52 protein-coding genes and 1 pseudogene (1 of these 53 running past the window's edge) are annotated in these 57,671 nt (G+C 39.1%); 8 read left to right on the top strand and 45 right to left on the bottom strand.

Going from position 1 to position 57,671, the window contains the following annotated elements:
• Together M2132_RS03650 and tsaD are read right to left on the bottom strand one after the other, a co-directional pair.
• A protein-coding gene (locus tag M2132_RS03650) for a M48 family metallopeptidase (RefSeq protein WP_280671446.1) crosses the window boundary here: on the bottom strand, positions 1-1,093 show its 5' portion. It extends 134 nt beyond the left edge of the window; the window shows 1,093 of its 1,227 coding nt (coding positions 1-1,093); the start codon lies at positions 1,091-1,093; its stop codon lies off the left edge, out of view.
• Between the two features lie 21 nt (positions 1,094-1,114).
• On the bottom strand, positions 1,115-2,131 hold the full coding sequence (gene tsaD / locus M2132_RS03645) for a tRNA (adenosine(37)-N6)-threonylcarbamoyltransferase complex transferase subunit TsaD (RefSeq protein WP_280671444.1): 1,017 nt from the start codon (positions 2,129-2,131) through the stop codon (positions 1,115-1,117).
• A 132-nt stretch (positions 2,132-2,263) separates the two neighbouring features.
• On the opposite strand from tsaD, the gene pheS reads away from it, so the two are divergent.
• The gene (pheS, locus tag M2132_RS03640; protein ID WP_280671442.1) at positions 2,264-3,280 is read left to right on the top strand and encodes a phenylalanine--tRNA ligase subunit alpha; all 1,017 of its coding nucleotides are present in this window, start codon (positions 2,264-2,266) and stop codon (positions 3,278-3,280) included.
• A 304-nt stretch (positions 3,281-3,584) separates the two neighbouring features.
• Here pheS and secG read toward each other — a convergent pair whose 3' ends face one another.
• The 6 genes from secG to M2132_RS03610 form a co-directional block, all read right to left on the bottom strand.
• The gene (secG, locus tag M2132_RS03635) at positions 3,585-3,962 is read right to left on the bottom strand and encodes a preprotein translocase subunit SecG (RefSeq protein WP_280671440.1); all 378 of its coding nucleotides are present in this window, start codon (positions 3,960-3,962) and stop codon (positions 3,585-3,587) included.
• 3 nt (positions 3,963-3,965) lie between these two features.
• Positions 3,966-4,781: a hypothetical protein gene (locus M2132_RS03630; protein WP_280671438.1), complete on the bottom strand. Its 816-nt coding sequence runs from the start codon at positions 4,779-4,781 to the stop codon at positions 3,966-3,968.
• Positions 4,782-4,802: 21 nt separating this feature from the next.
• The gene (gene lptE, locus M2132_RS03625; RefSeq protein WP_407932412.1) at positions 4,803-5,312 is read right to left on the bottom strand and encodes an LPS assembly lipoprotein LptE; all 510 of its coding nucleotides are present in this window, start codon (positions 5,310-5,312) and stop codon (positions 4,803-4,805) included.
• The gene (locus tag M2132_RS03620) at positions 5,313-6,584 is read right to left on the bottom strand and encodes a sigma-54-dependent Fis family transcriptional regulator (RefSeq protein WP_280671435.1); all 1,272 of its coding nucleotides are present in this window, start codon (positions 6,582-6,584) and stop codon (positions 5,313-5,315) included.
• Positions 6,585-6,737: 153 nt separating this feature from the next.
• Entirely contained in the window at positions 6,738-7,574 is an 837-nt protein-coding gene (locus M2132_RS03615) for a lysophospholipid acyltransferase family protein (protein ID WP_280671433.1), read from the bottom strand.
• Between the two features lie 165 nt (positions 7,575-7,739).
• Positions 7,740-8,321, bottom strand: a complete 582-nt coding sequence (locus tag M2132_RS03610) for a hypothetical protein (protein ID WP_280671431.1) — start codon at positions 8,319-8,321, stop codon at positions 7,740-7,742.
• Positions 8,322-8,494: 173 nt separating this feature from the next.
• On the opposite strand from M2132_RS03610, the gene trmD reads away from it, so the two are divergent.
• Complete coding sequence (gene trmD / locus M2132_RS03605) at positions 8,495-9,172, top strand: tRNA (guanosine(37)-N1)-methyltransferase TrmD (protein ID WP_280671429.1); 678 nt, start codon at positions 8,495-8,497, stop codon at positions 9,170-9,172.
• A 13-nt stretch (positions 9,173-9,185) separates the two neighbouring features.
• Here trmD and M2132_RS03600 read toward each other — a convergent pair whose 3' ends face one another.
• From M2132_RS03600 to M2132_RS03580, 5 genes are read right to left on the bottom strand one after another with little or no spacing between them, the layout of a single operon-like run.
• On the bottom strand, positions 9,186-10,442 hold the full coding sequence (locus tag M2132_RS03600) for a DUF5103 domain-containing protein (RefSeq protein ID WP_280671427.1): 1,257 nt from the start codon (positions 10,440-10,442) through the stop codon (positions 9,186-9,188).
• Positions 10,443-10,482: 40 nt separating this feature from the next.
• The gene (locus tag M2132_RS03595; RefSeq protein ID WP_280671425.1) at positions 10,483-11,166 is read right to left on the bottom strand and encodes a hypothetical protein; all 684 of its coding nucleotides are present in this window, start codon (positions 11,164-11,166) and stop codon (positions 10,483-10,485) included.
• A gap of 29 nt (positions 11,167-11,195) precedes the next feature.
• Complete coding sequence (gene murA, locus M2132_RS03590; RefSeq protein WP_280671423.1) at positions 11,196-12,500, bottom strand: UDP-N-acetylglucosamine 1-carboxyvinyltransferase; 1,305 nt, start codon at positions 12,498-12,500, stop codon at positions 11,196-11,198.
• Between the two features lie 20 nt (positions 12,501-12,520).
• Positions 12,521-13,528 carry a UDP-N-acetylmuramate dehydrogenase gene (gene murB, locus M2132_RS03585; protein WP_280671421.1) on the bottom strand — a complete coding sequence of 336 codons (1,008 nt, stop codon included), beginning with the start codon at positions 13,526-13,528 and terminating at the stop codon, positions 12,521-12,523.
• A gap of 46 nt (positions 13,529-13,574) precedes the next feature.
• Positions 13,575-14,237 (bottom strand): hypothetical protein, encoded by a 663-nt coding sequence (locus M2132_RS03580; RefSeq protein WP_280671419.1) that lies wholly within the window; start codon positions 14,235-14,237, stop codon positions 13,575-13,577.
• A 144-nt stretch (positions 14,238-14,381) separates the two neighbouring features.
• Between M2132_RS03580 and M2132_RS03575 the strand changes: the two genes are divergently transcribed.
• Positions 14,382-15,389, top strand: a complete 1,008-nt coding sequence (locus tag M2132_RS03575; protein WP_280671417.1) for a hypothetical protein — start codon at positions 14,382-14,384, stop codon at positions 15,387-15,389.
• Positions 15,390-15,463: 74 nt separating this feature from the next.
• Here M2132_RS03575 and M2132_RS03570 read toward each other — a convergent pair whose 3' ends face one another.
• The 9 genes from M2132_RS03570 to M2132_RS03530 form a co-directional block, all read right to left on the bottom strand.
• Complete coding sequence (locus M2132_RS03570; RefSeq protein ID WP_280671415.1) at positions 15,464-16,300, bottom strand: FAD/NAD(P)-binding protein; 837 nt, start codon at positions 16,298-16,300, stop codon at positions 15,464-15,466.
• Between the two features lie 5 nt (positions 16,301-16,305).
• Positions 16,306-17,346 carry a 4Fe-4S dicluster domain-containing protein gene (locus tag M2132_RS03565; RefSeq protein ID WP_280671413.1) on the bottom strand — a complete coding sequence of 347 codons (1,041 nt, stop codon included), beginning with the start codon at positions 17,344-17,346 and terminating at the stop codon, positions 16,306-16,308.
• A gap of 16 nt (positions 17,347-17,362) precedes the next feature.
• Positions 17,363-18,154 (bottom strand): 4Fe-4S dicluster domain-containing protein, encoded by a 792-nt coding sequence (locus M2132_RS03560; protein ID WP_280671411.1) that lies wholly within the window; start codon positions 18,152-18,154, stop codon positions 17,363-17,365.
• Positions 18,147-18,626, bottom strand: a complete 480-nt coding sequence (locus M2132_RS03555; protein ID WP_280671409.1) for a hydrogenase iron-sulfur subunit — start codon at positions 18,624-18,626, stop codon at positions 18,147-18,149. Before M2132_RS03555 ends, M2132_RS03560 begins: the two co-directional genes overlap by 8 nt.
• A 16-nt stretch (positions 18,627-18,642) precedes the next feature.
• Positions 18,643-19,104: a hypothetical protein gene (locus M2132_RS03550; protein ID WP_280671407.1), complete on the bottom strand. Its 462-nt coding sequence runs from the start codon at positions 19,102-19,104 to the stop codon at positions 18,643-18,645.
• A gap of 21 nt (positions 19,105-19,125) precedes the next feature.
• A complete protein-coding gene (locus M2132_RS03545) occupies positions 19,126-21,126 on the bottom strand; it encodes a CoB--CoM heterodisulfide reductase iron-sulfur subunit A family protein (protein WP_280671405.1) in 2,001 nt (666 codons plus the stop codon).
• A gap of 13 nt (positions 21,127-21,139) precedes the next feature.
• A complete protein-coding gene (locus M2132_RS03540) occupies positions 21,140-21,988 on the bottom strand; it encodes a CoB--CoM heterodisulfide reductase iron-sulfur subunit B family protein (RefSeq protein ID WP_280671403.1) in 849 nt (282 codons plus the stop codon).
• 63 nt (positions 21,989-22,051) lie between these two features.
• Positions 22,052-22,618 (bottom strand): 4Fe-4S dicluster domain-containing protein, encoded by a 567-nt coding sequence (locus M2132_RS03535; protein ID WP_280671401.1) that lies wholly within the window; start codon positions 22,616-22,618, stop codon positions 22,052-22,054.
• A 333-nt stretch (positions 22,619-22,951) separates the two neighbouring features.
• A complete protein-coding gene (locus tag M2132_RS03530) occupies positions 22,952-23,857 on the bottom strand; it encodes a sugar phosphate nucleotidyltransferase (protein ID WP_280671399.1) in 906 nt (301 codons plus the stop codon).
• 290 nt (positions 23,858-24,147) lie between these two features.
• Between M2132_RS03530 and M2132_RS03525 the strand changes: the two genes are divergently transcribed.
• Positions 24,148-24,741, top strand: coding sequence for a TetR/AcrR family transcriptional regulator (locus M2132_RS03525; RefSeq protein WP_280671397.1), 594 nt, complete (start codon positions 24,148-24,150; stop codon positions 24,739-24,741).
• 34 nt (positions 24,742-24,775) lie between these two features.
• Complete coding sequence (gene fabG, locus M2132_RS03520) at positions 24,776-25,522, top strand: 3-oxoacyl-[acyl-carrier-protein] reductase (protein WP_280671395.1); 747 nt, start codon at positions 24,776-24,778, stop codon at positions 25,520-25,522.
• Positions 25,523-25,598: 76 nt separating this feature from the next.
• Here the strand turns inward: fabG and M2132_RS03515 are convergent, their stop codons facing one another.
• Entirely contained in the window at positions 25,599-26,294 is a 696-nt protein-coding gene (locus M2132_RS03515; RefSeq protein WP_280671393.1) for a hypothetical protein, read from the bottom strand.
• 335 nt (positions 26,295-26,629) lie between these two features.
• Entirely contained in the window at positions 26,630-29,353 is a 2,724-nt protein-coding gene (locus M2132_RS03510; RefSeq protein ID WP_280671391.1) for a hypothetical protein, read from the bottom strand.
• 431 nt (positions 29,354-29,784) lie between these two features.
• On the opposite strand from M2132_RS03510, the gene M2132_RS03505 reads away from it, so the two are divergent.
• On the top strand, positions 29,785-31,227 hold the full coding sequence (locus M2132_RS03505) for an aromatic hydrocarbon degradation protein (protein ID WP_280671389.1): 1,443 nt from the start codon (positions 29,785-29,787) through the stop codon (positions 31,225-31,227).
• A 342-nt stretch (positions 31,228-31,569) separates the two neighbouring features.
• On the opposite strand, the gene M2132_RS03500 is transcribed toward M2132_RS03505, so the two are convergent.
• The 3 genes from M2132_RS03500 to coaBC form a co-directional block, all read right to left on the bottom strand.
• Positions 31,570-33,660 (bottom strand): M3 family metallopeptidase, encoded by a 2,091-nt coding sequence (locus M2132_RS03500; RefSeq protein ID WP_280671387.1) that lies wholly within the window; start codon positions 33,658-33,660, stop codon positions 31,570-31,572.
• Positions 33,661-33,780: 120 nt separating this feature from the next.
• The gene (locus M2132_RS03495; RefSeq protein WP_280671385.1) at positions 33,781-35,472 is read right to left on the bottom strand and encodes a M23 family metallopeptidase; all 1,692 of its coding nucleotides are present in this window, start codon (positions 35,470-35,472) and stop codon (positions 33,781-33,783) included.
• 21 nt (positions 35,473-35,493) lie between these two features.
• A complete protein-coding gene (gene coaBC, locus M2132_RS03490; protein WP_280671383.1) occupies positions 35,494-36,687 on the bottom strand; it encodes a bifunctional phosphopantothenoylcysteine decarboxylase/phosphopantothenate--cysteine ligase CoaBC in 1,194 nt (397 codons plus the stop codon).
• A gap of 148 nt (positions 36,688-36,835) precedes the next feature.
• On the opposite strand from coaBC, the gene fmt reads away from it, so the two are divergent.
• Both fmt and aroB read left to right on the top strand, forming a co-directional pair.
• Entirely contained in the window at positions 36,836-37,807 is a 972-nt protein-coding gene (fmt, locus tag M2132_RS03485) for a methionyl-tRNA formyltransferase (protein ID WP_280671382.1), read from the top strand.
• Positions 37,808-37,829: 22 nt separating this feature from the next.
• A complete protein-coding gene (gene aroB / locus M2132_RS03480) occupies positions 37,830-38,888 on the top strand; it encodes a 3-dehydroquinate synthase (protein WP_280671381.1) in 1,059 nt (352 codons plus the stop codon).
• 56 nt (positions 38,889-38,944) lie between these two features.
• Here aroB and M2132_RS03475 read toward each other — a convergent pair whose 3' ends face one another.
• The 18 genes and pseudogenes from M2132_RS03475 to M2132_RS03390 all read right to left on the bottom strand — a co-directional run.
• On the bottom strand, positions 38,945-39,979 hold the full coding sequence (locus tag M2132_RS03475; protein WP_280671380.1) for an endonuclease/exonuclease/phosphatase family protein: 1,035 nt from the start codon (positions 39,977-39,979) through the stop codon (positions 38,945-38,947).
• 4 nt (positions 39,980-39,983) lie between these two features.
• On the bottom strand, positions 39,984-41,195 hold the full coding sequence (locus tag M2132_RS03470; protein ID WP_280671379.1) for an L-serine ammonia-lyase: 1,212 nt from the start codon (positions 41,193-41,195) through the stop codon (positions 39,984-39,986).
• A gap of 21 nt (positions 41,196-41,216) precedes the next feature.
• Complete coding sequence (locus M2132_RS03465; RefSeq protein WP_280671378.1) at positions 41,217-42,158, bottom strand: hypothetical protein; 942 nt, start codon at positions 42,156-42,158, stop codon at positions 41,217-41,219.
• 147 nt (positions 42,159-42,305) lie between these two features.
• On the bottom strand, positions 42,306-43,445 hold the full coding sequence (locus M2132_RS03460; RefSeq protein ID WP_280671377.1) for a DegT/DnrJ/EryC1/StrS aminotransferase family protein: 1,140 nt from the start codon (positions 43,443-43,445) through the stop codon (positions 42,306-42,308).
• Positions 43,438-44,031, bottom strand: coding sequence for an acetyltransferase (locus M2132_RS03455; RefSeq protein ID WP_280671513.1), 594 nt, complete (start codon positions 44,029-44,031; stop codon positions 43,438-43,440). The genes M2132_RS03460 and M2132_RS03455 overlap by 8 nt, the downstream gene beginning before the upstream one ends.
• Positions 44,032-44,047: 16 nt before the next feature.
• Positions 44,048-44,653 carry a sugar transferase gene (locus M2132_RS03450; RefSeq protein ID WP_280671376.1) on the bottom strand — a complete coding sequence of 202 codons (606 nt, stop codon included), beginning with the start codon at positions 44,651-44,653 and terminating at the stop codon, positions 44,048-44,050.
• Complete coding sequence (locus M2132_RS03445) at positions 44,646-45,809, bottom strand: glycosyltransferase family 4 protein (protein WP_280671375.1); 1,164 nt, start codon at positions 45,807-45,809, stop codon at positions 44,646-44,648. The genes M2132_RS03450 and M2132_RS03445 overlap by 8 nt, the downstream gene beginning before the upstream one ends.
• A 6-nt stretch (positions 45,810-45,815) precedes the next feature.
• Complete coding sequence (locus M2132_RS03440; RefSeq protein WP_280671373.1) at positions 45,816-47,174, bottom strand: phenylacetate--CoA ligase family protein; 1,359 nt, start codon at positions 47,172-47,174, stop codon at positions 45,816-45,818.
• 13 nt (positions 47,175-47,187) lie between these two features.
• Positions 47,188-48,333 carry a glycosyltransferase gene (locus tag M2132_RS03435; RefSeq protein ID WP_280671371.1) on the bottom strand — a complete coding sequence of 382 codons (1,146 nt, stop codon included), beginning with the start codon at positions 48,331-48,333 and terminating at the stop codon, positions 47,188-47,190.
• 24 nt (positions 48,334-48,357) lie between these two features.
• On the bottom strand, positions 48,358-49,554 hold the full coding sequence (locus M2132_RS03430; RefSeq protein ID WP_280671369.1) for an O-antigen polymerase: 1,197 nt from the start codon (positions 49,552-49,554) through the stop codon (positions 48,358-48,360).
• On the bottom strand, positions 49,555-49,734 hold the full coding sequence (locus M2132_RS03425; protein WP_280698202.1) for a hypothetical protein: 180 nt from the start codon (positions 49,732-49,734) through the stop codon (positions 49,555-49,557). It abuts the gene before it with no gap.
• A gap of 17 nt (positions 49,735-49,751) precedes the next feature.
• Entirely contained in the window at positions 49,752-50,072 is a 321-nt protein-coding gene (locus tag M2132_RS03420; protein WP_280671367.1) for a hypothetical protein, read from the bottom strand.
• Positions 50,073-50,083: 11 nt separating this feature from the next.
• Entirely contained in the window at positions 50,084-51,517 is a 1,434-nt protein-coding gene (locus M2132_RS03415) for a lipopolysaccharide biosynthesis protein (RefSeq protein ID WP_280671365.1), read from the bottom strand.
• Between the two features lie 60 nt (positions 51,518-51,577).
• The gene (locus M2132_RS03410; protein WP_280671362.1) at positions 51,578-52,831 is read right to left on the bottom strand and encodes a nucleotide sugar dehydrogenase; all 1,254 of its coding nucleotides are present in this window, start codon (positions 52,829-52,831) and stop codon (positions 51,578-51,580) included.
• Position 52,832: 1 nt separating this feature from the next.
• Entirely contained in the window at positions 52,833-53,822 is a 990-nt protein-coding gene (locus M2132_RS03405) for an SDR family oxidoreductase (RefSeq protein ID WP_280671361.1), read from the bottom strand.
• Positions 53,823-53,859: 37 nt separating this feature from the next.
• A complete protein-coding gene (locus tag M2132_RS03400) occupies positions 53,860-55,173 on the bottom strand; it encodes a UDP-glucose/GDP-mannose dehydrogenase family protein (protein WP_280671360.1) in 1,314 nt (437 codons plus the stop codon).
• A gap of 17 nt (positions 55,174-55,190) precedes the next feature.
• Entirely contained in the window at positions 55,191-56,216 is a 1,026-nt protein-coding gene (locus M2132_RS03395; RefSeq protein ID WP_280671359.1) for an NAD-dependent epimerase, read from the bottom strand.
• 285 nt (positions 56,217-56,501) lie between these two features.
• A pseudogene (locus tag M2132_RS03390) lies at positions 56,502-57,509 on the bottom strand (AAA family ATPase); the annotation flags it as partial.
• Between the last annotated feature and the right edge of the window lie 162 nt (positions 57,510-57,671).

Here is a 57,671-nt window from a genome sequence, read left to right as displayed (position 1 = left end):
CGCTCAAACCATATTTTGCAGCAAAAGCATCTGCCTGATACTCGTTCTTTCGGCTTATAACATTCTGCACTAACCCTAAAACCAGTGATATAGGAGTAAACAATATAGAAAAAGCTATCGCCCCTAAATGAAAAGACGGAACATCGCTCCCCAAGGCATGGGCAATACTTTCGCTACCAATAAAATACGAAAGCAAGAATAGCATCACTCCCGTGTAAGGGATAGAGAATAGTAAATGCTGTAATGTGTGCTTCTTTTTGTAGTGACCTATTTCGTGTGCCAGAACGGCAACAATCTGGTTCGTCTCTAAATCGTTTATCAGCGTATCGTACAAAACAATACGCTTTTTGTTGCCCAACCCCGTGAAGTAAGCATTAGCTTTGGTAGTGCGTTTAGAAGCGTCAATTACATAAATATTGGTCAATTTAAAGCCAGCCTTATGGGCAAAACGTTCTATTGCGGTGCGTAGTTCACCTTCGGGCAAAGGCTGTTGTTTGTTGAAAAGAGGAACAATGATGTTTGAGTAAAACATCGACATGAACAGCGAAAACACCGTTACCACCACCCACGCATAAACCCATGCCATAGTGCCAAAACTTTGGTAAAACCAAATCAGTAGCGTTAGTATCAACCCTCCTATAATAACCGATAGGAACAGGCTCTTTAGTTGGTCTAACCAAAACGTTTTGCGGGTTGATTTATTAAAACCAAATTTTTCCTCAATCGCAAATGTTGCATAATAAGAGAATGGTAAACCTATTATATCGTTAGCGATGAAGAGTATCCCTACAAAAACAAGAGAAACGAGAATCGGGTTGCTTGTCCATGCCCTTACTTCACCATCCAGCCATCCAAAGCCTTGGATGAGAAGAAAAAACAGTATAACAACAAACGAAACAGACGACGACAGTAGCCCAAAGTGGCTATTTTCGCGCTGATATTCTTGTTGTTTCTTATATTTTTCGACATCATATATACCTTTCAATTGCTCAGGTATCCCCGTACTCATACGTCGGCGATTACGATAAGCCAGATATTGCTCCCAAACAAAATCGAGAGTCACTATCAGTATTATTACCCAATACAAAACCATGCGCTTTTATTTTTTTTATATTCAGACCGTTACTCTCGAAAATGGCGCGGCATCCATCGGGCAAAACTTTCCGTCCAAATATTGATAGTATCCCGTAATGGCTACCATCGCCGCATTATCGGTTGTATATCCGAATTTAGGTATATGTATAGTCCATCCGTAACGTCTCCGATAATCTTCAAAAGCATTTCTCAACCCCGAATTCGCCGAAACACCTCCCGCCACGGCAACCTCTTCTATCTTTAAATCTTTGGCGGCTTTTGCCAATTTATCCATCAGTATATCAACGATTGTTTTCTGCAAGGAAGCACACAAATCGGCTTTATTTTTTTCGATGAAGTCAGCATCTTTTTTCAGTTCGTCACGAAGCATATAAAGAAAAGAAGTTTTCAGTCCGCTAAAGCTATAGTCGTACCCTTTCAGGTGAGGTTTATTCAGTTTAAACCTATCGGGATTACCTTCCTTTGCCAATTTATCGACTATTGGCCCTCCGGGATAACCCAACCCCATTACTTTCGCACACTTATCGAAAGCTTCGCCGGCGGCATCGTCTATGGTTTGCCCAATGATTTCCATATCGTTATACGACTTCACAAGTATTATTTGCGAATTCCCCCCCGACACCAACAGGCACAGGAAAGGAAAAGCAGGTGGCATTTTTTCTGAATCGGCCTCCCTGATAAAGTGAGCCAGCACATGTGCTTGCAAGTGGTTAACATCGACCATCGGTATATTCAGTGCCGACGAAAAACCCTTTGCAAAAGACATACCCACAAGCAAAGAGCCCATAAGTCCCGGCCCACGGGTGAAGGCGATAGCCGTCAGTTCGTCCTTACTCACTCCGGCAGCCTTCAGTGCCTCGTTCACTACGGGTATTATATTTTGCTGATGGGCACGGGATGCCAGTTCGGGCACCACTCCGCCATAGCTTTCGTGTACTTTCTGGCTCGAAACAACGTTCGACAATAAAACCCCATCGCTAATCACCGCTGCCGCTGTATCGTCGCACGACGATTCTATTCCTAATATTGTAATCATCTTTATTCCTAAACTTAACAACAAAGATAATACTTAGCAGGAAAGATTATTGAACAGGGGCATGCTTATTTTAGAAAGAAAAATGTATTTTTGCATCTTATAATTTTCGTTGAAGAATATACCTGACACAAGATGATTAATAAAATAGAAGCTCTACTGAAAGAGGTTGAAGAACTGAAAGCCGCATCAGCGCAAGAGGTTGAAGAACTGAGGATTAAATATCTAAGCAAAAAAGGCGAAATATCCATGCTGATGGACGACTTCCGCAACGTTGCCCCTGAAGAGAAAAAAACTTTAGGAATGAAGCTCAACGTTCTAAAAACCAAAGCCCAAGAAAAGATAAACGAGCTGAAAGAATCGCTCGAAAACAGCAGCTCTACTACCGAAACAATAGACCTTACGCGTACGGCTTACCCTATACCACTCGGTTCGCGTCATCCGTTATCGTTGGTAAAAAAGGAGATTTGCGATATTTTTAAACGCCTTGGCTTTTCTATTGCCGAAGGCCCCGAAATTGAAGACGACTGGCATGTGTTCTCTTCATTGAACTTTGCCGACGATCATCCGGCACGCGATATGCAGGATACTTTTTTCATAGCCAATCATCCCGATGTTGTTTTACGTACCCACACATCGTCGGTACAAACCCGTGTCATGGAAAAACAAGAACCGCCTATCCGCATTATGTGTCCGGGGCGTGTTTATCGCAACGAAGCCATATCTTACAGGGCTCACTGTTTCTTCCACCAAGTGGAAGCTTTGTATATTGACAAGAACGTATCGTTTGCCGACCTGAAGCAAGTACTATTGTACTTTGCTAAAGAAATGTTCGGTGCGGAAACAAAAATCCGTCTCCGCCCATCCTACTTCCCATTCACCGAACCAAGTGCCGAAATGGATATCTCGTGCAACATTTGCGGAGGAAAAGGCTGTCCTTTCTGTAAACATACAGGCTGGGTAGAAATAATGGGTTGCGGAATGGTAGATCCAAACGTTTTGGAAAGTTGCGGTATAGACAGTAAAAAATATACCGGTTATGCCCTTGGTATGGGCGTTGAGCGCATCACCAACCTAAAATACAGGGTTAAAGATCTGCGCATGTTCTCCGAAAACGATGTACGCTTCCTCAAACAATTCCAGAACGGATAATTACTAACGGATAATTACTAAAATAATCCGTAGTGCACATTCAGTGAGTTTATATCAAGTCGCTTATTATAAACATTTATAGCGCATTTGTTATTGGTTTGCCTATAATCTATGCTCCTTGAACGTTGTTTCTGAACAAAGTGAAGAATCCCTTTGTGGCTTTATTCCAGATCCCTTCGTTTCATTTAGGATGACAAAACATAAAACGGATATATATTATTTTTCAGTAATATGCCAATAAATAAAGCCCTGCCGACAAAAAATCAGCAGGGCTTAAATATATTAGTGGAATTTTATTATTTTCTTAGTTTTTTGGAGCTTCTTCAGTAGCGGCAGGAGCTGCTGTTGCTGGCTGATCGGCTGTGGGCAAAGGTAGGTTAGAACCTACATTTGGTGCTTGCTGAGCAGGAGCCGCAGGAGCTACTGGCACAGGAGCAGTATTTGTTGCGGAAGATGGATTGTTCGATATAAATTTAGCACTGATCAAACTCAATACTATAACAGCACCGGCTAAATACCATGTGGCTTTTTCTATAAAGTCAGTCGTTTTTCTTACTCCCATAACATTGTTCGACGAAGAGAAAGAAGAAGACAAGCCTCCACCTTTTGAATTTTGTACTAAAACTACCAGAATCAATACAATTGCTGCAATAACAATTAAAACTGTAATAAGAACAAACATCTTTTATCTTTTTTTATTTTTTTCGTTTATAATCAATTTCTCAAGAAACGCTAATTGGTCTGCAAAGTAAATATTTTTTTCTGGAAAATTCAAACTTAATCGTTTAATAATTTCGTATGCTTTCTGATACCTACGCTGTTTTATATAGATAGTTGCCAAAGTTTCGGTAAAAAATATATCATCGGTCAGGTCTTCTTCCTTATCAACGAAAGGAAGAGGCGTTTCTCTGTCCGAATCGTCGGTTGGCCTTTCCAATACAATTTTCACATTGCCTCCCTCTTCGGCAGCCTTATTTATAAAGCTATCTATTATATTTTGGCGTTTCTGTTGTTTTTCGCTGCCTTCTTCGTCCGGTTTTTCTTTTATCATCTCCGGTTCAGTACTTTCAGCTTCCGCCGGAAGTTCTTCGAGCGATTGCAGATAAGAAAAATAATCGGTTGTGGCTAAACTCGAATTCAAGATAGCACGTTCCAGCTTGGGTTCTTCGTCATTTGGTTTAGCCGTATCGAAAAATGCGTCAAGGAGTACAGAAGTACGATCTTCGCTCATTTCTGATTTTCCGGTAACTTCATGGTAGCGTTCGTACTCTTCGCTCAAAACATAATAAAAGAGTGCACGCCTGTCCGAAACAAAAGCCGAAAGCCTTTGCAGTTCTGTCTGGAAATCTTCCGCATCCAGCAGATACAAATTTTTAAGATAAAGGAACAAACCTGCCTGAAAATATGGATATTTATCGGTAAGAATCCGCAATTGCGACAACGACGCTGCATCTAATGCCCTGTCGGTATCCATTAACTCATAAAATTCTATCTTATCCATATTCGCCCTTTATTGTGTTTATTACCAGTTCGACATTGTTGAATTGAATATCTGGTCTACAATATCTTCGGTAAGTTGTTTCACCAACTCGTCCTGAACATCGGTAAGCATATTTGACGAATCGAAATCCCTGTATGCCGTGAAAACCTCTTCTTTATCTTCCTGTGGATTTTTGTTGTTCTTATACCTCATACGTACCGACATCGTAAGGCGAGTTTGCGAGGCCAAAGCATCTTCCCTCACCGCCAGAGGTGTCAGATCGTAGCGAGTCACCTCGCCTTCTATTTCCAAATCGGGATTTACGCTGGTAAAGTTTAACTTTGTGTTGCGGGTATAAACATCTTTCATCCTCTCGTTAAAAACTTGTGTAAGAGGTGCATAAACCAATTGAGCCTGATTCTGAAAATCGTTGATATTTATGGTTTTAGTGACACTATAATCGATAGAGGCCCCATTAAACTGATACGAAACCTTGCACGATAAGGCAAAAAGGAGTGTAGCAAAAATTGTAAAAATATATTTTCTCATCATTTATTTGTCAAGGTTATATTCTTTTATTTTCCGGTATAATGTCCGTTCTGATATTTTCAGGTCTTCGGCCGCGTTTTTGCGTTTGCCTCCATGTTTTTCCAAGGCTTTCTTTATCATTTCCCGTTCAACGTCTTCGAGCGACAGGGTTTGCTCCTCATAATCCGTTTCATCAACATGAGACTCGTCAACAGGAATAACAACAGGCTGTTCGTCCTTTTTATACTTTATGGAGATTGGTGCGGAAGGTTGTATCCCACTGTCGGCCACCAATAAAGAAGGTAATAAAGTTTCTTCGGTATGTTGGCGCGCAAGTTCGGAGGGCTGTATTTTTCCCGATACAAGCTCCTGAACCACTTTTTTCAGGTCGTTCATATCCTTGCGCATATCCCAAAGTACCTGATAGAGGATTTCCCTTTCGGAACTGAACATATTTTGTTCGCCGGAAGTTGAAGTTCCCGCCTTTATGGGGACTATGCCAACCTCGTTAGCTGGGAGGTACGAACGCAATATATCGGGGGTTATTTCCCTTTCGCGTTCAATTATGGATATCTGTTCGGTTATATTTTTCAGTTGGCGCACATTGCCCGGCCAACGGTAGTTCATTAATATTTCTTTTGCCGAATCGAGCAGAACGATAGCCGGCATGCGGTATTTCTCGGCACAATCGCTCGCAAATTTACGGAACAGCAAATAGATATCTTCTTTACGTTCGCGCAACGACGGAACACGTATCGGCACAGTATTGAGACGGTAATACAAATCTTCTCTGAAAGTACCTCTATTCACGGCATCTACCATATCCAGATTTGTAGCAGCTACTACACGGACGTCTGTTTTTTCCACTTTCGAAGAACCTACTTTTATAAATTCACCCGTTTCGAGTACCCTTAGCAAACGTGCTTGCGTAGACAAGGGAAGCTCCCCTACTTCGTCAAGAAACAGCGTTCCGCCATTAGCTACTTCAAAGTAACCTTTGCGTTCGCCGGTAGCTCCTGTAAAAGAACCTTTTTCGTGTCCAAACAGTTCCGAATCTATCGTTCCCTCCGGTATCGATCCGCAATTCACGGCTATATAAGATCCATGCTTACGGTGGCTAAACTGATGTATTATCTGTGGAAAACTTTCCTTTCCCACCCCGCTTTCGCCCGTAACCAATACCGACATATCGGTGGGTGCTACTTGCAGGGCTATGTCTATAGCCCGGTTCAATAGTGAATTATTCCCTATTATTCCAAAACGTTGTTTCACCTGCTGAATATCCGGTTTTGCCATATCTTATAATTATCCTTATATATAAAAAGAATGCTTACTGACAAAATTACATATTTTATCAATAACCTGTCAGCCTTTTTTGTGAAGATTTATAAATAGATTGCTTGCAAATGTACCTAAAAAAGAAACCACCGTACTAATTACGGTTCAGTTTTAGTTTCTTGGTTTTGCCAATGAGTATGTTTTTTGTTTAAGAAATTCGCCCAGTTTTTTTGTGTTATTATACTCGGCCATATCTTCAGGCATTATGGGTTCTCCTAAACGTACAGTTATTGTTTTCCCTCTTTTATTATAGACTTCATGCCCCAACCGTAAACTACGCAGACGCCAGTCTACCAAATCCAGAAAATTAAAGAACCAAGAGTTACCACCCGTAAAATACATGGGTATAACCGGAACCTTAGACCGTTGTATCAATTTTATGACTGTCGATTGCCAATCTCTGTCTTCAACAATCATTTTCCCTTTTTTGAGCTTGGTTTTAGATACGGCTCCCGCCGGAAAGAAACCTAAAGGATGTCCGTTTTTCAGATGCTCTATACATTCTTTTACACCTTCCAAACTCGATTTTTCGGCAAGTTTACCATCGCTATACGGATTCACGGCAATGAAGTGCATTGCCATTGTATCTATCATGGCAAGAATGAAGTTTACCATCATCTTATAGTCGGGCCTCACAGAGCCTATCACATCAATAGCAATGATTCCGTCAATATGCCCATATGCGTGATTCGATACGGTAACGAAAGGCTTGCCTTCAAACCGCTTCAAAACCTCCAGATTCTCTACCTTCACATTCACCCCCACATCCTTAAGCAAACTGTCGCAAAAAGCCACTCCTTCGTACTGTTTCGAGGCATCGTAGATACGATTCACCTTGTTCATCCCCGTAAGGCGCATAGCTAATTTTATTAACAGGTTGCCAAAACGGCCTCTGAATATGGGGTTGATTTTCTGGATATCTTCTTTGCTCAACAATTTTTCTTTCATCAATAATCACTCTTTAAAAGGGACTGCAAAGGTCGGTAAAAATACTAAATACTGCAAAAGTGGATATACAAACGTAAAAAATACACCCCTAAAGTTTTATTTCGTTACTTTAGGGGTACACTTCACTATATGATGATCTGCTTCTTTATTTATTTTGCTTTGCTACTAATTTGAAGCCTTAACTCTATACCGGAATGTTGCCGAAACAGATATTTCAAGATATACCGGCACTGTTCCTTTTGTTAGTGTAGCCGTAGGCGTATATGTTAGCGCAATAGGTAATGCTTTGCTTTTGCTCTTCACAAGGCTTGACAATACTGCCTCTACGGTTTTCAGATAGATATTGTTTTGTAATTTCATGTCCGAAAGGATATCCGATCCATTCTCTTTGTTAGCGAATGTACCGATTTGCGTAGTAGCATTATTCCCTACCTTTATTGTAAAATCCTTTACCTGAACCAATGTATCAATCTGATTCAAACCCGATAATTTCACATAGCTATCAAGAAAAATAATATCTGCCGAAATTATATTCTTCGCACCTTCTTCTCCTATAATATCCCGCAGATATATATTTGTTTCCCGTGGTGTTTGAGGGTTATATTCAATCCCTTCAACAGGAATTTTATAGATATGGGTGTATGTTTCTTTTTTTTCAATCATTGTTGGGCCATCGTCGTCTCCACCACACGAAACAAACAGAACAGCCATTAAAGTAAGCATCAATATTTTACTAATAGTTTTCATAAAAATTAGATATTTAATAATTTCGTAAATTTGTACTTGTTTTAATTAAGATTGTAGCAAAGATAATTCTTAAATTGAGAAAAACACAAATCCATACAGAATAGATATCCTCAGAAAATGCACAGTCTGCTTATATTTTGTATTTTTGCAACTCATTAATAAGCTACCCGAAAATGAGATTCGATATTATCACCGTTCTACCCCAAATGCTGCTCGAACCGCTTAATTGCTCCATACTAAAAAAAGCTCAGGATAAGGGTTTAGCCGAAATTCATATTCATAACCTGAGGGATTATACAGCCGACAAACACAAACGCGTTGACGATTATCCTTTTGGTGGCGAAGCAGGCATGGTTATGCAGATTGAGCCGATCGACAACGTTATTTCATATTTAAAAAACGAACGGGATTACGATGAAGTAATTTTTACATCGCCCGACGGTGAACGCTTCGACCAGAAAATGGCAAACACGATGTCTTCCCTCAAAAACATTATTATTCTGTGCGGACATTATAAGGGTATCGACTACCGTATCCGTGAGCATCTGATAACAAAGGAAATATCCATCGGCGATTTTGTATTGACAGGAGGCGAACTTGTTGCCGCCATGATAACGGATGCCATAGTACGCGTCATTCCCGGAGCGATAGGTGACGAACAGTCAGCCCTGTCCGATTCTTTTCAGGACAATTTGCTGGCTCCGCCCGTTTATACCCGGCCTGCCGAATACAAAGGGTGGAAAGTACCCGAAATACTACTATCGGGGCATCAGGCAAAAATAGATGAATGGAAACTGCAACAAGCCATAGACCGAACCAAACGGTTGCGTCCCGATTTGCTGCAAGATTAAATCGAATAAATTCTTACTTTTTTATCAACAAGAAACCTATTAGCTTGTCGTACTGTTGTCCGGGAGGCTTATAATATACGCTTACGGTATATTCGTTTTCTGTTTCGAAATAATTGCCTTCCATCTTTGCCGGAGAAAACCGGTTTCCTTCTTTTGTCAGATACATGTAATTATACGCTCCTTGCTTCAGAAGAAGCGACAGTTGGTATTGCCGGGTGAGGTTGTCATACTTCATCAGATATTTATCCGAAAACGTATCGTAAGTAAAATCGCCGTTCACATAAATATTTTCCAAGATGGGTTGCTCCATCGGCAGATAGAAGTTAGTGATAAAATAATCGCAAGCGTAATCGAAGCTGTTTTCGTTCAAATCACGGCTATGGATAAGGAAACGGCCGTTCTGGTCTTGGTCGTAACTATATGCTTTTCGTGCCCTTATTTTGTCGGGAACAATATTGGTGAAATAGAAAGGGTCTTGAAAATCGACCGATTCAACATTCAGCCCATTATAGCGGTAGCTGGTCGATTCGAAGCGGCGGTATTCGTTTCCTGCTTCAAAAATAAGATCCCTGTTTTGCTCGTAACGCAGTTTACCGGGTTGCAGATAAGTTGGCTTTACCTGCTTCTGCGTATCGAACCGATTGTTTTGGCGGACAAAGGTTTTTATCTCGCTCAGCGGGTCGCGCAAAGTATTGCTCCCGTAATCAACCACAAACGATATTTGTTGATGCCCTTTGTTGGCGTCAATATCTGTGATAGACGACATCGTTCCCGACAGTTTTACCTGTGTTTCGATAACTGAAAAACAAGCCGTGAGAAGAACGTCATCAGGATTGTCTTCTTCTGTAACAATCACCGCATAATTGCCCGACACCTTTAGCCTGATATCATTATTTGGTATCTCTACCTGAAAGTTAGTGTACCCTACCGTGCTGCCCATAGAAGGCTCGTAGTCCAAAATCAGATTATCGTTAAACCCATCAACATATTCTATGTCGGACAATGAAGATGGTTTCCAGTCGGCATTGCAATGCACCAGTTTATAGCGGAGGCGTGCCGATGAGTTTTCCGACAAACGGTCGAAGTTCAGGCAAACATATTCATCACTACCAAGTTCTATAATAGGATATTTCCCCCACGAGCAATTCGCCTTTACTTGCACAGTATATATGTCCGAACTTACAGGCATAGTTCTATACGGCACTTGCTGAGCAAAGACGGAATGCGCAGAAAACCAAAAGAATAAAAACAGGGGAATGATATATTTCATGCCGGTTCATTGTATTAGTGATTGACTTGCAAGATACAAGTTATCGCTCCAATTTCAGAAGAGACTCTCTTATTAAATCGTGCGATGTATAGTTAAATCTTGAAGAAGAGGGATGATAAACATACATTATCGGTATATCTTTTTCCTTTGTCTTGTAATAATAGAAACCTTTGCCGTCGTTAATACGGGTTTGTTCGTTGTTTTCCAACTTCTTGTAATATCCACCAGACGGTAATTGTTCCCATAAGCGATTCCCCCAAGCTATAATTAAATCGGGTTGGTGTGCTTCCAATACTTCGAAGAAGGCATTTTTGCTGTCGCTAAACTCTTTCTGTTTTGGAGATACGCGGGCTCTATCTGTACTGTATTGCACATAGCTGTAAAACAATATAGAATTCCAGAAAGATATTGTTTCGCTTGCCGATAACTGTTTATTTAAAAATACGTTAGAGAACTTTGTGTAAGTATTCATCCAACCGGCAAAGCGAATCCCCGTCTCATTATTTTTATAACTTAGAAAAGTTTTTACGGCCTTGGATGTAAAATCCCGGCAAGTTTTATCGTCTATACTTAAATCACCACAAACGCCTTGGCAACCACCGCAAATATGACTTTCGCCCAATATTAACAGTTTTTTGCCATTAATTCCCTGAATATAGTTTTCGCCAATCCAAGGACGAAAAAAGACAGATTGCAGATTCGCTTTATCTTTCTCTTCTTTCATTGTAATCGTATAATGATGTTGTTTCAGGCTTATGAAATACGGACTATATTTGCCCCTAACTGATTGAGACGCACATCTATATTTTGATATCCACGGTCTATTTGTTCTATATTATGAATTGTGCTCTTGCCTTTGGCACACATAGCAGCTATAAGCAAAGCTATTCCGGCACGGATATCGGGCGATGTCATAACGGTTGCACGCATCGAGCGCCTGCCTGTACCGATAACCGTTGCCCGGTGCGGGTCGCAAAGAATAATCTGCGCTCCCATATCTATCAGTTTATCAACAAAGAACAAACGGCTCTCGAACATTTTTTGATGTATCAGCACACTGCCCCGCGCTTGGGTGGCAACCACCAGCAAAACGCTTATAAGGTCGGGCGTCAGTCCCGGCCACGGTGCATCGGCAATGGTGAGTATAGACCCATCAATAAAAGTATCAATCTCGAACTCAGGTTGAGCCGGAATGTATATATCGTCCCCTTTCCGTTCAAGAACGATTCCTAAACGGCGGAAAGTATCGGGAATGATTCCCAAATCGTCGTACGCTACATTTTTTATAGTGATTTCAGAGCCTGTCATTGCTGCCATACCAATAAAACTACCTATCTCTATCATATCGGGCAAAATGCGGTGCGATGCCCCTCCAAGCGATTTCACACCCTCAATACGGAGCAGGTTAGAAGCGATACCCGATATTTTTGCTCCCATGCTGTTCAGCAACTTACATAGCTGTTGCAAATAAGGTTCGCAAGCAGCATTATAGATAGTGGTTTGGCCTTCGGCCAGAACGGCAGTCATCACTATATTGGCAGTTCCTGTAACCGAAGCTTCGTCCAGAAGCATATATGTTCCTGTCAGTTTATCGGCCGTGATGGAATATAATTGCCTCTGCGAATCGTATTCGAAGTTCGCCCCTAATTTCTGAATGCCTACAAGGTGGGTATCTAAACGGCGGCGACCTATTTTGTCACCCCCCGGTTTAGGCAGCAAAGCTTTACCAAAACGGGCAACAAGTGGGCCTATTATCATGACCGAACCTCGTAGGGAAGCCGATTTTTTCAAAAAATTGTCGCTTTGTAGGTATTCCAAGTCTACCTTGTCGGCCTTGAACGACCACTTATTTTCGCCCAATCGTTTGGTTTTCACACCCATATCGCCCAATAGCGAAATCAGATTGTTTACATCCAAAATATCAGGGATATTATCTATTACAACCTCTTCGGGCGTGAGCAGAACTGAACAAATAACCTGCAAAGCTTCGTTCTTTGCTCCTTGCGGGTGTATCTCTCCACTGAGGCGACAGCCTCCTTCTATAATAAATGATGCCATAATAATTTCTCTCTGTGTGTTTAAAGTATTCTGACTTCCGGCTCAAGGCTGATATTAAATTCTTCTTGTACAGCCTCTTGTATCTCATGCATAAATTCTACAATCTCATTGCCATCGGTTGCGCCATAATTCACCACAATCAGAGCCTGATTAGGGTATGTACCAATATTGCCGATACGTTTGCCCCGATATCCGGCTTTATCGATCAGGAAAGCAGCCGATGTTTTCACCAAACCGTTAGGCTGTGGATAAACAGGAAGTCCGGGGTGTATCTTGCCCAACACCTCTGCCTGTTCTTTTTCTATGTAAGGATTCTTGAAAAAACTTCCGCAATTGGGTAGTTCCTTATGATCGGGCAATTTTCTTTTGCGAATACGGATAACAGCATCGCGCACATCCTGCAAAGAAGGTTCTTCAGTGCTTTCCAGCTCCTTGTTCAAGTCAACATATTTGGGTTCGTACTTAAATGTTTTCTTTAGTTGGAAAACAACCGAAACGATGATATACCCTTTTTTTCGTTTAAAAACACTGTCACGATAGGAGAATTCACACTCGGCATTCGAGAACGAAACCGCTTCGCCGGTATGAATATCGAGGGCTACAACTTCGCGGATACAGTCTTTGACCTCCGCCCCGTATGCCCCTATATTCTGAACGGGCGACGCCCCTACGGTTCCCGGAATCAACGACAGATTTTCCAGTCCCGAAAAGCCCTTCCCTACACAATATTCTACAAGCGAATCCCAGTCTTCGGAAGCCATAACTTCCATAAAAACATCTTCGTCGCCTTCATCGCCCGAAATTTCGCGGATTCCTTTTATTTGCGGATGGATAACCAATCCATCAAAATCTTTCGTAAAAAACAAATTGCAGCCATCGCCTATTATCAACTTCTGCTCGTGCGGATATTTCAACAGACACTCTCTTAACTCCGTTATGTTTTGAGGCTCACAAAACAGCTTAGCAAATGCTTCTGTTCTAAATGCATTGTAGTTTTTTAATTGAAAATGATGCTCCGGATCGTCCATATTGAATTTTAATGATATTACTAAAAATAAGATTATTCCTTAGATACTACTTTTTCCGTCTCGACAGAAACAGTATAAGGATAAACACAACTGCTGCCCCACCCAAAACATAGAGGATAGCCACCCAGTTATTTATTACAAATTTAACTATAAAAATTAGTGCTACAATAACCAAGATGATACCACCCAACTGAAGAGCTTTTTTAAGGTTTTCGTTTTTGAAAAAACTTGCTTTCACCTCTGGTTCTTCCTTGTCGGGCTCCGTTTGCGTATCGTCAGCCCGATAAGTAGGATATATTACAGATTCCGCAACCGCTACATCTGCCTCCTCATTCTCCACTTCTGGCAATGGGTTTTCGGTTTCCGTTTCAATATCACTTTCGGTAGGCTCTTCAAAGTCTGGTTCTTCATCCGTGTGTTCAGTTACAAGAGGCTGCGCGGGCGGAGTTGTAATAAACCCTTCCCGCTCTTCGTTCAGGCTTATAATACTGTCAACACGCGAAGATGCTACTTTTGTATCGTAATCGTCGTTGTAGACCATTTTCAACAATTCTGTCTCTATGGCCGGATATTTCACCATCAACGATTGGCACGCCGCACAAAAATCGCGAAAACGTTGAATCCTATCCAATCGTTTTTGCATATCATCCCCTCCACGAGAAGATATTTCCAAGACTTTGTCGGCCAAAGCCGATTTTAAATTTTCCATAGCAGTTAAAAATTTACCGTTTGCGGCAATAAAAAATTATCACAAAAATAGAAAATAAATTGTTGCTTTGGTACATCTTGTACGAATATAATATATACATTTGCATTCGTGTTGGTTAAAGGTTATTTAATAAATATAATTAATATGAAAAGCCTTTATGGACTGGCAGTTATCAGTCTGTTATTAATAGGTTGCCAAAACAAAAAAGAGCCCGAAGTAGTGTCGGCTCATGATGTTTTTGAAGAAGAAGTTGACACCCTGCCTGTCAATCTGTTTACCGAATCAACTATCGTTTTCCCGTACAATGGCAATATTGCTGTGTCGGCGAAGCTGAAACCCGATACTTTGTATTCCGGACTGAAAGGAATGGAAAAATATACCGGAGGGAAAGACTATCTGCTTTATTACCCTCTGCCCGATGTTGAAAACGTTGATGTTGTTATAGTTCCCACAAAAAGCGATGGATATAAATACCGATACACCCTGTTAACTGTGTTGAGAGACTCTGTTGTATCCGAATTGGAGATTGAGAGTGAGTTTACAAAATCGCAAAAACAGAAAGGTTCCGTATCGTTCGACATTAACAAAGATTATCAATTTAGCATCACCAGCATCAATCAACAAGGAAACTACCAATGGTTTGAGTATAAAAATTATACAATAGAACCCAATGGAAAAATAAAGGCTCTTGCAAATAAAAATTCCGGCACAAAAGCTTCTTGTTTTGCAAAAATTGCCGATTTGAAATATCCCATAAATTCGGACGATTTAAGCTCGCTTCACTACTCGTCATTCACCTGCAAGAATGTAGTGGGTATGAATAACTTTTCGTGCTTCAACAGTATAAATTACATAACCTTAGCGCATACCGAAAACGATGTGTATTATCTGCTCGTAAACTCGGAATGTGGCGATTATGCGTCTTCCGACTTGGTTGTCATAAAAAACAACAAAGTTGTTTCAAGCCTGACAATCGACTCGGCCGAATATGACGGTGACGACGATAACTATTGGGGCGACGAAACAACATTCGAAATTACTGACGACTTCACCATAAAGCTGGAACTGACAACAATAAAGAGAGGAAAAGTAGCTTCCGTCAAGAATGAGATATACAGAATAAACTCCGACGGATATTTCGTAAAACAATAACCAACTGGCAAAAGAAAAAGCCGGTTTTTGTATAAAACCAGCTTTGTATTTCTTTATATAAAACCTACGCGATATTAATATTCGGCAGGCAAAGCTTCTAATTCCAAACGAGAGAAAACAGGCCCGTCTTTGCAGACATATTTTTCGCCTACATTACACCGTCCGCATTTCCCTACCCCACACTTCATACGATTCTCGAGCGTGGTATAAATATTTTCGGGTTTGAATCCGAGTTTATCCAATACCGGAAACGTCATTTTTATCATTATCGGGGGGCCGCAAACGATGGCTATTGTGTTTTCGGGCGATGGATTCATTTTTTCGACCACGGCCGGAACGAAACCTACTTCACCTTTCCAATCGGGAGTTTCGCCTCCGGGATCGACCGTAACGGCAAGTTTCACGTCAGGGCGTTCGCCCCACTCTTTCAGTTCGTGCTTATACACCAAATCGGCAGGCGATTTTGCTCCGTAAACGATGCTTATGTCGCCAAAATTCTCCCGTGTATCAAGAGTATTCCATATCACGCAACGCATGGGCGGAAGGGCAATACCTCCGGCAATAAACAGCAGATTTTTACCTTTCCATTCATCTATCGGGAAAGTGTTTCCGTAAGGTCCACGGAAGCCCATTGTATCGCCTTCTTCGAGCTTTGCCAAAGCCGACGTTACCCGTCCTGCTTCCCTGAAGGTGCATTCTACGTACCCTTTGCGGGTTGGCGAAGATGCTATACAGAAAGTACATTCGCCCTCGCCAAAGGCTGAATATTCGGCAAATTGTCCGGCTTTAAACTCGAACTTCTGTCCAAATTCCTCGTCCTTAAACTTCAATCTGAGAGTTTTTACACCCGGTGCTTCCTGTGTAATTTTTTCAACTATCATCAGATTAGGTAAATATATATTGCTATCCATCGCCTTTATTTTTCTTTTTCGGTTGTTACTACACTTAAATCGGCTATCTCTGCCAAATGGTCTGATATGTTCATATCCACAGGACATGCCCTTGAGCAGCGCCCGCAACCCGTACAGCCTACCACCGACAGGCGTTCGGGCATATACGAAAACTTATGCAACAAACGTTGACGCCAACGTTGGCTTTGCACCTCGCGCGGATTATGTCCCGATGTATGGAATGTAAACAGGGAGAATCCGCACGAATCCCAGCAACGCAAACGGTTGCCTTTACTTCCTTTGGTATCCTCCTGAATATCGAAACAAGCACACGTAGGGCACACAAAAGCGCAAGCTCCACAGCCTAAACAGCGTTCCGATTGTTTTTTCCATACCTCACTCTCGAACATATGCGATATCTTGCCTCGTAAATCATCCAGACTGAATTTCCGCGAAAGTTTTGCCAGATATGCTTCTTTATCAACATCGGGAGCCTCACCAAATAAGCCGGCGTATTTGCTGACAAGCTCCTGCCCTTTTTCAGACACAACTTCCACCAGATACCCATTCTTGTCCTTAATAGGTGTGAGCAGAATATCACTACCTGCGGTATTGCCCGGCCCACCATTGACCGACGTGCAGAAACAGAACTCATCGCTCTGTGTACAACTCATCGCAATGAGCGTTGTTCGTCGGCGACGTTCATTGAACGGCACATCGGGAGTTCCCCAGTTAAATATATTAGAAAGAGGCTTAAAGCCTGCTGCATCGCAAGGGTGAAGTCCAAAGACAACCATCTCCGGAATCAAATCAGGATTATAATCCTCGAGCGTAACATCTCCTTTATTTTTGGTATACGAAAACAACTTCTCGGTACGGGGAAAAGCCACAGCTTTTATCGATTGGGTTGTTTGTATATGATCTAACGATATCTTGTCGAACGATTTTACACGTTCAAACTCCGTTTTTTCGCCTTTGGCAACAGGTGCATAGACATGCCGCCCTTCATCGTTCAGTTGATTGATGAAAGTCTTTAGCGACTCGTCTGATATATATTTTCTTTCCATAGGACTCTTTTCTTCGTTACAATATAAAGTTTTCCTTGTCTTCGGGCTTGAATGTAGAAAGCACATTGCCCTTATCGTCACCATTCTGGCCAAAGTTAGCAGCTACCGTTTCACTCATTTTATGCGTTAACAGATGGATAGGAATACCCAACGGGCAAGCCTCTCCACACGAGCCGCAGTCAGAACAACGCCCCGCCATGTGCATAACACGGTTTATCTGCCACTCCATATTGCTGAGTGTTGTTGCCCACGGCTGTATCCACTGCGGACGGTTTACCTCAACAATACATTTGGTACAATAACACATCGGGCAAGCCGCGCGGCAGGCGTAGCATTTAAAGCATTTCGACAGTTCGTCCGACCAAAATTGCCAACGCTCTTCCATCGTCATTGCTTCAATTTGTCGTACCAATTCATCTTCGTTTTGTTTGGGTGGTGCCGAAGCTGTTTTCAAATACTCGCTCACCTCAGCCAACGAACCGAATTCAAGCAATTTGCCATCTGCCGACAGACCGATAACACGTAACCATTCGTCACTCAACTGATTTTCGCTCACAAGTTGATTTATACTTTTCAGCGCATAATAAGAAGCCGCAATACCTACTTTCTTACCCCCTATCAAATCTTTGCGTGTGAGGTAAACTGCCAGATTGCCCGAACATCTGTCGTCAAAAACAAGCTTATTGGTCTCCTCGGCATTCTTCACAAAAAGCGGACGTGGACGGCGTGTACCTTCTTCGTATCCGATAAAAAGATTTATCGCTCCCGATTCAAACAAATCTTTAACTTTCGCTTTCAGATCATTCATGTGTCACCTCCATTTCTTTCGATAGGTCGGCTTCGTTAGCTTCCAGAAAACTTGAAGCACGACGATATTCGGTATAAGGCCCCAACTCACGGATATTTGTTACAGTGGTATTTACTATATCCGCCCATTTTGCACCCTCGGCTGCCGACACCCACGAAAACTGAATGCGGCGTATGTCTATTCCTAAAAAGTCTAACAAACTGCGGAACAATATCCAACGGCGGCGGGCGTGGAAGTTACCCGACGTATAGTGACAGTCGTTCGGGTGACAACCCGAAACAATCACTCCGTCCGATCCGTTTGCAAAAGCCTTCAGCAACAGCATGAAGTCTATACGCCCCGTACACGGAAAACGTACAATCTTTACGTTAGAGGCATATTTGATACGGCTTGTTCCCGTAAGGTCTGCTCCGGCATAAGTACACCAGTTACAAACAAATGCTACTATTTTAGGTTCAAATTCGTTACTCATTGTTTTTTTACAATAATTAATATTTCAGTTTAAAACCAACGGGAACCGCTAATTCTTCCGAATCGTACATATTGATATAAAGAGTAATATTTTCTTTCAATCCTTTATACGATATTATATATTTGTCTAAAAGGCCTCCGCCTAAAAAACCGTTTTCAGTTTCAAAGGGACAACAATTACCCCCTCTTATATAAGTGATAACTTCTCCATTAGGACCTGCCAAAGCATTTAAAAATCGACGTTCATTTTCTGGTCCTTTGCTCTTCAAAGCTCCTCCAACCTTTATAGGGTTTTCTTCTGTATACCCGTAAGACTTATCTTCACTATATTTTTCTATCTTAAAAGTTTCTTTATTATATAGTTTATGAACAACATTTTTCTTTTTTCCTGTATCTGTATTTGTTGATTCTGTTGTCTTGCATGAAGAAAAAGACACTAAAACAGCCACTAAGCAAGTATATAAGATATGTTTTTTCATTTTTATAAAATTTTCAGTTTTCTACTCTTCTAACACTGCCAAAACTTCGGAATACATTTGCTCGTTCGAAAATCCTTCCAAGTCGATCGATTTGGAACGGCAGAACGAGACACACGTTCCACAACCCTGACACAGCCCCGGATTTACCTTAGCCACTGTTTTTATAACCTCTCCGTTACGGTTTTTAATTTCTTCGCGCTCAATGGCCTGATACGGACATGCCGTCTGGCAAAGGAAGCAGCCCACACAAGTAGAAAATACCGGAGGAGCCGACCTGTTCACAACAGCTACCATAGGCTCACGGGTCAGCTCGTTGTTCGAGAACAGACCAATTACCTTAGCCGCTGCCCCCGATGCCGTAGCTACCGTATCGGGTATATCCTTCGGAGCTTGGCAAGCCCCACACAGATAGATACCTGCCGTATTTGTTTCCACTGGCTTTAGTTTAGGATGCGCTTCGGCAAAGAAATTGTAGGCATCGTACGAGACATGTGTTTTCTGCGCCAAATCTTCTGCTCCACAACTGGCTACACCCGCAGTGGCAAGAACAACCATATCGGCTTCTATCTCAACCTGTTTTGCTCCCATCAACGTATCAACGCCACAAACCACGAGTTTGCCGTTTTTCTCGTAAACACGAGCCACACGCCCACGCAAATAGTTTGCTCCATCTTCTTCAATGGCACGGCGCACAAATTCCTCGTAGTTTTTACCCCCTGCACGGATATCCATATAGAAGACATACGATTCGCCACCATGTACCTTGTGTTGGTAGAGCATGGCATGCTTAGCGGTGTACATACAGCATATCTTAGAGCAATACGGGATTCCCTTGGCTGGGTCGCGCGAGCCGGCACAGGCTATAAACACTATCTTTTGCGGAATTTTACCATCCGATGGACGGCGAATTTCGCCCAAAGTAGGCCCCGAAGCCGAAGCCAAACGCTCGAACTGTAAACCTGTAATCACGTCCGGATATTTTCCGTATCCGTATTCGGGGAAGAAGTCGGGTTTCAATACATTAAAACCTGTTGCAAGAACTATCGCCCCAACATCTTCGGTTATAAATTCATCTTCTTTGTCAAACTCAATAGCTCCTGTTGGGCATATCTTCTGACAAACTTTACATTTTCCTTTCTGATAATACGCGCAATGCTCCTTGTCTATAACCGGTTTATTGGGTACAGCCTGCGGAAAAGGCGTATATATAGCCGTGCGCATGCCCAAACCTTCGTTAAACTCGCTCGGAATTTTCTTGGTAGGACACTTTGTTGTACATGCGCCACATCCGGTACAGGTTTTATAATCTACACTTTTTGCCTTGAGGCGTATTGTTGCTTTAAAGTTACCGATAAACCCGTCCAAACTTTCAAGCTCGGCATATGTATAAAGTGTGATATTGGGATGCTGCGCCACCTCAACCATACGAGGGGTGAGGATACATTGCGAACAGTCGAGCGTGGGGAACGTTTCCGACAGCTGCGACATATGCCCGCCTATGGACGGCTCTTTTTCCACCATAATAACCTGATGCCCCGCATTGGCAATATCTAAAGCCGATTGTATACCGGCAATACCTCCCCCAATAACAAGCGCCTTTTTCGACACCGGTACTTTTATGGGTGTGAGCGATTTGTTACGTTTTGTTTTTTCGACCAACATGCGCACCAAGTCGATGGCTTTTCCGGTAGTGGCATCACCTTTTTCGTGTACCCACGAACAATGTTCGCGCAGGTTGGCCATCTCGCACAGATATGGATTTAATCCAGCTTCGGCACAAGCCTTGCGAAAAGTAGGTTCGTGCATACGTGGCGAACAAGCCCCCACAACAACACCCGTCAGTCCTTTTTCCTTAATGGCATTTTTGATGAGTGTTTGTCCGGGATCGGAACACATATATTTATAGTCGGTGGCAAATTCAACACCATCAATTTTTGCGGCTTCGGCTGCTACCTTTTCACAATCGACAGTAGCACCGATGTTTTCGCCGCAATGGCAAATAAATACACCTATCTTTGACATAGTTTTTTAGTTTTCAATTTATAAATGCCGGAGCAACAAACAGTTTTTCTAACCCCAACTCCTTACGGCTGACTCCCACTGCCAAGCCTATGGCTTGTGTAATGTACAAAACGGGAGTATCTACTTTCTGATGCAAATAACTGTTTATATGTTTACGGCGCATATCCAGATTGGATTGGCACATAGGGCAAGCCACAATGATAGCTTGGGCCCCACGGTCGGCAGCGTCTTTTACTATATTGCCCGATAGTTTGGCTACGATATCGGTACGCGATACCGAAAATCCAGCTCCGCAACATTCTGTTTTGTAGCCCCAATCCATCGACTCGGCTCCTATCTTACGCATCAGGGAGTCCATAGATTGTGGATCTTCCAGACGGTCGAACTTCAGAATATCGTGCGGACGAACCAACAGGCAGCCATAATAACACACCACCTTGTGGTTGAAAGGCGTCGTTACTTTTTCCTCTATCTTATCAGCTATATATTTCTCTACGAACTGCATCACGTTGAGGATTTCAATATTTCCGCTGAGTGGCATTTGCAGAATTTCCTCTACACGGGTTTTCAAGGCAGTATTTTTGTTTAATTCGTGCTGGGTCACACTCAAACGGTTGTAGCAGGCGGCACAAGGTATAACAAGCTCGGTCAAACCTTGCTTCTGAGCCAAAGCCAAAATACGAGCCGGCAAAGCTGTTGCCAACTCATGGCTGAGGTTGTGGGCGGCAGTTGCCCCACAGCAATTCCAGTCTTCAACTTCAACTAAATCAACACCAAAAGCCTTTGCCAATGCTAACGTTGATTGGGCGTATTCTGAGGACGTACCTTTCAGCGAACAACCCGGATAGAATCCTATTTTCATCTTCTCTGTATGATAGTTCACCTTGCGTGAGCCAAGCCCATGCCCGGTTAGTTTTGTTTTTACTTATTTCTGGGTATGAGACGACGAAGCGTCTTTTTCCGTCTCTTTAAATATAGTAGTCAGTTGCTTCTTGTCCTTCACCATTTCGGGCAAAATTGGTAGTTTGCCTTTCATAAACATTGACGGGGCAACATCCATATCCTGCAAAATATTCAGAGTACGTATTTTATAGCCTGCCACAAGCCCTATCTCGTATAGCCGTCCAGTATGTTTAACCGAATCGAGGAACGCTTTGTGAAACGATAGTATATTTGAAGACTTGCGGTTTACTTTCTTTTCCCTGTAAGCCTTTTCACGCATATAATCCATCAACCGGGGAATATCAATTTCCATAGGGCAGCGCGTCACACAATTCTGACACGACACGCACAACCATATACTTTGCGATTGCAACAAGCTTTGGTAATTTTCCTCATTATTTGTTTGCAACATACGCATCACCATACTTGGGGGATAGTCCATTTCGCCGGCAATGGCACAGCCTGCCGAACACTTTCCACACTGATAGCAACGGTTCACATTGATTTCCGTATATTCTTTTATTTCCGATATATAGCCCGATTTCTCCATTATGGATAGTTTAATCCTTGATTGATTTGGAATTTTATTTTAGTTGATAACCTTAAATCTATTGACACGTTTGCGTTTCAAAAAATAATCCATTTTGCAATTTACACATCGCAAAATTACGTATTTTTTCATACTCTCATTTTCACAACACACATGCTATTGAACATAAAACCGTTTAGCCTGCAAATTTCAGGTCAACAGATTTCCTTATAAACAAAGGTAATAAACAAAATTGAAAGATATTGCCAAATAATTATAAATATAGCCTCGTAAAGCTATAAAAAAGGGATATTAAGTACTTCCCTAATATCCCTAAAATTTCATTAATATTTTTTACTTCCAAAGCGGCGAAGGATACTCTCCTTTATCGACCAACTCTTGCAGTTTAGCCACAACCGAGGGGCGGTCTTCGGCATAAGTAACCCCAAACCATTTTGCTGTGGTATCAAGCACTTTCACATCAGCCGTTCCGTTCGAGATAAGATGGTCTACCATCATGGGGATAAAATATTCCGATTTCAGATTATCTTGATTCGATTCCAGAAACTTCACGAAATAATTGGCCGAATACTCGAAGTAGTCGGGTGTAAAGCCCCACATATTCATCGAAACAGGTGTGTTTTCGGGCAACTCATACCAATAATCTTCGGCATCCTTATATTGTATTTTTTCGTCTTTCCGTTCAATATGCGTCCGTTCAACCACACTCGTAAGGAATCCTTCGGTATTTGTGCTACAAACCCCACGAGACACATATCCGCTTTCTGACAAGGTGTTGCATAACCTGTAACCCACCATGCAGTAATGATTTTTGCTTCCTTCAAGATTTGTCAGGAACTTGGCGAGAGTAGCAAATCCGTCGCGTCCGTAAAAATCGTCGGCATTAATAACGGCAAACGGCTCACGGATAACATCTTTACCCATCAGAACGGCGTGATTCGTTCCCCAAGGCTTTACCCTATCGGGGTGAACGGTAAATCCTTCGGGCAAGCTATCCAATTCCTGAAAAACTACTTCCACAGGAATATGTTTGATATATTTAGAAGCGATTTTTTCTACAAAATCTTTTTCAAACGATTTACGGATCACAAACACCAGTTTCCCGAAGCCGCTTTGTATTGCATCGTAAATGGAATAATCCATAATAGTTTCTCCATTAGGGCCAAGTCCGTCAAGCTGTTTCAGGCCACCATAGCGACTGCCCATACCCGCAGCCAGTATAAATAAAGTTGGTTTCATAGTCTAAATTTGTTATTTCATTTTTAACTCAAACACAAAGGTAAGAAGTTTTAGAGTCTGTTTAAATTTTATTTAACAATAATTTCATGGATGTTATTTTGACCATCTATTCTGCGGAGTCATAAATGCATCACAGGCTAAATTATAACGAAAATGGAAAAAATGAAGTGATTTTATCATAAAAAGCAGTGTAAAATTATGCGGCGGAGGCTTTATTTATAAGTATTTTATATTATTTTTGCACAGAACAGCAACTCTTGTGCAATTTCTGTGTTTTAGTATAAAATATTATGGCAATAGCAAAAACAAGAAATATGCTGATCGACGTGGCTCGGCAGTTGTTCGCAAAACTGGGTGTTGAAAACACTACGATGAACGATATAGCTGCAGCTTCGAAAAAAGGTCGGCGCACGTTATACACTTATTTTAATAATAAAAATGAGGTGTATCAGGCTGTTGTGGAGTCTGAGCTCGAAAAAATGTATGTAGAGTTGCAAGCCGTTGCCGAGAAAGATCTTCCGGCCGACGAGAAACTACTGTCGTATATCCACACGCGCTTGGATGCTGTAAAAAATGTAGTTTTCAGAAACGGAACGCTTAAAGCCGATTTTTTCCGTGATATATGGAGGGTACAGAACGTAAGAAAGGCTTTTGACCGTAAAGAAATACAGACGCTGAAAGAAATTTTGCAAACAGGAGTTGACGAAGGTTCGCTCGAAATGCCTGACGTAGATATGACTGCCGAAATTTTGCATCATGCCCTGAAAGGTATTGAAGTGCCCTACATCAGGGGGCTTATCCGTGCCGACAATACAAGAAGCAATCGCCAGCATGTGAATATAGCATTCCTGATATTCCAAGGAATCAAAAAGAAAAAACGATAATTGAAATTTAGTTATAAAGAATAATTTACACATTATGAAGTTATTAGAAGGAAAAACGGCGCTCGTTACAGGTGCTGCCCGTGGTATTGGCAAGGCTATTGCCATTAAATTTGCACAAGAAGGTGCTAATATAGCTTTTACAGATTTGTCGATCGACGATAATGCAAAACAAACAGAGCAAGAAATCGCTGCTTTTGGAGTAAAAGTGAAAGGATACGCATCGAATGCGGCTGACTTTGAAGACACACACAATGTTGTAGCAGAAATAGTTAAAGACTTTGGTCGTATAGATATTCTGGTTAACAATGCCGGTATTACGCGCGATGGGTTGTTGATGCGCATGAGCGAACAGCAATGGGATATGGTTATTAACGTAAACCTTAAATCGGCATTCAACTTTATTCATGCTATGACTCCTGTTATGATGAAACAAAAATCGGGGAGCATCATAAATATGAGTTCAGTTGTAGGTATTTCGGGTAATGCCGGGCAAGCAAACTATTCGGCATCGAAAGCCGGTATGATTGGTTTGGCCAAATCTACGGCAAAAGAGCTGGGCTCAAGAGGCATCCGCGCAAACTGTATTTGTCCGGGATTTATTATCACCGAAATGACAGGAGTGCTGTCTGAGGAAGTAAAACAAAAATGGGCAGAACAAATTCCTCTTCGTCGTGGAGGTACGCCCGAAGATGTGGCTAATGTGGCTACATTCCTTGCATCCGATCTGTCATCGTATGTGTCGGGGCAAGTAATCCCTGTTTGTGGTGGAATGAATATGTAATACGACAAACTAAGATTCTATAATAACAAACGCGGCTGAATCATATTTCTTGGTTCAGCCGCGTGTTCTTTTACTATCAGCGTTTTATAGATATTTTAATGTATTGGCAATTTTGAGTCAGGTCTTTATCCGAGTCGTAGGCATTTATGTGTACGGCAGGAATGTAGAGATTGTTGTTTTTGCCCCAGAAAATAGCTTTTTTGTAGTAAGGAACCCAGTATTCGAAATTATCGCTCACCACTTCGCTTATCACTCTGTCTTTTATTGTATAGAAAGCAATGTTTGCCGAAACCTCGTAAGGATCTTGTTTTATGGTGACGATAACATTTTGATCTTTCGATATATAAGGGTATTCCTCAAAATTGAAAACTTCTTCGCCCGTTGTCATGTCTACCATCAGGTAGCCCGAAGCCTCCCACTGTACATATTCAACCAGATATACATTCAGAAACTCTATCATCCCTATGCAACGGTATTGGGCATACGATTCGCCCTCTACCAAATCGTCTACATACCTTACTACTTTGTCTTTACAAGGGAGCGACAGTACGATTCCGTTCTTATAGTTTTCGACCGGTACTTGCTTCAGATAGTTTACCGGGGTTTTTATTTGTTTGGAATATTCACTTTCGGTTACTAATTCCATCTTGGCAATATTTTTAATATAACTGCTATTGCCATAGGTTGTGTATATATTATCGTTGGTGAGCCGCTGTGCTTTGGCAGAAAACACAAAGAAAGCGACAAAAAAGAGTAGGTATAATTTTTTCATTTTGAAAAAGTTTTTAGTTTTCACAAATTTAGATAAGTTAATTTAAATAAAAGAATAAGAGTCTATTTAAATTTGCTTATTTAATTCTGTTTAGTACAATTTTAATCATAGTCAATTGTACCATAACCTCCTGTGTATATTACAATTTGCAATATCCCCTCAAAAGAGGATTTTTATATTATCTGCTAATTGCCCTCTATATAAAAATCAGAGCTTATAAAAACAAAGATAGTTGTCGGACTGGAGCCGACAACTATCTTATAATTTATTTATATGTTTGTCCTATAAGCCCATAGCGGTTATTTAGGACTTGTGAAAAAAGTTCTGTTTACCTTTTACCACATTAAAGGTTTGGTGGTCATTGTTCCTCCGCTTCCGGTAGGTACTAAGCCCAGATATTTAACTCCGTTTACTGTCACTACACCTAAATCACCTTTTTTATCTTGGTGTTGAAGACTGTTGAATTCGTAACGCATCTTTCCTCCCGGATATATATACATGTCATTTGTACACAAAGATGAAAATGCAACACGTCCGGACTCAGGTTTGTAAACATCACTGTATGAATCGACAGAGAAGAATTTCGCCATAATACGTGTTCCGTCGCGTTTATATACAGATACACATCGGTTGCCTGTGGTATATGCGCAATACTGAAGCGCCTCAGGATGCCTTAATGCTTCTTCTTCCGTTGCGTACGGTCCATATACTTTTCCATACTCAACTCCGCTGACTTTCCCTACATCTCCTACGGCATACCAACTTCCGTTTTGTTGGAATACAAAGGCATATGCATCTGCGTCACAGTCGGCTTTTGGTGGTGGTGTTACAAAACTTAATCGGATACCACAAGATTCCTCTCCTGCCCCTATCGGAATAAACCACGTTACAAGACCGTTTGTGTTTTTAGACGGCGTACCAGTGATGGTTACAGTAATAGTTCCGCTTGAGCTTAATGTTTGAGAAGCTATTGTTGCAGTTATATTATATTCCGTATTTGTAACCGTGGTTCCTGTCAACTTATAGGATGTTCCTCCACTAACCTGATAAGGAATAGATACAGTAGTGTTTGCAGGCAGAGCCTTATCAACTACCCCCCCGATTATAGGAGCTGTAGCAGGACAAATAATATTAAGGCTGACAGGTGTTGTAATATCCAGATAGATATAGCATGACTGTCCGTTTATGGTAATTGGTATTACAGAAGGTGTTGTTGCCGTAGGTTTACCATTCAGCGTAACTTTGATATAACCTGTTTTAGCAGTCAACTCTTGTCGTGTTGCAATACTTGGAGTTACTCCATTTACTGGTGTGACGCCTCCTATATTTGTACTTGCAGATATCACATAAGGACTTCCTGCTGCTGGAGCAGCACCCAATTCGTAAGGAACATTGACTACATAGTTAGTAAATTGGGTTGTGCCTAATGTCACAGGTACTCTCACGTTATTACCACACTTCAGAGCGAATGTATTAGCTACACTGATTGCTACATTACAAGTGCTGCCACCAATTGTTATCGGGATATATGTATTCCCTACTATCGTTGGGACGCCTTGTAAAGTTACGGTAACATATCCTTTCTTCGCTGTCAGTGTCTGATTTGAAGCTATACTTGGTATTATACCATTCACTACGCTGCCTATATATCCTGCCGCAACGGTGTAAGGTACGCTTCCCACGGTATACGGCACTTGTACCGTTTTACTCATATACGCGTTCACTGTAGCCGTAGTAGATACACCTGTACAGTTAAGTGCAAATGTATTAGATACATTAACTGCTACATTACAAGTACTACCGTCTATTGTTATCGGGATATGCGTTGTTCCCGACGATGTTGGTGTTCCTTGTAAAGTTACGGTAATATACCCGTTCTTATCTGTCAATGTTTGAGCCGAAGCTATACTTGGAGTTATACCATTCACGGTACCTCCGATATTCCCTGCCGATACTGTATGAGGTACGTCTCCTACAGCATACGACACCTGTACTGTTTTATTCATATATGTATCTACGGTGGCCGTAGTAGATGCTCCGGTACAATTGATAGCGAATGTATTAGATACATCGACTGTTACATTACAAGTACTTTCACCTATTGTTATCGGAATAGATGTATTCCCTACCGATGTTGGCGTTCCTTTTAAAGTCACGGTAATATATCCGGTATTCGTATTCAGCTCCTGATCTACTGCTATACTTGGAGTTATACCATTCACGGTACCTCCGATATTTCCTGCTGAAACAGTATATGGTACTGAACTCACGTTGTATGGTACTTGTACTGTTCTGTCCATATATGTATTTACGGTAGCCGCAGTAGATATATCGGTACAATCGATAGAGAATGTAGCAGCAAGGATATTTACATTTATAACACAAGATCCCGTTATATCTACACCTAAAACACTGTTTAGATTAGATAATGGAAGTTCATAGTTACCAGAAGGAGTACTTCCATCAACATATACATAAAAAGAAAAGAAACCATACTCCGATTTTACTATTTTTTGTGGAGGAACTATTATATGTAACCCATCTCCGTAAGAAATTGTCTGCTCCGATTCAATATCTACATCTATAATTGATTTATAGAAAATATAGTTGTCTATGGCAAAAACATTGCCCTCATATTCTGTGTATTGGCCATCAGCCACAGTATGGCACAAAAACTCGAAAAACGAACAAGGTTCTGGTATCCTTATCCATTCCGCACTGCTCCATGAGTAAACTCCCGGACACAATTTTTTAGGAGGGCTATCGGTCAGATTGTATACGAGCAAACCCGTATGTTTCTTTTTTTCAGTAGCGTTGTAAGAAACGTCACTTTTTTCGAACATAGGATATAGTTCATTTATATCCTCCAAATTAACTCTTGGCAATAATAATCCTTTAGTTGAATTTTCATTTACCCCGGATCGCTCTTTCAAATCAAGTAAACTGCCTTTATTCGGCTCGTCAGAAGACCCTATCGTGGCCTGTGCCTGCAAAAAGCAAGAATAATACTGCGCCATCAGGAAGAATGCAGCATAAAAAATAAATGTGGATTTTTTCATTTAATGATAATTTTTTTTGTGTTTAGAGAATTATAGTGTTTAGAGAATTATGTGTAATTGTAAATTAAGATAAATGTCAGAGCCAATTTAAAACATCCGAAGGAAACAGTCTAAGCATATATTGCTAAACCTATTAAATGAAAGGGAATGATGATTTTGTGATTGTTGTTTATGTTATTTTGCCTTTATTTTAATTTTGCCTTCAAGTTTGCCTTTATTTATATATTGAAAGCACAAAAATAATATTTAGAATTTAAAGCGTCAAATAAACACATGAAAAAAATTCACTTTACTTTTCTTTTATATCTAATATACACTCATTATCAACACAATATAAAATGGCTTAAAAAATAAACAAGGTATTTATTTTAGTTTCTTTTGAAACTAAAAATATATTAATACCTTTGCCTCCCACATTTAACCCACATGAAATGAAAAAATTAAAATTCCCTGTACTATCTATTCTTCTTTTTGGCTCTCTCAACCTGATTGCCGGAGGTTTGCTCACTAACACAAACCAAAGCATTCATTTTTTAAGGAATCCGGCCCGTGATGCGTCAACAAGCATTGATGCTGTTTATACCAATCCGGCGGGAATAATAAAACTGCCCGAAGGGTTTCACTTTTCTATCAACAACCAAAGTGCATTCCAAACCAGAACTATAAAAACAACGTTTGCCCCTTTCGTTATGTCGGGCAACGGAGAAACAAAAAAGTTTAAAGGCGAAGCTTCCGTTCCAATCATCCCCAGTGTTCAAGGTGCTTACCGCAAAGGTAATTGGGCTTTATCGGGAAGTATAGCCATAACAGGCGGTGGCGGTAAAGCTACATTCAACAATGGTTTACCCAGTTTTGAAGCTGGCGCCTCGCTTTTGCCGGGAATAATAAACCAGGTAGGAGCCGCCCTTAATGCCCAAAACCCTGCTGTATCGCTCACTGCAAACAGATATTCAGTAGACCAATATATGACAGGAACATCCTTAATATATGGTGCGCAACTTGGAGGAGCGTACAAAATAGATAAAATGTTTTCTCTATATGGTGGTTTTCGTTTAAATATTGTAAATAATAACTACGAAGGATATTTGAAAAACTTACAGGCTAATCCTACATCGGCAGCCTTAGGATATGACGGGGCTATGACAAACGTCAGTGGAATTATTGACATGGCTTTGGCAAATCCTGCTTTGGATGACGCAAACAGGGCAAAGCTTCAATTGCTGAAAAAAGCATCGAACGATGGGGCACGCCTCGATTGCGACCAGTCGGGCTGGGGTATCTCGCCAATACTTGGTATAAACTTCAGCTACGAAAAGTTAAACATCGGCTTGAAGTATGAATTCCGTACAGCCCTCAACGTAGAGAATAAAACTAAAATAGACGATACGCATATGTTTTCGGATGGAGTGAATACTCCCCACGATATTCCCGGCCTGTTAACCGTTGGGGTGTCTTATCAGGTTTTGCCAAACTTACAGGCAAGCGTTGGGTATCACCACTTTTTCGATTCGGAAGCAAATATGACCGACGACAAACAAAAATACATAAACGGAGGCACAGATGAGTTTCTGGGAGGCTTAGAGTTCCAGATAAACAAAATGTTTATGGTGAGCGGTGGTTTCCAGATAACCCACTATGGTATAACAGACGATTATCAGAAAGACCTTAGCTTTACTTGCAACTCTTATTCAATCGGCTTGGGAGGCGTTATCACGGTTTCGCCAAAAGTTAAAATAAATCTGGGTTACTTCTGGACAAATTATTCGGACTGGACTAAAAAATCGGATAATTATTTAGGGTTAGGTCTATCGGGCAAAGATGTGTTTTCCAGAACAAATAAAGTTTTTGGCGCCGGAGTAGACTTCTCATTTTAATAGACACACAACAATCTGAAAATGTTCTGCCCTTAGGTTGACAGGATTTATACCAAAATATAACAAGAACCGATGGATTTATATTCATCGGTTTTTTCATCTATAAAGTTTTAGGGTTTCATATCAAAGTCAAACGATGGCTTTTATTATTGTAAATTTGGATTGAAGTTTCTTATCAAAGATTCCATATTTTTTAGCCATTCCCTTATTGTATCATGCCCTTCGATACATTGCATTACTTCTTTTTGTAGCGCTATTTTGGGAGGGGATAACATAAATACAAAAGAGACTGTTCATCGTGCGTGAAGAACAGTCTCTTTCTTATGTTTTCAAAAGAACGTTTTAATTCTTTATTCCGGTTCTTTTCAGTAAAGCATCAATGCTTGGAGCTTGTCCGCGGAAGTTGATGTACAACTTCATAGGATCGTCGGTGTTTCCTCTTTCCAAAATACTTTTACGGAAAGATGTTGCAGTTTCCTTATTGAATATTCCTTTGGCTTTAAACACAGAGAAAGCATCGGCATCCAATACTTCCGACCATTTATAGCTATAATATCCGGCAGCATATCCACCCGAGAATATATGGCTGAAAGTAGTTGACATACAAGCACCTTCCACAACCGGCAACATAGCCGTGCTTTCCATAGCCGCTTGTTCAAACTCTATTATATTGCCTGCGAATGGTTTGTTCAGTGTATGCCATGCCATATCCAAGAAACCAAACGACAACTGGCGGTAGCACATATATCCTGCATTATAGTTAGAGGCATTAATCAACTTCTGTACCAAAGCATCGGGCATAATTTCGCCTGTTTTATAGTGTTTTGCAAAACGGTTCAGGTATTCTTTTTCGGTCAACCAGTTTTCCATTACTTGCGAAGGCAGCTCAACAAAGTCGCGCGAAACAGCTGTTCCCGAAAGGCTTTCGTAAGTACAATCCGTTAGCATACCGTGCAAAGCATGTCCAAATTCGTGCAAGAAAGTTTCAACTTCGTCAAAAGTAAGCAAAGCCGGTGCTGTTTCGGTTGGACGAGTAAAATTCATTACAACAGAAATATGAGGGCGCGAGTCTTTGCCGCCTTTCTTATATTGTCCTTTATACGACGTCATCCATGCTCCTTGGCGTTTACCCTCGCGTGGGTGGAAATCGGTGAACAGTACCGAAAGGTATTGTCCGTCTTTATCGAATACATCAAAAGCTTCAACTTCCGGATGGTAAACAGGTATCTTAGTGTTTTTCTTGAACGTCAATCCATATAAATCGGTAGCCAAGCCAAAGACGCCTTTTTTCACGTTTTCGAGTTCAAAATAAGGACGTGTAACTTCATCGTTGACATTATATTTGGCATCTCTCAATTTTTCGGAATAATAAGACCAGTCCCAAGGTTGTATCTCTACTTCTTTACCTTCCATTCCTACGGCAAAACCCTGTACTTCGCGTACATCGGCCAAAGCTGCCGAAGCATATGCTTTATGCAGGTCGTTAAGCAAATTGTAAACGCTGGTTTTATCTTTTGCCATCTTGTCGCGAAGGCTGAATGCCGCATAATCAGAATAACCTAAGATGTTTGCAATTTGCAAACGTAGGTTTGCTATATTTTTTACATTCTCTTTATTATCAAATTCACCGCCAACAACACACTTTGTTACGTTTGCCATATAAATTTTTTCACGTAGGTCGCGACGCGAAGAATATTTCATGAACGGAACATAGCTGGGAGCCGTTAAATCTATCACCCAACCAGTTTTGCCTTTCGATTTTGCTTTTATAGCCGCCGCATCGCGTACAGACTGAGGAAGGCCAGCCAAATCGGCTTCGTTTGTCAGGTGCATTTCGTATTTATTAGTTTCTTTCAAAGCATTTTGCCCAAAAGCTAACGAAGTTTGGCTTAAGGCTGCCGACAATTCGCGATACTTTGCTTTATCTGCATCCGACAGGTTTGCACCGCTATCTTCAAATCCTTTATAAATTTTTTCAACCAAACGGATTTGTTCAGGATTCAATCCGCTACTGTTTCTCTTATCGTAAACCACCTTCACACGTTTAAAAAGACCTTCATTCAGGCTTACATTGTTTGAGTGTTCCGATAACATCGGAGATATCTCCATCGACAGTTTCATCATCTGGTCGTTACTCTCGGCACTCAACAAATTGAAGAAAACATGGCTCACTTTGTCCAATATTTCGCCCGAATACTCCAAAGCCAAAATTGTATTATCGAAAGTTGCTTCGGCTTTATTGGCAACAATCTTGTCGATTGCTTTTTGTTGTTCTTCAATACCTTTTTCAAAAGCAGGCTTGTAATGCTCTATCTTTATTTTATCGAAAGGAGGTGTTCCGTGTGGTGTTTTATACTCCTTCAGGAACGGATTTTGTGCCTGTACGGCGCTTAGTGTTGTCATAAACAAAATAGCTAAAAAGACTTTTTTCATATATGCTTTTTTGGGGTTAATTTTATTTTTAAGGTTCAAAGATAGTGAATTTAAGCCAAGCAGGCTAATATCAAACCAGTTGTTGTATAGCATTTCAGCCTAAAAAAATGGCTACCAGATTCAATAATAGAACTCCGATCTGTATTCTGTGATATTTCCGCAAGCATCTTCGGCAACGAACACAAATTGATGATTTGTATTCGTTTGAGCCATTATATCGTCAAAAATATAGGTATATACAGTCGATTTCACATCATGTGTAAACAAAACAAACCTCCCGTCGATGGTACCTCTGAAAGATTTTACTCCACTCAGGTTATCGCTCAGCCTCACTTTTATGGATTTCTGTGCCACCCATTTTTTTTCGGCCACAGGTTCAATTTTTGGAGGGGTATCATCGTAATAAACGGCATATTCATCGCCAAACTCACGGATGGATGCCCGCATATATCCTCCATCATATTTGCCTCCAATCCAACTCATTTTTCCGTTTTTCAGCTGAACTATACCATATTTGGAAGCATCTGCGATGGACTTCGTTATTTGTATTCTCATTTCTGCGTTTTTGTCTAAAGCAACAGGTCTGTTATTAACCCTGTAAACGTCCGACAGATATTTATCGGAAGCCTGCTGCCTCAAATCGAAACAAAGGTCGGAATACAAATTTCCTAAAGGTATCTTCAAGGAAAAAGTTTTACCTTCATAACGGTTTATCTTGTTCCAAAACATGGGTGTAGCACATTGGGCAGGTGAGGCAATAGTCTGTTTTTTGCCTTGTATGCTGAAATCGTAGCGAGTTTGATTCCCATAATAGTCCGATATAAGGTAGTAGCACGGATATTCCCTTTCTTCATTTATGGAGACATATCCTCCGCTACCGGAACGATAAAAGGGTAACTTATTGCCCGGCTCAACAAAAGACTTCATATAAAATTCTTTGCCTCTTCTCCACGACTCAAAATCAACAAACGAATTTAACATCCGGTTTTGATCGAAACTGAAAGATTGTAGTTCGGAACAAAAAACTTCCTTGCCATCAACAAATAGTTTTACGGCCTGTACCCCATAAATATTGCTTGTGCCCGACATGCGGTCGTAAGCCTTCACGCCAAACCCGATAGTACCCCATGCTTCAATGGGCATTTTAAGCGGCAGATGCTCTCCTTTTTTTGTTTTGCCGACCGATTGCTTTAATTGGCGCACAGAATTGTTTACACATCCTTTCCCTTCAACAGGAAAAACAGCTATCCCGCGGATTTCGGGCGATGCCACGTCCTTTATCAGATGCTTGTAATATTGTAAAGGGTCAAGAATCTTTTCCGTTTTAGAGTCGCGTATCTCAAAGTGCAGGTGCGGGCCTCCCGAAGAGCCGGTATTCCCGCTGTAAGCAACAATATCGCCTTTTTTTACTTTTATCGGGTTTGCTTTCAGGTACAAATCTACCCTGAAACTTTCCCGTTTATACTGCTCTGCTTTAATATATTGTGCAATTTCAGGCGCAAAACTGTTTAAATGCCCATACACACTGGTATGTCCGGTGGAAGGATGGTCTATATACAGAGCCAGCCCGTATCCGCTTGGCGAAACATTAATCCTCGAAACATAACCATCGGCAACGGCATAAATAGGTTTATTGACAACACCTTGTGTTTTAAAATCCACCCCCGTATGGAAATGGTTGTTGCGCAGTTCGCCGCAGTTTGCACTCAGCAATAAAGGTATATCAAGGGGGCTTCGGTAGTTTTGTGCAAATGAAATATTATTTGTCATTATCAGCGATAAGGCAAACAATATTGTACATAGTTTTCTCATGCCTGTTTTGTTGCCAATCGGTTAATTTAATGTTTTGTCAATAATGTCTTTTGCTACCTCGGCTTTCGATTTCAACGGGAAATCCTGACGTTCGCCCGTTCGGTTTATAATCGCTATCTTGTTGGTGTTGTGCTTAAATCCTGCCCCGGCGTCATTGAGCGAATTCAATACGATATAATCGAGATTTTTTTTCTCAATTTTCAAGAGCGCATTCTGTTCTTCGTTATTAGTTTCGAGAGCGAAACCAATAAGCCGCTGATTTTCTTTTTTTATAGCACCCAACGATGCAGCTATATCTTTATTGGGCACAAGTGTTAATGTCAGACTGTCGCCCGTACGTTTTATCTTCTCGTCGGCTACGGCAACCGGACGATAGTCGGCCACTGCTGCACAGAGGATAGTTGTATCCGAATCAGGAAAGTTATTCATAGTCTCCTGATACATTTCGTCGGCCGACTCAACATCTACCCGCCTGATATTTGGATGATTGCATTGCAAGGACACAGGCCCAGCCACCAATACTACTTCGGCACCCCGGTGGGCGCATTCTTCGGCAAGGGCAAACCCCATTTTCCCGGACGAATAATTGCCAACAAAACGAACAGGATCTATCTTCTCGTAGGTAGGACCTGCCGTTATCAGCACTTTTCGCCCTTTCAACGAATCTTTTCTTCTGAAAAAGTTTTCTATATATTCGGCTATTTTTTCGGGTTCTTCCATCCGCCCTTTACCAATAAGATGGCTGGCAAGCTCGCCCGATGCGGGTTCTATTATATAGTTGCCATAAGCTTTCAGTATATCAAGGTTTCGCGCTGTTGAAGGGTGTGCAAACATATCCAGATCCATTGCCGGAGCTACCACAACGGGAGCCTTCATCGACATGTAAGTAGTTATAAGCATATTATCGGCTATTCCGTTTGCCATTTTCCCGATTGTGGATGCCGTTGCGGGTGCAACAACCATCAAATCGGCCCACAAGCCCAACGACACATGGCTGTGCCACTCTCCGCTGTTGGCAGTGAAGAATTCGCTTACCACAGGTTTGTTTGTCAGTGTCGACAGGGTTACGGGCGTTATAAACTCCTTGCCGGCCGGTGTTATCACCACCTGTACTTCAGCTCCTTTTTTTATTAACAAACGAGCCAATGTTGCTGCCTTAAAAGCAGCTATACTACCTGTTATTCCTAATACTATATGTTTACCGTTCAGTGGCATTTTCTAAATATTATTTACATTCGTAATGTGTTACCCCACAAAAGTACAAAATAAAATTTTATAGATTTCGGTTTAAATAAAGCATTTCTAAATCCATATTTTATGTGTAAGTTTGAATCTTGAAACAAGATAGCGTAAAGTTTTAAGCATGGATAAAAAAGATTTAAGAATTGTTTATATGGGAACCCCCGATTTTGCAGTCGAGAGTTTGCGGGTTTTGGTCGAAAACGGTTATAATGTTGTAGGTGTAGTCACCATGCCCGACAAACCCAGCGGACGGGGGCACAAAATTCAATATTCGCCCGTCAAAAAATACGCTTTAGAAAACAACCTTCCTCTTCTACAACCCGAAAAACTGAAAGATGAAAATTTCCTGGCCGACCTTAGGGCATGGAATGCCGATCTGCAAATAGTGGTTGCCTTCCGCATGTTGCCCGAAGCTGTTTGGAACATGCCCCGTTTAGGAACTTTCAACTTACATGCTTCATTATTGCCTCAATACAGGGGGGCAGCGCCTATAAACTGGGCTGTAATAAATGGTGAAACCGAAACAGGGGTTACAACCTTCTTCCTCACCCACGAGATTGATACAGGTAAAATCATCCTGCAAGAAAAAACACCAATCGCCCAATCGGATAATGTGGGCAAGATACACGACCGATTGATGACCATAGGCTCGCTACTTGTCCGGAAAACAGTAGATTTAATCTTGGAAAATAAAATAGAAACCATTCCTCAGGAACAATTTTATAAAAACGAATCGGAACTGAAAGCCGCTCCCAAAATATTTAAAGAAACTTGCCGTATCAACTGGGCGCAACCTACGGAAAAGGTTTACAACCTCATCCGCGGACTATCGCCCTACCCTGCGGCATGGACAGAACTTCATTCGCCCGATAAAGAACCCGTAAACGTAAAAATATACGAAGCCGAAGTTATCAGAACAGATAAAAAACAAGCAGCAGGTAGCATTTTCACCGATGGAAAGGGATATATAGACATAGCATGTACCGATGGAATGATACGAGTACTAAGTATTCAGATGCCCGGAAAAAAAGCGATGAAAACAGACGAATTGCTAAGGGGATACAAATTTACGGAGGGAAGCTGTTTTAAATAATAAGAACTATACGTAAGCATCTATGCAGAGGATAATTAAATCGGAAAACATACAGAAGGACCTGAAAGCTTTGCTTGCAACAATACCTTACGACAAAATATTTGTTCTGACCGACCAAAACACACAAAAGCTGTGCCTACCTCTGATTGAAGGCGTTGAAGAAATTCGTGAGGCAGAACAAATATCCATTCCGGCAGACGATGATAACAAAACCCTCGATACCCTTACCCAAATATGGCAATATTTAACCCAAAACAATGCTACACGCCATTCCTTAATGATAAATCTGGGTGGTGGAATGGTTTCAGATATTGGTGGTTTTGCCGCTGCATGCTTTAAACGAGGCATACGGTATGTGAATATACCCACAACTCTGTTGGGTGCTGTTGATGCTGCCATAGGAGGTAAAACAGGGGTAAACTTTGGGGGTCTGAAAAACGAGATCGGGGCCTTCTATCCGCCCAAAGCCACGTTAATAGAGGGTAACTTCTACAAAACCCTCGAACATAAAGAAATACTATCGGGCTATGCCGAAATGATAAAACACGGACTGGTATCTGACAAGAAAACTTGGGCTAAGCTTTTAAACTTCAACATCTACGATATAGACTACCCTCTGTTGAGCGACCTTATCTTAGAATCGGTGATTGTTAAAGAAAAAATTGTAGAGCAAGACCCTTTAGAAGAGAATATCCGTAAAACACTGAATTTAGGGCATACCACAGGCCACGCTTTCGAAAGCCTTGCCCTACGGATGGGGCAACCCGTTCCACATGGTTATGCCGTGGCTTGGGGGCTGGTATGCGAGCTTTATCTCTCTACGAAACAATGCGGGTTTCCCAAAGACAAATTCCTGCAAACTATGTATTTCATAAAGGAAAACTATGGTACGTTCCCTTTCTCTTGCAAAGAATATGATGCTTTGTTCGATTTAATGAAACACGACAAAAAAAATAAAACGGCAGACAAAATCAATTTTACCCTTCTTCAAGATATAGGCATTGCCCAAACAGACCAAACGAGCAACAAAGAAGAAATTTACGAATCGTTCGACTTTCTCCGTGAAAGCATGGGGATGTAAGTGTTTTGATTATCAACGTTCAAAAACACCCTTGCGCAATTTCCCCTCCAATATATCTAACGTCTTTCAAAATAAGAAACAATGGGTAGATGGTCGCTATATCCGTTCAGAAAAATATTACCCGAAAACGTACGTAATGGATACCCTTTGTATTTTCCCTGTTTTTGAAGTAAAAAATCAAAACGGCATACCTCCGCTTTGGTGAATGCAAGCCCTTTATTTTTCCCGGATGGTGCAATAAGTGATTCTGAAATAATAAATTGGTCGTACATATTCCACCACCCTTGATAGCAATACGTGCCGATCCCTTTCTTGTATATATTCCACATCGGATTGTACAATCCTCCTTTTTTCACATCGGTTTTATTCCTTTTGGCATTAAGAATAACCCTGCATGAACGATTATCGGGGTTATCGTTAAAATCGCCCATTATCACAATTTTTGCTTTAGTATTGCTCTGGAGGATGGAATCGGCTATCCGTTTGGTTAGCTTTGCAGCATAATCCCTTTGTTCTACATTTCGTTTATCTTTGCGCGATGGCCAATGATTCACAATGATATGTAGAGTGTCTCTTTGGTTTAAGACACCCTTAACCAAAAGCTGATAACGGGTTCTGACCTGTTGGTTTTTAATTTTATTGAGAGGATACGCTTTGGAGGAAAGGACTTTAAATACCTTAGCCTCATAGATTAAAGCTACATCTATCCCTCTGGCATCGGGCGATTCATGGTGAACAAAACCAAACTTACGTTTAGCAATATGCTTGTTTCTTATCAGGTCGGTCAAGGCTTGTTTGTTTTCAACTTCGCCCACGCCGAGTATTGTGATTCCTTCCGGGCAATGCGGTTTGCCAAGTTTATCAATTACAAAAGCCAGATTATTTATCTTTTTCTTGTAACGGTCTTTTGTCCATCGTTTATTACCCGTGGGGGTGTATTCCCAGTCATATTTGCCCGTATCGTGGTGAGTGTCGAACAGATTTTCCAGATTGTAAAAAGCAAAAGCAAATCTTTTTTCTTGAGCAGTAGATGTACTGCTACTCAAAAACAAAAGGACTACAACAGTAAGAATAATCCTATTCGATATCACACTTTTACTTATCTTTCGTGTTCATATAAACAGCCAATCCACCGTGCGAAGTTTCTTTATATAAGCTCGGTAAATCATGCCCTGTTTGATTCATGGTGCGGACAACCTTATCGAAGCTAACCAGATGCTTACCATCCGACAGCATGGCGTAAGAGCAAGAGTCGAGCGCGCGGATAGCCGCAAAAGCATTACGTTCAATGCAAGGCACTTGAACCAATCCGCAAACAGGGTCGCAGGTTAAACCCAAATGGTGTTCAAGCCCCATTTCAGACGCATATTCTATCTGCGAGGTTGTTCCTCCAAATATCTGTGTTCCTGCCGCTGCCGCCATAGCACAGGCAACGCCTACTTCGCCTTGGCAGCCTACCTCAGCCCCCGATATCGAGGCATTTGTTTTTACTATATTACCCACAAGGCCGGCTGTGGCCAGCGCATGCAGAATCCTTTTTTCGCTCAATCCGCCTTTGCGTGTATAAAGATGGTATAAAACAGCAGGCAGGATACCACTCGAACCACAAGTGGGAGCCGTAACGATACGTCCTCCGGCGGCATTCTCCTCGGATGTGGCCAAGGCGTATGCAAAGAGCAAAGCGCGACTTTTCATAGAACCCTGATAGCTGATAGCTTTAACGTAGTAAGACGATGCCTTTCTTTGCAAAGCCAATCCACCGGGCAGAAGCCCTTCTTCGTCAAGTCCTTTTTGTATAGTCGATTCCATTACTTGCCATACCTCATGCAAATAATCGAAGATGCTTTCGCCTTCAACATCGCGGACGTATTCCCAAAACGACTTTCCTGTTTTCTGACACCATTGCAGAATCTCGTACATGGTTGTCAGCTCGTAAATCGAATCTTTCTTTTCTTCTCTCGTGGTTTGGTTCTCAAGACTACCCCCACCCACACTATATATCTCCCATGAATCTATGACTTCTCCATTAGAGGCAATAGCTTTAAATATCATCCCATTAGGATGGAAAGGCAATTCAATATCCGGCGTCCATATTATCTCCACTTCTTTGGGCGCCAATTCGTCTATTATAGCTGTATCGGTGAGGTGACCTTTGCCTGTGGCGGCAAGGCTACCATAAAGCTCAACAACGAAAGAGACCGCCATTGGATTTTTTTCCTTAAATATATGCGCGGCTTTTCTTGGCCCTATCGTATGGCTACTTGAAGGGCCATTACCTATTTTGAATAAATTTCTGATTGATTCCATATTTTTATTAAAGTCTAAATCTTATTGAAGTTCCAGATAAGGATAATCGGCATTCAGCATGTACGCTGCTTCAAAGTCTTTATACGCTAACTTATCATTTCCAAGACCCTTATAAACCATACCCCGGCAAAAAAGAAACACATACGATTGTGGATATTGCATTATTTTTTCCGTAAAAAGCAACAGAGCCTTCTTATAGTATCTCTCGGATTCTGTTTTGTTTCTTAATTTGGCATAGGCATCGCCCATATACCAATAAATATTTGCCGATCCGGGTCTTTTCTTTAGTTGATTCTTACCTCTCCATATTATCTCTTTGCAAGATGAAGTTAAAGGTAATCCTTTTTTTTCTAATATCCGGAGTTTCCTGTAATGTAAATCCATATTATTAGGATTTATTCTCAAACCCTCGTAGGCATAATGAATAGACGAGTTTAATTCTTTTTGAACCCAGAAATAATCGCTCCAGTTATGAAAAACAGTTTCCTGCGGACAACCATACAATTCGGCCTTATATAAATCGTTTTTAGCCTCATCGAACAACCTATTGTTTATATAAGTGGCCAATCTGTTGCAATATGAAACATAGTTAGCCGAATCGAGCCTTATCGCTTCTTCGAAATCTTTATTGGCAAGTTCGTCGTATCCTATTGCCGAATATACGCCTCCTCTATTACTGTAAACTACCGAAACAGGATCGAGTTCTATCAGTTTAGTGAAAGCCCCTATCGACAGATTAAACTTATCCATATAAAAGTAGGCTACCCCACAATAATGATATGGTACGGTAAAGTGTGGCGAGGATATTATCTTTTTTGTCGAATATTCTACTGCTTCCTGATATTTTTCTTTCTGAATATATTCTTCCGCTAAGGTAGTACAAAATTTCACTTCTTGCGCAGAAGTCATGGTTGGGGATATAAAGAGGTATGTTAGCAGTAAAACGTGTAATACAAAACGCATTTTTTAACGGTTAATTCGTATTAGGCAGCAAATATACTACTTTATATTTTTAGTTGCAGAAAGAGTCTTTTTCTATGTTTATGAATTGGCAAAATATAAATAAAGCCTTACAAAATGCAAGGCTTTATTTGTGTATGTGTATATTTTTTATTTAAGTGTATTTTTTATTACATCAACAACCCTTTGTAGTTCTTGAGTAGTTAATATCGACCCAGAAGGCAGACATAAACCAATATCGAACAAATGCTCGGAGGTTCCATCGCCATAGAAAGGGCAATCGGCAAAGATTGGCTGCAAGTGCATCGGTTTCCATAATGGACGAGACTCTATATTGGCAGCATCGAGAGCCAAACGAACATCCTCGCGTGTTTTTCCGTTAGTCAATTGAGGGTCAATAAGAATTGACGTCAGCCAATAATTGGAGAAATAATCAGCCGATGGTTCTGTCTGAAACGTTATTCCTTTAATATCGACTAAGGCCTCCCTGTAAAATTGATTATTGGCACGTCTTTGCTTAACACGTTCTTGTAATACAAGCATTTGCCCTCTACCCACACCGGCAACAACGTTACTCATCCGGTAGTTATATCCTATATGTGAGTGTTGATAATGGGGTGCTGCATCACGGGCTTGGGTGGCAAGAAATTTCGCACTGTCGGCATATTGTTTGTTCTTAGCAATAAGGGCTCCTCCTCCGGATGTAGTTATTATTTTATTGCCATTAAAAGAAAGGGCTGATATTTCGCCTATCGTACCACAATGCTCCCCTTTATAAGTAGAGCCAAGAGCTTCGGCAGCATCTTCAAGTATCGGAATTTCGTATTTCTGGGCAATAGCACAAATAGCCTCCATATTACTTGGCATACCATATAGATGCACAGGCACGATTGCTTTCGGCTTTTTGCCTTTTGATATACGGTCTTTGATAGCTATTTCAAGGTGCTGAGGCGACATATTCCATGTATCTTTTTCACTATCAACAAACACTGGAGTGGCTCCCTGATATGCTATAGGGTTTGCCGATGCCGAGAAAGTGAAACTTTGACATATAACTTCATCACCGGCTTTCACTCCCAACAAAACCAAGCCTAAATGTAGGGCTGCTGTTCCTGCCGAAAGGGCTGCCGCATGCACACCACCACCAAGATAAGCCGATAGGTCGGCTTCAAATCCGTCTACATTGGGTCCTAAAGGTACTACCCAATTAGTATCGAAGGCTTCTTTTACAAAGTCTTGCTCTTTCCCTCCCATATGAGCAAGGGAAAGCCAAATACGTTGATTATTCATTATTTATTGTTTTATATATTTTACAAGGATTACCTACAGCCATTACATTATCCGGAATATTTTTACGGATAACGGAGCCAGCCCCAACAACACACCATTTTCCGACTTTAACCCCCGGAATTATTACTGTTCCAGCTCCAATGAATGTACCTTCACCAACTTCTACATTTCCGCAAAGGTTACATCCGGGTGCAATGTGTACAAAATCATGTATTATACAATCATGATCTACTGTTGCCCCTGTGTTAATTATGGCATGTCTTCCTATCTTCACTGAGGATTGTATGACTACTCCCTGCATGACAACGGTTCCATTCTCAATAAGAGCAGTATCTGAAATAATTGCAGATGTGGCTAATGCCTTCCCATAATTAATATTCTGAAGTTTTTCTTCTACTTTTTTTCTTATAGCATTATTTCCTATGCTGATAATCAGAGGAGAACTAACTTTATCATGAACAACTGGGGTTCCCAATACTTCGGAAATGCTCAGATTATCATCGTATACACTTGTAACTGAGATATTCATCGACTTAAGAATATCTATAATTACTTTTGCGTGCCCACCTGCTCCATATAAATAAATGTTCTGCATAAAAAGCCTATTCGTTCCCTTTAAATTTTTCCATTGTAACACTTGTTCCTGAACTTATTCCTTCCGATTTGAACACTTTTACAAAAGTGTACCATAAAATTTTCAAATCAAGGAAGAAAGATATGTTATCAACATACCAAACATCGTATTCGAATTTTTGTTGCCAAGAAATGGCATTACGTCCATTTACCTGTGCCCATCCCGTAATACCCGGACGGACTTCATGCCTACGAGCCTGTACATCGTTGTACAAAGGCAAGTATTCGACCAACAAAGGGCGTGGTCCGATAAGACTCATATCTCCCTTTATTACATTCAGCAACTGAGGTATCTCATCTAATGATGTTTTACGGATAAAAGAACCAACTGCTGTTAAACGTTCAGAATCAGGTAAAAGATTTCCATTTTTATCTTTTTTGTCGTTCATTGTCTTAAACTTGATAACTTTAAAGATTTCATTCTTTCTACCAGGTCTTTGTTGAAAAAAGAACGGTTTCCCGTCATTTGCTATAAACAAGAATATAGAAACAATAATAAAGATTGGAGATAATACAATAAATCCAACCAAAGACAATATGAAATCTAAAAAACGTTTAAAACAGTGCTTATACATTCTGACTCTTTTTTTCCAATGACTTATACTCCTCCAATAATGCCTCCCACACTACTTTTTGTTCATAACGAGAAACGATTAGATTTCGGACATTTTTCTTTAATTTAAACATAAAATCCTTATTTGTCAAATATAATTCCATTGCTCTGTAAATAGCATCAGAATCTTTTACAGGAATAATGTTTCCGTTTTCTCCTTCGATGATGATTTCATTACAACCATTTATATTTGTAACAATTGAAGGCAACCCCATTGCTCCGGCTTGCATTACAACATTAGGAAATCCCTCTCTGTAACTGGGAAAAACTAAAGCATCAGAGATAGCCAGATAAGGTCTCACGTCCGATTGCCAACCAACAGCAATAACATTTTCACATTCGTCTATTATCTTTAAAGTATTTTCTTTTAGGGGGTCTAAATCAGATTCTAATGGACCAACCAATAATAGTTTTGTGTTGGGGAATTTAATATTTATTATTCCGAAAGCTTCTATTAGTTCATTTATCCCTTTATCTGTAACAAGGCGGCCAACAAAAATAAACACAAGATCTTTATTACCAATATTTAATTCTTGTTTTAATTTATATCTATCTTCATCATTATATAAGGTAGGATCAAAAAAAGATGTATTTATTCCATTTGAACTTCCATTGCCTATCACCTTTAATTTTTTTTCGGAGCAAAATTGTTCTTTTATTATAATTTCTTTTAATCCCATAGAGTTCGGATATACTCGAGTTGAGCATACATATGTTATTTTTTCTACAAGATTTAATAGTTTTCTTTTATTTCCTTTGGCCTCCAATAAAGGTAAGCCTGCAACTGTATGTAGTCTGTTTGGTACTTTGGCTAACCATGCAGCAATCATGCCAATTGTTCCTGCCTTAGGGGTATGCGTGTGTACGAATAAAGGCTTTTCTTTTTTCAAGAATCCATACAGCTTCCATAATGCTTTTAAGTCTTTTATTGGGGTTATTTTTCTTGTCATTTCTACGCAGAAAGTCCTCACCCCTTCTTTTTCCCCTACTTTATTTAAATAGTTATTATCTGAAGAAACCGCTACAACCTCATAATATTTCTTCATGAAAGACATCTGTCTATCCAAAAGTTTATCCAGGGAGATTGGTATTGTTGTTATACGGATAAGTTTAGGCATTTTATTTTATTTAATAAGATGTTTAATATTGTTTTTCACTAAACGATATTTCCCACTCTTCTCATTAGGAATATCATTTACTTTTTTTATTTCTATTTTCATGTTATTCCCAACACGTTCTTGCCAATTCAATAAGAAAACATTACTTATTTTTTCATTAAATATTTCATTGTCAACAACAACTTGTATTTCGATTAAATCAAGCTTATTCTGAATAGCTTGAAATTTAATAATACCTTTTGTCCCTTTTAGTGTATTTGAAACATTCCCTAAATTAATCTTCCCATTATCAGGAGAATATATATAATCATCTATTCTTCCTAAAATTTCTTTTACTATTGGATTATTGTTTCCACAGGTACAAGTTTCGTGCGATAGCTTAATCATATCTCCAATATCATATCTGATAAGAGGTGTACCATGTGTTGTAAAACTTGTTAGCACCAGTTTGCCTTGTTGTGCAAATTCATTATTTTCATCTAAAACCTCAAATATGCCACTTTGCAACTCCATATGCAATTTATGATTCTTGCATTCAAAAATAAAAGGAGCACCTTCTGATGAAGCATATTGGTCATACATATTAGTCTTAAAAAACGATTCTATCGTATTTCTTATTTCATTTGTAATAGTTTCGGCTGTAGGGAAAATGGCTTTAATTTTATTGTTAGGAAAATCATAACCATTTTGAATACCATATTTTGCAATTTCTAATATAGAAGAAGGGAATCCTACAATGTATTCAGGTTCATATTCAATGAGGTTTTCCAGATAATATTTGAGATAATCATTTTTAATGTGAAATGTAGAATAATAGCGAACTTTATAAAAATAATCCGTTTTCCAAAAAATATTTTTTTTTACATCTTTATGGGTCAACAATGTCTTTCCAGAGAACCATGCTGTTTTTTTGCCAAGTTCATAACCAAACTTTGCCCTGAAATTGTCAAGCATAGCAAAACGTTCTTGCATATCTTCAGGTGTAAACAAAACTTCTAAAGATTTACCTGTAGTTCCTCCTGTTTTAGATACGATTCCATTTATTTTATTTATGGTGTAAACGTCTTTCAGATTACTTCTCAATAATTCTTTAGTGACAATAGGAAACTCATCGTTATTTTCAGCATATATTTTCTTATAAAACGATGATTTTCTTATAACATAAGATAAGAACTCTTCTTTTCTTTCGGTTTGTATTTTTTTTAATTCTTCTAAGGATATGTTTTCCCTTTCTTTAAAGAGTTTTCGGAATTCCTTATATTTGCCCCCATAACGTTTCCGATAAGCAAGGAAGTTAAATAAACTAATGAATACACCCTGAATAATATGGGGAGAGATTCGATATAATTTCTCTTTTAAAGCCATAATGAGACAATTTTTATTCTATTATATCTACTAATTCATCCACAATATTTTCGAGGCTATAATTATTGGCTCTTTGAATACTAGCATTATGCATGGAAATTCTGAATTCCCTATTTGTTGCTACGTAGTCTATTGCTTTTGTTAAACCTTCAGAATCGTTCGTATTGACCAATATCCCATATTTTGCTATTACAAAATCCCCTTGAGGTATATAGACTGCTACATTCTCATTAAGAAGCTCCAATGGACCGGACATACAATTAGTTGATATTATTGTAAGACCATACGACATTGCCTCCAATATAACATTCGGAAAACCTTCTGCATTAGATGATAGAATGAAACATTCATTATCAGACAAAAAGTCTCCGACATGAGACGAACGCCCAACGAAATCTACATTTCTTTCAATATTCAACTTTTTAGACAATTCTATTAGACTATTTTTCGTTTCACCATCACCAACAATTGTCATTTTATAAGAATTTTTTGATATGGCTAACGCCTCTAATATCAATTTTTGATTTTTTCTTGAAACAAGAGAACCTACATTTATAATTTTCAAATAAGAGGTTTCATTATTAACAGCAGCTTTCTTTGATGGCATTATAACCGGATTATATATTACGAATGAAGGTATCCTTAGCCTGAAATTTGATATTAAATCATCATTAATATAAACTGAATTAGAAAATAATAAATCAGCCTTATTATAGAAAAGAGGAATAAGAACCTTATATAATAGTAATCTTCCTTTAAAGGAATTACTATATGCTAAACTTGGATATGCCCTTTCACTAATAATAATTTTAGTTTTAGGACAAAATATTTTGCAGATACCATTTATGATATTGGGACGAGTAAGAAAAGACATGGCCACAGGAATATCATTCTTCTTGATAAATGATACATATTTATATATCATAGGAATAAAAGAAAATATTTTTCTTACAAATGATTGTTTCTTTTTGCTATTTAAATAAACAATCGATACGTTTTCCGGTAAAGAATAATGTATATTTTGGTTAAAAAGGACAAGAGTAATATTATACTTTTTTGTAAGTGGAGGTATTATTAAGCTGATAAATCTTTCTGCACCACCACTCCCCATGCTTAATGTAAAAATACACAGGTTCTTTTTAGTAGAATTATTTTTCATTATTTCTATTTGATATTATTATACTCAGCTAAAACTTGTTTTTCTCGTTAACTTTTTATGAATGTGAACTAATACAAGAAATATAACCATTGGAATAATAAAGATTTTAATCATAACCATTAATTCAGTTCTAACAAATGATAAAAAAAACATTACAAACATCACATTGATAACAGTTTGTATATAATAGAAGTGTTTTATTAAAAAGTTATAAATTATTTTGGCAACTATAGCTAAAAAAACAGGACCGAAAAAAGAAAAATTTAGAAGAGACTCCAATATCATAGAAAAAGCAACTCCGTATTGTCCTTTTACATAATAATCAGATAAATATTTACTCACCGAACTTATTTCTTTTCCATAGTAATATTTTTCAAATTGATTCTGAAAGGAAGTAAAATAAGAAAATTGAAAATCGGAATAAAAAAGATGATTTGAGTTAAAATAGTCATATAATAAACTAAATGAAGGCAAAGGATCAAGCATAGATAAAGAAATCGGATTATTTTTTACATAAGCAAAAAACAGACCCATACCATCCCCTCGCAGGGCTATAGCAGAAAATGCTTTATAATAACTTAAAGCAAATAAGCCAATCAGAAATACAGGAATCAAATAAACAATACTTTTCTTAGGTTGATAATAAAACAATAATATAATAAAAAGAAAGACAAGAGGTTCTCTCTCAAACCTAGAAATACTATATATTATAAATGATACAACAAAGAAAAAAAATATTTTAGAGTTGATTTTTTTTGAATAAAAAACAATGAAAATAAAAAAATAGGATAATAATACGTTTAAAGTATTTGTTATAAAATTACCTTCATCTTTAAGAGTAACTCTATCAACTTGCAAATTCGAATATGCAGTTACCAATAAAACGAAACAAACAAATATTATTATCTTAGAATTTATATTTACTTGATATTGAGTATTTTCACTCTTCAGCGGAGAATAATAATAAAACATCAAGTAAAAACTTAATAAAAACAGAAAATAAACAATGAAAACAAGGTCAAAGGCTGTTGAATTAATATCAATTACAACCAAAGTTTTATTCAAAACAGATTCATTGCCTAGTATATAAATATCAAATAAAATAGCGTTACAGTAAAAATATACAATTAGATATACTAAAACAAAGAAATTTTTAAATTGAAATTTTTTATATAGTTTATATATAAAAAATGTTTCTAATATGCATAAAAGAATTGGCATCTACTTCTTTATAAATTTATCATCATTTAATGAAAGTAAAAAAGTTTTTTTCTCTGAATAATTCATAGTCTTTGTTGATACACTAATATTTCTTATTTTATTAACGAAATCAATCGTTTCCCCCACAATTTTAGCAGGGTTGCCAGCGACTATTTTTCCATCTGGAATAGATTTTGTCACAATACTCCCAGCTCCTATTATAACGTCATTTCCGATGTGACTCCAGCCATAATTTTAGCACCTTCTCCAATATATGTATAGTTTCCAACTTTAATTTTACCAAAATAATCAAGGTTTTCATTATATTTTTTCCTCTGTGACCAAATTCCTCCATGCGTAAAAAAGGCAACATTGGATGCTATTCTGCAATAATTTCCAATTTCTATTAAATAAGCTTCTGACGGAAATCCTTTTGTAGATATTAGGCAATTATTTCCAATCTTTGCACCTAGGTGGCGGCCATATTTAGTTGGAGACCAAAAAAGCCTTCTACACATATTTAATATTTTATTCAACATAATCATATAAATTATTTTTTAAAGTTCTTAATGAAATCTATTATATTATATATTCTTAATATATATAATCCTCCCCAATATAGTATAATTAATAAGGGTAATGAAAATAATTTTATATAGATGTTTTCTATACAGTTATTTACTTCACATGTAACAAATATACAGATAGAAGCAATCATTACAACTTTTATTACAGAAACAAATTCAAAGGAACCATCTTTTTCTAATATTTTTCTTGAATAAAAATAATTAATAAAATAGCCTATAATACTTGTTATAACGAAACCCACAATCAAAAAATAGATATTTAAATAGATAACCCCTACTATTATACTTATGATTTGAACTCCCTTTTTGAAAAATTCTAGATAAAGTATTTGATTTGTTTTATCAAATACTTTAAAAATTACTCTATTAATTTTCTCTTGTAAATAAAAAAAAGAAGCTATAGTTAACAATTGCATATAAAAAATAGCACCTAACCATTTTTTTCCATATACAATGAGAATAATTTGTTCTGAATATACATAGATAAGGCAACTGATAAAACCCAAAACGACTAAAAATAACAATGTTATTTTATTATAAGCTTTTGTAAAAGCAACTTTATCATCTTGCAGTTTTGCTAAAGATGAAAAAATGACAGTTTGTGTTACCATATTAATAACTCCTCCCGGAACATCTTGCAGTTTTTTTGCCTGATAATAATATCCTACCTGATTAAATGAAAAATATTTACCCAAAATCAATTGATAAATATTGTCAAAAGCAGTATCTAAAAGAGAAGCTAATGTAGTGTTGACTCCAAAGCTATATAATTTTTTAAAAGAAACTTTACTGAATTGAATAGAAAAGAATAAACCTTCAGTAATCCAAAGTAATATTGTCAATGACGCTGCAATTCCCAGTTGCATATATATTAATGACCAAACTCCGGTACCACAATATGCAGATATTATTCCTACAATCGACCCAATAATAGTTGAAATAAGTCTTAATATAGATCTTTTTTTAAATTTGAGATCACTTATTAGTTTTGCGAGTTGAGTTATTTGGAATGCATTTATAATAAGTACTGGAGATGCAACAATAAGTAGCGACTGAAGAGCCTGATCTTTATAAAAATCAGCTATTTTTCCTGAAAAAGCAACTAACAATAAGAAACATAATACACTTATAACCAGATTGCATATAAATACAGTAGAATAATCCTTGGGGGTTGCATCCTTTTTTCGAACTAATGCACCAACTAATCCGCCTTCAGTAAGAACATTTGCTACTATAATAAAGAACATAACAACACCAACTTGTCCAAATTCGTCAGGCGACAGTATGCGAGCCAACCAAATATTAGCTATTAAGCCAATAAATAAAGAAGCTATCTGCCCTCCTGTAGACCACAATGTTCCGTTTATTATATTTTTTTTTAATGTTGTTTTTTCCATAGACGAAAAAGTTCTACTTCAGAACTTATATATTCCTTATAAAATAAGGACTAAATTGTTTCAAATATTCTTCAGACTGTAAGTATTTTTTTTATTCTTTAACAAAAAAGTGTAATCTAAATTTTCAAACTCCTTGTGCGTCACAGCCAACACCACAGCATCAAATTCACCTTGTGGCATTTCTGTCAGAATATCCAATCCGTATTCATGTTTCACTTCTTGTGGATTAGCCCATGGGTCGTAAACCGTAATATTGGTATCATACTCTTTCAATTCCCGGATAACGTCCACAACTTTAGTATTACGTACATCAGGGCAGTTTTCCTTGAATGTAATACCCAAAACTAAAATGTTGGAGTCTTTCACCTGAATACCTTGTTTTATCATTTTTTTCACTACCTGACTAGCCACATATTCGCCCATGCTGTCATTCATACGGCGCCCAGCTAAAATAATTTCCGGATGATAGCCATATTCCTGTGCTTTTTGTGCTAAGTAATATGGGTCAACACCAATACAATGACCTCCTACAAGTCCCGGTTTGAAAGGAAGAAAGTTCCATTTTGTGCCTGCGGCTTCCAAAACAGCATTTGTGTCAATACCCATTCTGTCGAATATTTTTTTCAATTCATTGACGAATGCAATATTTATGTCGCGTTGCGAATTTTCAATCACTTTTGCTGATTCAGCAACTTTAATAGTTGGAGCCAAATGTGTTCCGGCAATTATAACTGAAGAATATAAATTATTCACTTTTTCTCCAATTTCAGGCGTAGAACCGGATGTCACTTTCTTAATTTTTTCAACAGTATGTTCTTTATCGCCCGGATTGATTCGTTCAGGTGAATAACCAGCAAAAAAATCTACATTAAATTTAAGTCCCGAAATTTTTTCTACCACAGGAATGCAGTCCTCTTCTGTAGCTCCCGGATATACAGTGGATTCGTAAATTACAATATTTCCTTTATTTATAACCTTACCTACTGTTTCACTTGCCTTTATCAAAGGGGTTAGATCTGGTCTGTTGTTCTTATCTACAGGGGTAGGAACTGTTACTATATAATAATTACAATCTTTTATATCATCTAAATTACAAGAACAATATAATCCTATTTTATCATCGGATTGTTTTTTCAATACAGACTGAAGAATATTATCCTCTACTTCAAGGGTATGATCATGCCCCGCAGCTAATTCTTCTACTCTTTTCTTATTAACATCAAAACCAACAACCGGATACTTTGTTGCGAAAAGCCTTGCCAATGGCAAACCTACATATCCTAAACCTACAACTGCAATTTTTATTTCTTTCATCTTATTTTAAATTATTCCAATACCATTCTGTTGCTTCTCTTAAACCTTCTTTCATACTATATTCCGGATTATACCCTAACAAATCCTTAGCTTTATCAATACAGGCAAGTGAGTGGGGAATATCTCCTTGTCTGTTTGGACCATGTTCTACTTTTACTTTCAGTATTTCCGGATCATACTTTCCTAAGAATTCCTTTAGAAAACCAACAAGTTGATTCAATGTTGTCCTTTCGCCATATGCAGTATTATAAACAGTATTTATTGCATCCGAATTTTGCGTTGTTAACGCCAAAATATTCATCTGTATCACATTTTTTATATATGTGAAGTCTCTCGAATATTCTCCATCTCCGTTTATTACAGGAGATTCATGATTTATAAATTTCTTAACGAACAATGGAATTACAGCTGCATATGCTCCATTAGGGTCTTGCCGTCGGCCAAACACATTAAAATATCGTAATCCGATACACTCTGTTCCATATGTTTTCGAAAAAACATCAGCATAGAGTTCATTTACATATTTTGTTATTGCATATGGAGATAAGGGTTTTCCTATAATATCCTCAACTTTAGGCAAAGATTGTGAATCGCCATATGTGGAAGAACTTGCTGCATAAACAAACCGTTTTGCTTTCGCGTCCCTTGCTGCAATCAACATGTTTAGAAATCCTGAAACATTAACATCATTACTAGTAATAGGATCTTTTATTGAACGCGGAACAGAACCTAATGCTGCTTCATGTAACACATAATCAACACCCTCTACCGCTTTTTGGCAATCGTCAATATTACGAATATCTCCAACCAGAAGTTTAAACCTCTTATTACCGAATAAATGTATTATATTCTCTATTTTACCGGTGGAAAAATTATCTAAGCAAACAATATCACAATTATACTTGAGTAACTCTTCACATAAATTAGAGCCTATGAATCCGGCTCCTCCGGTTACTAATATTTTGGTATTTTCTAGTTGATGATTCATCATAAATTATATTTTGTCGAATAATCTGGTTGTAATATGTTTACTGTCCTATACAACTGTACTCAAAGCCTTGTTCCAGAAGCTCTTTCTTTTCATAAATATTTCGTCCGTCAATAACGACTGGCCTTTTCATCGCTTTTTTTATTACGCTCCAGCTCGGTACACGAAATTCTTTCCATTCTGTAACAAGCAACAGAGCATCAGCATCGGGAACGGCATCGTACATATTTGTACAATAATCAATTTTATCGCCGATAATACGTTTACACTCACCCATAGCGATAGGATCGTAAGCTGAGACTGAGCCTCCGGCTTCTAATATCTTATTGATGATAACTAAAGATGGCGCTTCCCGCATATCGTCAGTCTCGGGCTTAAAAGATAAACCCCAAATTGCTATTTTTTTACCTTTTATATTTCCATTAAAGTGTTTTAGAAGTTTCTCAAATAATATTTCTTTTTGTATATCATTAACTTCCTCAACAGCTTTTAATACACGCATATTATAGCCTTTTTGTTCAGCTGTCTTTATCAGAGCCTTAACGTCTTTGGGGAAACATGAACCTCCGTATCCACAACCGGGATAAAGGAATTTGTTGCCTATACGTGGATCGCTACCGATACCCACACGTACCATATTCACATCAGCCCCTACAATTTCACACAGATTGGCTATATCGTTCATAAAACTGATCCGGGTTGCAAGCATAGCATTTGCCGCATATTTAATCATCTCGGCTGATGGTACATCCGTAAAAATAAGACGATTATTACTCATCATAAATGGCTTGTATAGCTTCTCCATGAGAGATTTTGCTTTATCGGATTCAATACCAACAACAACACGGTCGGGTTTCATGAAATCGTCTATGGCATTTCCCTCTTTTAGAAATTCAGGGTTAGATGCAACATCAAATTCAATGTCTACACCTCTTTTTTCAAGCTCTTTTTGTATAGTTTCCTTCACCTTTTGGGCAGTTCCCACAGGTACTGTACTTTTGGTTACAACTAATACATATTTATTCATATTTGCACCAATTGTGCGAGCCACTTCCAAAACGTATTTCAGGTCTGCGCTTCCGTCTTCGTCGGGAGGAGTTCCCACTGCACTGAAAACTATATCTACATCATTCAATATGGATGCCAAATCGGTGGCAAAGTTTAGGCGGCCTGCATCATAATTGCGCCGAACCATATCTTCGAGTCCTGGTTCGTATATAGGAATGATTCCGTTCTTCAGATTATTTATTTTTTCTTGCATTACATCCACACATGTAACATCCACCCCCATCTCGGAGAAACATGTTCCGGTGACGAGTCCTACATAACCTGTTCCAACTATTGCTATTTTCATTCTTTTATATAATTGTCTTATTTGTAATAATTTTTATACCATTTTGCAAAACAATTTATCCCATCTTTAAGGCTCGTATTTGGCTTATAGCCTGTAGCCTGTTCTAACTTTGTTGTATCGGCATAAGTAATTTTCACATCGCCAGCCTGCATCGGATACATTTCCATTTTTGCCTTTCTACCCATACAATCTTCAAGAGTTTGTATGAAATCCATAAGGGCAACAGGTTGTGAATTGCCAATATTGAACAAACTACAGAACGGAGTTTCACTGTTTTTGTTCGGTATAACTTTCATCGTTAATACGATTCCTTCAACAATATCGTCTATATATGTGAAGTCTCGTTTCATATCTCCATTATTGAACACTTTGATAGATTTCCCTTCCGATATGGCTGTTGCAAAAAGCATTGGAGCCATGTCCGGACGTCCCCAAGGACCATAAACCGTAAAGAAGCGTAATCCTGTTGTTGGTAATTGATAAAGATGGCTGTAAGTATACGCCATCAGTTCATTACTCTTTTTTGTTGCCGCATAGAGGCTTACAGGATGGTCTACCCTGTCGTTTTCCGAAAATGGAATTTTCGAGTTCATGCCATAGACCGAAGAACTTGAAGCATAAACCAAATGCTCAATTTTGTTATGTCTACAACACTCTAATATATTAAGGAGGCCTACAATATTACTGTCGATGTATGTGTGTGGATTTTCGATAGAATAGCGCACTCCAGCCTGTGCCGCTAAATGACAAACTATATTTATCTTTTCGGTTGAAAACAGATTTTCTATGGCCTGCCTGTCTTCCAGATTTGCTTTAATGAACCGGTAATTATGGTATTTTGTACTCTGTACCATTTCGCCATATTTGATAGAAGATTGTTCTATCCCGGTTTCCCTTAGTCGTCCATATTTTAAGTTTACATCGTAATAATCATTTATATTATCAAGCCCGATGACCACAAAACCCTCATTGAGTAATTTCCGCACTACATGGAATCCAATAAAACCAGCTGCACCAGAAACCAAAATTGTAGTTTTAGTCACATTTTTATTCATTAACTTGACTCTTGATTGGTGAAAATCCACTTAAAATACTTTTAATTACATACTTTAAAAAGCTAATATGGTGCTATTACATTTGTAAACACAAGTAAATATTAGTCTTTTTACAAAAACACCCAAGCGCAAAGGTAAGTAAATATAAAATATTTAACAATTTTTCTATGACTAAAAAATCATACTACATCATGCTTTAACAGAAAACAAAGGTTTCTTCCTCTATTATTGATAAAGAAAGAAACCTTTAAAAGAAGTATCTGATGATTTGTTTTAGTTATTAAACACTAATTCTCCATTTTCTGAATCTATTGTAATAGGATGCGAATGATTCACTGTTCCGGCTAATATTTTTTTAGAAAGTGTGTCAAGCACCTGACGTTGAATAACTCGTTTCACCGGTCGGGCTCCAAATTCAGGATCAAATCCGGCTTCAGCAATCTGGTTAACAGCTGCATCGGTAAATAGCAATTTTACGCCATTTTTTTCGAGCATCGAAACAATACTGTTCAATTGAATACGTACCACTTGTGCTATTTCGGTTTGCTTCAGTGGCTCGAACATGATTATTTCATCAATACGATTCAAAAATTCGGGACGAATGGTCGATTTCAACATATCCAAGACTTCGGCCTTTGTTTTTTCTATAACCTCGTCATGATTGTTTTTAGTGATACCTGCAAAATTTTCACGTATCAAGTGCGAACCCATATTTGAGGTCATGATAATAATCGTATTCTTGAAATTTACAACACGCCCCTTATTATCGGTAAGCCGTCCGTCGTCCAAAACCTGTAACAGGATATTAAATACATCCGGGTGGGCTTTTTCTATTTCGTCGAACAATACTACCGAATAGGGTTTTCGCCTGATTGCTTCGGTAAGCTGCCCTCCTTCGTCGTACCCCACATATCCGGGAGGTGCCCCGATGAGGCGGGTGGCGCTGAATTTTTCCTGATATTCGCTCATGTCGATGCGTGTCATCATGTTTTCGTCGTCAAACAAGAATTCGGCAAGAGCTTTTGCCAACTCCGTTTTACCAACCCCTGTTGTACCTAAAAAGATAAACGAACCGATAGGCCTCTTGGGGTCTTGCAACCCGGCACGACTACGGCGTATGGCATTCGAAACGGCTTCTATGGCCTCATCCTGCCCCACTACCCGCTTATGCAGTTCTTTTTCGAGGTTCAGTAATTTATCTTTTTCGCTCTGAAGCATTTTGCTCACAGGGATGCCTGTCCAACGGGAAACCACATCAGCAATATCAGTTGCGTCAACTTCTTCTTTCACCATTGCCGAAGCGCCTTGCATTTCGTGCAATTGACTTTGAAGTGTTGTTATGTTATTTATGCGAATCAGTATTTAAAAAATTAGATAAATAAAAGCGATGGCAATTTTGCCCATCGTATGTATGAGTAGTCCGGCAGTGGACCTTACTTTTTG

Source organism: Dysgonomonas sp. PH5-45, from assembly GCF_029893235.1.
GTDB lineage: Bacteria > Bacteroidota > Bacteroidia > Bacteroidales > Dysgonomonadaceae > UBA1309.
The sequence above is the reverse complement of the archived record's forward strand: the minus strand, read 5'-3'. Positions and strand labels throughout refer to the sequence as shown.

Bases quoted from the DNA above. Each gene is read 5' to 3' on its own strand.
- M2132_RS03580 (WP_280671419.1), bottom strand. From the start codon at position 14,237: ATGGAAAATTTAAAATCGGCTTTGGCCGACAAAGTCTTGGAAATATCT.
- M2132_RS03550 (WP_280671407.1), bottom strand. From the start codon at position 19,104: ATGAAAAAACATATCTTATATACTTGCTTAGTGGCTGTTTTAGTGTCT.
- M2132_RS03510 (WP_280671391.1), bottom strand. From the start codon at position 29,353: ATGAAAAAATCCACATTTATTTTTTATGCTGCATTCTTCCTGATGGCG.
- M2132_RS03505 (WP_280671389.1), top strand. From the start codon at position 29,785: ATGAAAAAATTAAAATTCCCTGTACTATCTATTCTTCTTTTTGGCTCT.
- coaBC (WP_280671383.1), bottom strand. From the start codon at position 36,687: ATGCCACTGAACGGTAAACATATAGTATTAGGAATAACAGGTAGTATA.
- murB (WP_280671421.1), bottom strand. From the start codon at position 13,528: ATGGACGATCCGGAGCATCATTTTCAATTAAAAAACTACAATGCATTT.
- M2132_RS03600 (WP_280671427.1), bottom strand. From the start codon at position 10,442: ATGAAATATATCATTCCCCTGTTTTTATTCTTTTGGTTTTCTGCGCAT.
- M2132_RS03405 (WP_280671361.1), bottom strand. From the start codon at position 53,822: ATGATGAATCATCAACTAGAAAATACCAAAATATTAGTAACCGGAGGA.
- M2132_RS03440 (WP_280671373.1), bottom strand. From the start codon at position 47,174: ATGGCTTTAAAAGAGAAATTATATCGAATCTCTCCCCATATTATTCAG.
- M2132_RS03570 (WP_280671415.1), bottom strand. From the start codon at position 16,300: ATGGATAGCAATATATATTTACCTAATCTGATGATAGTTGAAAAAATT.
- M2132_RS03575 (WP_280671417.1), top strand. From the start codon at position 14,382: ATGAAAAGCCTTTATGGACTGGCAGTTATCAGTCTGTTATTAATAGGT.
- tsaD (WP_280671444.1), bottom strand. From the start codon at position 2,131: ATGATTACAATATTAGGAATAGAATCGTCGTGCGACGATACAGCGGCA.
- M2132_RS03410 (WP_280671362.1), bottom strand. From the start codon at position 52,831: ATGAAAGAAATAAAAATTGCAGTTGTAGGTTTAGGATATGTAGGTTTG.
- M2132_RS03540 (WP_280671403.1), bottom strand. From the start codon at position 21,988: ATGAAAATAGGATTCTATCCGGGTTGTTCGCTGAAAGGTACGTCCTCA.
- M2132_RS03435 (WP_280671371.1), bottom strand. From the start codon at position 48,333: ATGAAAAATAATTCTACTAAAAAGAACCTGTGTATTTTTACATTAAGC.
- M2132_RS03420 (WP_280671367.1), bottom strand. From the start codon at position 50,072: ATGTTGAATAAAATATTAAATATGTGTAGAAGGCTTTTTTGGTCTCCA.
- aroB (WP_280671381.1), top strand. From the start codon at position 37,830: ATGCAGAGGATAATTAAATCGGAAAACATACAGAAGGACCTGAAAGCT.
- M2132_RS03495 (WP_280671385.1), bottom strand. From the start codon at position 35,472: ATGAGAAAACTATGTACAATATTGTTTGCCTTATCGCTGATAATGACA.
- M2132_RS03595 (WP_280671425.1), bottom strand. From the start codon at position 11,166: ATGAAAGAAGAGAAAGATAAAGCGAATCTGCAATCTGTCTTTTTTCGT.
- M2132_RS03630 (WP_280671438.1), bottom strand. From the start codon at position 4,781: ATGGATAAGATAGAATTTTATGAGTTAATGGATACCGACAGGGCATTA.
- secG (WP_280671440.1), bottom strand. From the start codon at position 3,962: ATGTTTGTTCTTATTACAGTTTTAATTGTTATTGCAGCAATTGTATTG.
- pheS (WP_280671442.1), top strand. From the start codon at position 2,264: ATGATTAATAAAATAGAAGCTCTACTGAAAGAGGTTGAAGAACTGAAA.
- M2132_RS03400 (WP_280671360.1), bottom strand. From the start codon at position 55,173: ATGAAAATAGCAATAGTTGGAACAGGTTATGTAGGACTCGTCACCGGA.
- M2132_RS03565 (WP_280671413.1), bottom strand. From the start codon at position 17,346: ATGGAAAGAAAATATATATCAGACGAGTCGCTAAAGACTTTCATCAAT.
- lptE (WP_407932412.1), bottom strand. From the start codon at position 5,312: ATGATGAGAAAATATATTTTTACAATTTTTGCTACACTCCTTTTTGCC.
- M2132_RS03555 (WP_280671409.1), bottom strand. From the start codon at position 18,626: ATGAGTAACGAATTTGAACCTAAAATAGTAGCATTTGTTTGTAACTGG.
- M2132_RS03515 (WP_280671393.1), bottom strand. From the start codon at position 26,294: ATGAAAAAATTATACCTACTCTTTTTTGTCGCTTTCTTTGTGTTTTCT.
- M2132_RS03560 (WP_280671411.1), bottom strand. From the start codon at position 18,154: ATGAATGATCTGAAAGCGAAAGTTAAAGATTTGTTTGAATCGGGAGCG.
- M2132_RS03500 (WP_280671387.1), bottom strand. From the start codon at position 33,660: ATGAAAAAAGTCTTTTTAGCTATTTTGTTTATGACAACACTAAGCGCC.
- M2132_RS03430 (WP_280671369.1), bottom strand. From the start codon at position 49,554: ATGCCAATTCTTTTATGCATATTAGAAACATTTTTTATATATAAACTA.
- M2132_RS03525 (WP_280671397.1), top strand. From the start codon at position 24,148: ATGGCAATAGCAAAAACAAGAAATATGCTGATCGACGTGGCTCGGCAG.
- M2132_RS03450 (WP_280671376.1), bottom strand. From the start codon at position 44,653: ATGTATAAGCACTGTTTTAAACGTTTTTTAGATTTCATATTGTCTTTG.
- M2132_RS03445 (WP_280671375.1), bottom strand. From the start codon at position 45,809: ATGCCTAAACTTATCCGTATAACAACAATACCAATCTCCCTGGATAAA.
- M2132_RS03545 (WP_280671405.1), bottom strand. From the start codon at position 21,126: ATGTCAAAGATAGGTGTATTTATTTGCCATTGCGGCGAAAACATCGGT.
- M2132_RS03610 (WP_280671431.1), bottom strand. From the start codon at position 8,321: ATGAAAACTATTAGTAAAATATTGATGCTTACTTTAATGGCTGTTCTG.
- M2132_RS03530 (WP_280671399.1), bottom strand. From the start codon at position 23,857: ATGAAACCAACTTTATTTATACTGGCTGCGGGTATGGGCAGTCGCTAT.
- M2132_RS03460 (WP_280671377.1), bottom strand. From the start codon at position 43,445: ATGAATAATCAACGTATTTGGCTTTCCCTTGCTCATATGGGAGGGAAA.
- M2132_RS03620 (WP_280671435.1), bottom strand. From the start codon at position 6,584: ATGGCAAAACCGGATATTCAGCAGGTGAAACAACGTTTTGGAATAATA.
- M2132_RS03415 (WP_280671365.1), bottom strand. From the start codon at position 51,517: ATGGAAAAAACAACATTAAAAAAAAATATAATAAACGGAACATTGTGG.
- M2132_RS03615 (WP_280671433.1), bottom strand. From the start codon at position 7,574: ATGAAAGAAAAATTGTTGAGCAAAGAAGATATCCAGAAAATCAACCCC.
- trmD (WP_280671429.1), top strand. From the start codon at position 8,495: ATGAGATTCGATATTATCACCGTTCTACCCCAAATGCTGCTCGAACCG.
- M2132_RS03535 (WP_280671401.1), bottom strand. From the start codon at position 22,618: ATGGAGAAATCGGGCTATATATCGGAAATAAAAGAATATACGGAAATC.
- murA (WP_280671423.1), bottom strand. From the start codon at position 12,500: ATGGCATCATTTATTATAGAAGGAGGCTGTCGCCTCAGTGGAGAGATA.
- M2132_RS03470 (WP_280671379.1), bottom strand. From the start codon at position 41,195: ATGGAATCAATCAGAAATTTATTCAAAATAGGTAATGGCCCTTCAAGT.
- fmt (WP_280671382.1), top strand. From the start codon at position 36,836: ATGGATAAAAAAGATTTAAGAATTGTTTATATGGGAACCCCCGATTTT.
- fabG (WP_280671395.1), top strand. From the start codon at position 24,776: ATGAAGTTATTAGAAGGAAAAACGGCGCTCGTTACAGGTGCTGCCCGT.
- M2132_RS03465 (WP_280671378.1), bottom strand. From the start codon at position 42,158: ATGCGTTTTGTATTACACGTTTTACTGCTAACATACCTCTTTATATCC.